The 54415-nt window shown below is 70.7% G+C and carries 60 protein-coding genes and 3 tRNA genes (1 of these 63 cut by a window edge); 31 read left to right on the top strand and 32 right to left on the bottom strand.

Annotated elements, in window-relative coordinates; all coding sequences use genetic code 11:
• The 6 genes from ELI80_RS03985 to ELI80_RS03960 all read left to right on the top strand — a co-directional run.
• Positions 1 to 852 carry the 3' end of a hypothetical protein gene (locus ELI80_RS03985; protein WP_136649731.1) on the top strand. 1974 nt of this gene lie to the left of the window's left edge, so only the last 852 of its 2826 coding nucleotides appear in the window; its start codon lies beyond the left edge, outside the window; its stop codon occupies positions 850 to 852.
• 256 nt (positions 853 to 1108) lie between these two features.
• Positions 1109 to 1492: a hypothetical protein gene (locus ELI80_RS03980; protein ID WP_136649730.1), complete on the top strand. Its 384-nt coding sequence runs from the start codon at positions 1109 to 1111 to the stop codon at positions 1490 to 1492.
• A gap of 52 nt (positions 1493 to 1544) precedes the next feature.
• Positions 1545 to 2627 carry a hypothetical protein gene (locus tag ELI80_RS03975; RefSeq protein ID WP_136649729.1) on the top strand — a complete coding sequence of 361 codons (1083 nt, stop codon included), beginning with the start codon at positions 1545 to 1547 and terminating at the stop codon, positions 2625 to 2627.
• Between the two features lie 56 nt (positions 2628 to 2683).
• A complete protein-coding gene (locus ELI80_RS03970; protein WP_136649728.1) occupies positions 2684 to 3028 on the top strand; it encodes a hypothetical protein in 345 nt (114 codons plus the stop codon).
• Positions 3021 to 3326, top strand: a complete 306-nt coding sequence (locus ELI80_RS03965; protein WP_136649727.1) for a hypothetical protein — start codon at positions 3021 to 3023, stop codon at positions 3324 to 3326. Before ELI80_RS03970 ends, ELI80_RS03965 begins: the two co-directional genes overlap by 8 nt.
• A gap of 93 nt (positions 3327 to 3419) precedes the next feature.
• The gene (locus tag ELI80_RS03960; protein ID WP_136649726.1) at positions 3420 to 3812 is read left to right on the top strand and encodes a hypothetical protein; all 393 of its coding nucleotides are present in this window, start codon (positions 3420 to 3422) and stop codon (positions 3810 to 3812) included.
• A 716-nt stretch (positions 3813 to 4528) separates the two neighbouring features.
• Here the strand turns inward: ELI80_RS03960 and ELI80_RS03955 are convergent.
• Together ELI80_RS03955 and ELI80_RS03950 are read right to left on the bottom strand one after the other, a co-directional pair.
• A tRNA-Asn gene (locus ELI80_RS03955) sits at positions 4529 to 4603 on the bottom strand.
• 79 nt (positions 4604 to 4682) lie between these two features.
• Positions 4683 to 5546 carry an MBL fold metallo-hydrolase gene (locus tag ELI80_RS03950; RefSeq protein ID WP_136649725.1) on the bottom strand — a complete coding sequence of 288 codons (864 nt, stop codon included), beginning with the start codon at positions 5544 to 5546 and terminating at the stop codon, positions 4683 to 4685.
• A gap of 34 nt (positions 5547 to 5580) precedes the next feature.
• On the opposite strand from ELI80_RS03950, the gene ELI80_RS03945 reads away from it, so the two are divergent.
• On the top strand, positions 5581 to 6930 hold the full coding sequence (locus ELI80_RS03945; protein ID WP_136649724.1) for a sensor histidine kinase: 1350 nt from the start codon (positions 5581 to 5583) through the stop codon (positions 6928 to 6930).
• A gap of 36 nt (positions 6931 to 6966) precedes the next feature.
• Here the strand turns inward: ELI80_RS03945 and rnd are convergent, their stop codons facing one another.
• From rnd to ELI80_RS03930, 3 genes are all read right to left on the bottom strand, one after another.
• The gene (gene rnd / locus ELI80_RS03940) at positions 6967 to 8148 is read right to left on the bottom strand and encodes a ribonuclease D (protein ID WP_136649790.1); all 1182 of its coding nucleotides are present in this window, start codon (positions 8146 to 8148) and stop codon (positions 6967 to 6969) included.
• 137 nt (positions 8149 to 8285) lie between these two features.
• A complete protein-coding gene (gene tgt / locus ELI80_RS03935) occupies positions 8286 to 9413 on the bottom strand; it encodes a tRNA guanosine(34) transglycosylase Tgt (RefSeq protein WP_136649723.1) in 1128 nt (375 codons plus the stop codon).
• Between the two features lie 72 nt (positions 9414 to 9485).
• The gene (locus ELI80_RS03930) at positions 9486 to 10256 is read right to left on the bottom strand and encodes a GNAT family N-acetyltransferase (RefSeq protein ID WP_136649722.1); all 771 of its coding nucleotides are present in this window, start codon (positions 10254 to 10256) and stop codon (positions 9486 to 9488) included.
• Between the two features lie 121 nt (positions 10257 to 10377).
• Here ELI80_RS03930 and msrB point away from each other — a divergent pair, with 121 nt between their 5' ends.
• Positions 10378 to 10806 (top strand): peptide-methionine (R)-S-oxide reductase MsrB, encoded by a 429-nt coding sequence (msrB, locus tag ELI80_RS03925; RefSeq protein WP_136649721.1) that lies wholly within the window; start codon positions 10378 to 10380, stop codon positions 10804 to 10806.
• A gap of 64 nt (positions 10807 to 10870) precedes the next feature.
• On the opposite strand, the gene ELI80_RS03920 is transcribed toward msrB, so the two are convergent.
• Positions 10871 to 11338, bottom strand: a complete 468-nt coding sequence (locus ELI80_RS03920) for an outer membrane protein assembly factor BamE (protein WP_136649720.1) — start codon at positions 11336 to 11338, stop codon at positions 10871 to 10873.
• 181 nt (positions 11339 to 11519) lie between these two features.
• Here ELI80_RS03920 and ELI80_RS03915 point away from each other — a divergent pair, with 181 nt between their 5' ends.
• From ELI80_RS03915 to ELI80_RS03900, 4 genes are all read left to right on the top strand, one after another.
• Positions 11520 to 12077, top strand: a complete 558-nt coding sequence (locus tag ELI80_RS03915; protein ID WP_136649719.1) for a YceD family protein — start codon at positions 11520 to 11522, stop codon at positions 12075 to 12077.
• 163 nt (positions 12078 to 12240) lie between these two features.
• Positions 12241 to 12444, top strand: a complete 204-nt coding sequence (rpmF, locus tag ELI80_RS03910; RefSeq protein WP_136649718.1) for a 50S ribosomal protein L32 — start codon at positions 12241 to 12243, stop codon at positions 12442 to 12444.
• Between the two features lie 55 nt (positions 12445 to 12499).
• Positions 12500 to 13624, top strand: a complete 1125-nt coding sequence (gene plsX, locus ELI80_RS03905; protein ID WP_438943053.1) for a phosphate acyltransferase PlsX — start codon at positions 12500 to 12502, stop codon at positions 13622 to 13624.
• A gap of 17 nt (positions 13625 to 13641) precedes the next feature.
• Entirely contained in the window at positions 13642 to 14613 is a 972-nt protein-coding gene (locus ELI80_RS03900) for a beta-ketoacyl-ACP synthase III (RefSeq protein ID WP_136649789.1), read from the top strand.
• Positions 14614 to 14619: 6 nt separating this feature from the next.
• Here ELI80_RS03900 and ELI80_RS03895 read toward each other — a convergent pair whose 3' ends face one another.
• Entirely contained in the window at positions 14620 to 14886 is a 267-nt protein-coding gene (locus ELI80_RS03895; RefSeq protein ID WP_136649716.1) for a DksA/TraR family C4-type zinc finger protein, read from the bottom strand.
• Positions 14887 to 15054: 168 nt separating this feature from the next.
• Here ELI80_RS03895 and ihfA point away from each other — a divergent pair, with 168 nt between their 5' ends.
• From ihfA to ELI80_RS03860, 7 genes are all read left to right on the top strand, one after another.
• Positions 15055 to 15363, top strand: coding sequence for an integration host factor subunit alpha (ihfA, locus tag ELI80_RS03890; protein ID WP_136649715.1), 309 nt, complete (start codon positions 15055 to 15057; stop codon positions 15361 to 15363).
• Positions 15360 to 15995 (top strand): MerR family transcriptional regulator, encoded by a 636-nt coding sequence (locus tag ELI80_RS03885; protein ID WP_136649714.1) that lies wholly within the window; start codon positions 15360 to 15362, stop codon positions 15993 to 15995. Before ihfA ends, ELI80_RS03885 begins: the two co-directional genes overlap by 4 nt.
• Positions 15996 to 16083: 88 nt before the next feature.
• Positions 16084 to 16161, top strand: a tRNA-Pro gene (locus ELI80_RS03880).
• A gap of 74 nt (positions 16162 to 16235) precedes the next feature.
• Positions 16236 to 17306, top strand: coding sequence for a 2'-deoxycytidine 5'-triphosphate deaminase (locus tag ELI80_RS03875; protein WP_136649713.1), 1071 nt, complete (start codon positions 16236 to 16238; stop codon positions 17304 to 17306).
• 60 nt (positions 17307 to 17366) lie between these two features.
• Entirely contained in the window at positions 17367 to 18050 is a 684-nt protein-coding gene (locus ELI80_RS03870; RefSeq protein WP_136649712.1) for an ABC transporter ATP-binding protein, read from the top strand.
• Between the two features lie 41 nt (positions 18051 to 18091).
• Entirely contained in the window at positions 18092 to 20482 is a 2391-nt protein-coding gene (locus tag ELI80_RS03865; RefSeq protein ID WP_136649788.1) for an FtsX-like permease family protein, read from the top strand.
• On the top strand, positions 20472 to 21518 hold the full coding sequence (locus ELI80_RS03860) for a lipocalin-like domain-containing protein (protein ID WP_136649711.1): 1047 nt from the start codon (positions 20472 to 20474) through the stop codon (positions 21516 to 21518). The genes ELI80_RS03865 and ELI80_RS03860 overlap by 11 nt, the downstream gene beginning before the upstream one ends.
• 7 nt (positions 21519 to 21525) lie before the next feature.
• Here ELI80_RS03860 and ELI80_RS03855 read toward each other — a convergent pair whose 3' ends face one another.
• From ELI80_RS03855 to ELI80_RS03835, 5 genes are all read right to left on the bottom strand, one after another.
• The gene (locus tag ELI80_RS03855) at positions 21526 to 21747 is read right to left on the bottom strand and encodes a hypothetical protein (protein ID WP_136649710.1); all 222 of its coding nucleotides are present in this window, start codon (positions 21745 to 21747) and stop codon (positions 21526 to 21528) included.
• A gap of 40 nt (positions 21748 to 21787) precedes the next feature.
• A complete protein-coding gene (gene scpB, locus ELI80_RS03850) occupies positions 21788 to 22444 on the bottom strand; it encodes an SMC-Scp complex subunit ScpB (protein WP_136649709.1) in 657 nt (218 codons plus the stop codon).
• Between the two features lie 11 nt (positions 22445 to 22455).
• Positions 22456 to 23274, bottom strand: coding sequence for a segregation and condensation protein A (locus tag ELI80_RS03845; protein ID WP_136649708.1), 819 nt, complete (start codon positions 23272 to 23274; stop codon positions 22456 to 22458).
• 108 nt (positions 23275 to 23382) lie between these two features.
• On the bottom strand, positions 23383 to 24003 hold the full coding sequence (rpsD, locus tag ELI80_RS03840; protein ID WP_136649707.1) for a 30S ribosomal protein S4: 621 nt from the start codon (positions 24001 to 24003) through the stop codon (positions 23383 to 23385).
• A 162-nt stretch (positions 24004 to 24165) separates the two neighbouring features.
• Positions 24166 to 25377 carry a multidrug effflux MFS transporter gene (locus ELI80_RS03835; RefSeq protein ID WP_136649706.1) on the bottom strand — a complete coding sequence of 404 codons (1212 nt, stop codon included), beginning with the start codon at positions 25375 to 25377 and terminating at the stop codon, positions 24166 to 24168.
• A gap of 112 nt (positions 25378 to 25489) precedes the next feature.
• On the opposite strand from ELI80_RS03835, the gene ELI80_RS03830 reads away from it, so the two are divergent.
• The 5 genes from ELI80_RS03830 (at position 25490) to ELI80_RS03810 (ending at position 28406) form a co-directional block, all read left to right on the top strand.
• Positions 25490 to 25912, top strand: coding sequence for a DUF1489 family protein (locus ELI80_RS03830; protein ID WP_136649705.1), 423 nt, complete (start codon positions 25490 to 25492; stop codon positions 25910 to 25912).
• A 42-nt stretch (positions 25913 to 25954) separates the two neighbouring features.
• Positions 25955 to 26028: transfer RNA gene (locus ELI80_RS03825), tRNA-Gly, on the top strand.
• 135 nt (positions 26029 to 26163) lie between these two features.
• Positions 26164 to 27105, top strand: coding sequence for a ring-cleaving dioxygenase (locus tag ELI80_RS03820; protein ID WP_136649704.1), 942 nt, complete (start codon positions 26164 to 26166; stop codon positions 27103 to 27105).
• Positions 27106 to 27261: 156 nt separating this feature from the next.
• On the top strand, positions 27262 to 28029 hold the full coding sequence (locus ELI80_RS03815; protein ID WP_201740547.1) for a sulfite exporter TauE/SafE family protein: 768 nt from the start codon (positions 27262 to 27264) through the stop codon (positions 28027 to 28029).
• Between the two features lie 2 nt (positions 28030 to 28031).
• Positions 28032 to 28406 (top strand): RidA family protein, encoded by a 375-nt coding sequence (locus ELI80_RS03810; protein WP_136649703.1) that lies wholly within the window; start codon positions 28032 to 28034, stop codon positions 28404 to 28406.
• On the opposite strand, the gene lpxB is transcribed toward ELI80_RS03810, so the two are convergent.
• The 14 genes from lpxB to pyrH form a co-directional block, all read right to left on the bottom strand.
• Positions 28384 to 29577, bottom strand: a complete 1194-nt coding sequence (gene lpxB / locus ELI80_RS03805) for a lipid-A-disaccharide synthase (RefSeq protein WP_236641314.1) — start codon at positions 29575 to 29577, stop codon at positions 28384 to 28386. The genes ELI80_RS03810 and lpxB overlap by 23 nt on opposite strands.
• Positions 29574 to 30380, bottom strand: a complete 807-nt coding sequence (locus ELI80_RS03800; RefSeq protein ID WP_136649702.1) for an LpxI family protein — start codon at positions 30378 to 30380, stop codon at positions 29574 to 29576. The genes lpxB and ELI80_RS03800 overlap by 4 nt, the downstream gene beginning before the upstream one ends.
• 5 nt (positions 30381 to 30385) lie before the next feature.
• Positions 30386 to 31171 carry an acyl-ACP--UDP-N-acetylglucosamine O-acyltransferase gene (gene lpxA, locus ELI80_RS03795; protein WP_136649701.1) on the bottom strand — a complete coding sequence of 262 codons (786 nt, stop codon included), beginning with the start codon at positions 31169 to 31171 and terminating at the stop codon, positions 30386 to 30388.
• Positions 31164 to 31643 (bottom strand): 3-hydroxyacyl-ACP dehydratase FabZ, encoded by a 480-nt coding sequence (gene fabZ / locus ELI80_RS03790; RefSeq protein ID WP_136649700.1) that lies wholly within the window; start codon positions 31641 to 31643, stop codon positions 31164 to 31166. Before fabZ ends, lpxA begins: the two co-directional genes overlap by 8 nt.
• Before the next feature lie 23 nt (positions 31644 to 31666).
• Positions 31667 to 32359 carry a nicotinate-nucleotide adenylyltransferase gene (locus ELI80_RS03785; RefSeq protein WP_236641313.1) on the bottom strand — a complete coding sequence of 231 codons (693 nt, stop codon included), beginning with the start codon at positions 32357 to 32359 and terminating at the stop codon, positions 31667 to 31669.
• A 26-nt stretch (positions 32360 to 32385) separates the two neighbouring features.
• Entirely contained in the window at positions 32386 to 33231 is an 846-nt protein-coding gene (locus ELI80_RS03780; protein WP_136649699.1) for an OmpH/Skp family outer membrane protein, read from the bottom strand.
• Positions 33231 to 35567: an outer membrane protein assembly factor BamA gene (gene bamA / locus ELI80_RS03775; protein ID WP_136649698.1), complete on the bottom strand. Its 2337-nt coding sequence runs from the start codon at positions 35565 to 35567 to the stop codon at positions 33231 to 33233. The genes ELI80_RS03780 and bamA overlap by 1 nt, the downstream gene beginning before the upstream one ends.
• Positions 35568 to 35666: 99 nt before the next feature.
• Positions 35667 to 36995: an RIP metalloprotease RseP gene (gene rseP, locus ELI80_RS03770; protein WP_136649697.1), complete on the bottom strand. Its 1329-nt coding sequence runs from the start codon at positions 36993 to 36995 to the stop codon at positions 35667 to 35669.
• A gap of 26 nt (positions 36996 to 37021) precedes the next feature.
• Complete coding sequence (dxr, locus tag ELI80_RS03765; RefSeq protein ID WP_136649696.1) at positions 37022 to 38200, bottom strand: 1-deoxy-D-xylulose-5-phosphate reductoisomerase; 1179 nt, start codon at positions 38198 to 38200, stop codon at positions 37022 to 37024.
• Positions 38201 to 38202: 2 nt separating this feature from the next.
• Positions 38203 to 39000 carry a phosphatidate cytidylyltransferase gene (locus ELI80_RS03760; protein ID WP_236641312.1) on the bottom strand — a complete coding sequence of 266 codons (798 nt, stop codon included), beginning with the start codon at positions 38998 to 39000 and terminating at the stop codon, positions 38203 to 38205.
• Positions 39001 to 39035: 35 nt separating this feature from the next.
• Positions 39036 to 39773 carry a polyprenyl diphosphate synthase gene (uppS, locus tag ELI80_RS03755; protein WP_136649694.1) on the bottom strand — a complete coding sequence of 246 codons (738 nt, stop codon included), beginning with the start codon at positions 39771 to 39773 and terminating at the stop codon, positions 39036 to 39038.
• A gap of 4 nt (positions 39774 to 39777) precedes the next feature.
• Positions 39778 to 40341 (bottom strand): ribosome recycling factor, encoded by a 564-nt coding sequence (gene frr / locus ELI80_RS03750; RefSeq protein ID WP_136649693.1) that lies wholly within the window; start codon positions 40339 to 40341, stop codon positions 39778 to 39780.
• Between the two features lie 130 nt (positions 40342 to 40471).
• Positions 40472 to 41371, bottom strand: coding sequence for an MBL fold metallo-hydrolase (locus ELI80_RS03745; RefSeq protein ID WP_136649692.1), 900 nt, complete (start codon positions 41369 to 41371; stop codon positions 40472 to 40474).
• A gap of 57 nt (positions 41372 to 41428) precedes the next feature.
• A complete protein-coding gene (gene pyrH / locus ELI80_RS03740; RefSeq protein ID WP_136649691.1) occupies positions 41429 to 42190 on the bottom strand; it encodes a UMP kinase in 762 nt (253 codons plus the stop codon).
• Between the two features lie 76 nt (positions 42191 to 42266).
• Here pyrH and miaA point away from each other — a divergent pair, with 76 nt between their 5' ends.
• Positions 42267 to 43202, top strand: a complete 936-nt coding sequence (gene miaA, locus ELI80_RS03735; RefSeq protein ID WP_438943052.1) for a tRNA (adenosine(37)-N6)-dimethylallyltransferase MiaA — start codon at positions 42267 to 42269, stop codon at positions 43200 to 43202.
• 142 nt (positions 43203 to 43344) lie between these two features.
• Positions 43345 to 44262, top strand: a complete 918-nt coding sequence (locus ELI80_RS03730; protein ID WP_161596420.1) for a helix-turn-helix domain-containing protein — start codon at positions 43345 to 43347, stop codon at positions 44260 to 44262.
• Here the strand turns inward: ELI80_RS03730 and ELI80_RS03725 are convergent.
• From ELI80_RS03725 to ELI80_RS16315, 3 genes are all read right to left on the bottom strand, one after another.
• On the bottom strand, positions 44259 to 45020 hold the full coding sequence (locus tag ELI80_RS03725) for an RlmE family RNA methyltransferase (protein ID WP_136649688.1): 762 nt from the start codon (positions 45018 to 45020) through the stop codon (positions 44259 to 44261). The two genes, ELI80_RS03730 and ELI80_RS03725, sit on opposite strands and share 4 nt — an antisense overlap.
• Positions 45021 to 45037: 17 nt before the next feature.
• Positions 45038 to 46162 carry a Ppx/GppA phosphatase family protein gene (locus tag ELI80_RS03720; protein ID WP_136649687.1) on the bottom strand — a complete coding sequence of 375 codons (1125 nt, stop codon included), beginning with the start codon at positions 46160 to 46162 and terminating at the stop codon, positions 45038 to 45040.
• A 132-nt stretch (positions 46163 to 46294) separates the two neighbouring features.
• The gene (locus ELI80_RS16315) at positions 46295 to 47473 is read right to left on the bottom strand and encodes a Hint domain-containing protein (protein ID WP_236641311.1); all 1179 of its coding nucleotides are present in this window, start codon (positions 47471 to 47473) and stop codon (positions 46295 to 46297) included.
• 250 nt (positions 47474 to 47723) lie between these two features.
• Here ELI80_RS16315 and ELI80_RS16170 point away from each other — a divergent pair, with 250 nt between their 5' ends.
• The 5 genes from ELI80_RS16170 to ELI80_RS03695 all read left to right on the top strand — a co-directional run bounded on the left by ELI80_RS16170 (position 47724) and on the right by ELI80_RS03695 (position 52541).
• Positions 47724 to 47894, top strand: a complete 171-nt coding sequence (locus tag ELI80_RS16170; protein WP_201740546.1) for a hypothetical protein — start codon at positions 47724 to 47726, stop codon at positions 47892 to 47894.
• Positions 47894 to 49075: a vWA domain-containing protein gene (locus ELI80_RS03710; RefSeq protein WP_136649686.1), complete on the top strand. Its 1182-nt coding sequence runs from the start codon at positions 47894 to 47896 to the stop codon at positions 49073 to 49075. Before ELI80_RS16170 ends, ELI80_RS03710 begins: the two co-directional genes overlap by 1 nt.
• A 118-nt stretch (positions 49076 to 49193) precedes the next feature.
• Positions 49194 to 49898 carry a M48 family metallopeptidase gene (locus ELI80_RS03705; protein ID WP_136649685.1) on the top strand — a complete coding sequence of 235 codons (705 nt, stop codon included), beginning with the start codon at positions 49194 to 49196 and terminating at the stop codon, positions 49896 to 49898.
• 76 nt (positions 49899 to 49974) lie between these two features.
• Positions 49975 to 51171, top strand: coding sequence for a hypothetical protein (locus ELI80_RS03700; protein ID WP_136649684.1), 1197 nt, complete (start codon positions 49975 to 49977; stop codon positions 51169 to 51171).
• Positions 51168 to 52541 (top strand): cytochrome P450, encoded by a 1374-nt coding sequence (locus ELI80_RS03695; RefSeq protein ID WP_236641310.1) that lies wholly within the window; start codon positions 51168 to 51170, stop codon positions 52539 to 52541. Before ELI80_RS03700 ends, ELI80_RS03695 begins: the two co-directional genes overlap by 4 nt.
• Before the next feature lies 1 nt (position 52542).
• Here ELI80_RS03695 and ELI80_RS03690 read toward each other — a convergent pair whose 3' ends face one another.
• The 3 genes from ELI80_RS03690 to ELI80_RS03680 form a co-directional block, all read right to left on the bottom strand.
• Complete coding sequence (locus ELI80_RS03690) at positions 52543 to 52941, bottom strand: group III truncated hemoglobin (RefSeq protein ID WP_136649682.1); 399 nt, start codon at positions 52939 to 52941, stop codon at positions 52543 to 52545.
• A gap of 31 nt (positions 52942 to 52972) precedes the next feature.
• Positions 52973 to 53944 carry a beta-N-acetylhexosaminidase gene (nagZ, locus tag ELI80_RS03685; protein ID WP_236641318.1) on the bottom strand — a complete coding sequence of 324 codons (972 nt, stop codon included), beginning with the start codon at positions 53942 to 53944 and terminating at the stop codon, positions 52973 to 52975.
• Positions 53945 to 54066: 122 nt separating this feature from the next.
• The coding region (locus ELI80_RS03680) for an SPOR domain-containing protein (RefSeq protein WP_136649681.1) at positions 54067 to 54415 on the bottom strand (349 nt) is incomplete at its 5' end.

The following is a 54415-nucleotide window of genomic DNA, read 5'->3' as shown; positions in this document are numbered from 1 at the left end:
GCGTTCATCACCGCACCCGCGATGATCGACCGGGTGCTCGGCAAGTCCGAAGCGATCCGCGTTCCGAACCGCGCGCTGCTGATCCTGACTGGCAACAATCTCGCGCTGGCAGGAGACATGCCGCGCCGTGTGCTGATTTGCCGGATCGACCCGCAGACGTCGGAGCCGTTTGCCCGGCAGTTCGACCTGGACCCGCTGGCGCACTGTCTTGACCGGCGCGAGGACATGGTCGCGGCCGCCTGCACCCTGATCCGTGCGCGGTTCACGCACATGACCCAACCCGCGCCCGGGCGGCTGGCGAGCTTCGAGGCATGGGATGACCTGGTCCGGCAGACGGTTGTTTGGTGCGACGTCATGCTTGACCCGTTCCAGTTCGGCGACCCGATGGACCTGATCCGAGAGGCGCAGGCGGCCGACCCCGAGGGCGACGCGCTGTTCGCCCTGCTGGACGCCCTGCGTGATCGGTTCGACCGGTACGAGTTTAGCAGCAAGGAAGTGCTGGCAGCGATGCAGGCAACGATCGATCGATCCCCGATCGAGAGTGCGCTTCTGGACATTGCAGGGGAAAAGGCGGTTCGGACGGCTGTCGGCCTAGGTCGGGTGCTCAAGTTCCGCGAGGGCCGGATCGTGCACGGGTTGCGGCTGTTCGGACGCGCGGACAGCGGCCGAGGCGTTCGCATGTTCAGGATCGACGCCGATAATACGGGGATAACGGGGATACCGGGGATAATCCCCTATCCGCACGGAAACTGTCAGAGTGACAAATCTAAAGAGGGGGCGAAAATCACCCCGCTATCCCCGTTATCCCCGGCACACGATCCGGACGTCTGCAACCCGGATACGTGGAGATGATCTGGTCCCGATCCCGGCACGTGCGGTTCGCCGAGGACCAGCGGCCAACATATCCGCGATCTTCTAAGGGGGGGCATGTCCGAGACTGTCGGGCAACGAACCCGGCGGACCGGCCCCTTTCCCACGCAGGGATTAAATTCTCCTGTTTGATTTTGCAGCCTGCGCACCCACTGCTTGAAGGGCTGTTTGCAAGGTGCAGCCGGCGGTGCGCACCCCTGCGAATGCGCGCCCGCCGCGCACAAGCGGGGGCGACCCCGTGACAACCAGCAACGAACGCGATCGTGTCGTTGCCGAACTGTCCGTGATGATCGCGGGACTGGAAAACCTGCGGCGGCGCGCGAGCGGACTGATCCTTTCGCTGGGCGCCGACCTGGACAGAGACAGCTCTGTCACGACGATTGCCGCTCAGCTGCACGCGACTTGCATCGAGCGCAAGCATCCGGTGACGGGTGACGGCTGGACGAACGAAAAGGCTGCCGCCGACTTGATCGGCATCGCACCGTCTACGCTACGCGGGTGGCGCGATTACGACAGCCCGCTGACATTCCGAAAGCTGCATTCCGGCAGCGTGCAGTATTCACTGATCGGCCTTGCCAATTACCTCTCGGGACTGCCCAAGAACGGCGCTGAAACACGCTGAAACGCGCTGGCCGTTGCCGTGATCTGCATCCTTTGCGGGCGTATATTTACCCATGAAGATCATCCTTGGAGTTCCAATCATGGACAAAGTGAATATGCGCACGGCATCGCGCGACGTGGAGCGCGCGGCATTCGCGGCGTTCAAGGCCGGTGCCGACTCTCGGTATAGCCACGCCCTCCCCGACCCCGTCGCAAAGGCGCGCGAGTTGTGGCCCGGCGATCAAGGCCCGCTGGTGGTTCTTGGCAAGAGCGCGGTCATGCCGCTGACCACTGCCGACGTTCCTGCACCGTCCATTGTTGCCAACCCAATGGCTGGTTTTTTCGGCTCGCTCGACCAATCGGCAGGCGCCCGTCTGATCCGCGCCGGCACGGTCTTGGACCTGTCAGGTTTCGCGACTGCGACGATACCCTATTCGACCGAACCTGCCACGGCCGCGCCCTGGGTGGCCGAGGGAAAGCCGATCCCCGTTCGCGACTATTCCTTCGCGGCGGCGACTGTCGGTCCGGTGAAGAAGGCAGCACTGTTAACCGTCCACACCCGTGAAGCGGGTCGGGCGGCCTATGCCGAAGCGGCGTTTACAGCCCTTCTGAAACGAGACGCGGCGCGGTCCTTGGACGCTGCAATCTTCGCCAACACCGCCGCTACCACAAGTGCTTCCGCTGGGTTGCTGCATGGCGTGACCCCGCTGCCCGCAACGGTTGCCGACACGCTCGAGGACATGATGATACAGGATTTGGCTAACCTTGCCTCCGTTGTCACGACAGCCGGTGGCCACGACGTGGTGTTTGTCGCCGCGCCGCAACAAGCTGCCGCGGCAGCGATCCGCAAGCCCGAGTTGGCTGCGCGCATCTGGCCGTCCCCCGCACTCGCGGCCGGCACCGTAGTCGCGCTCGACCCCGCCGCGTTCGTGTCGGGCTTCGATCCCTTGCCGGTGATCGACTCCAGTGCCGACACGGTCGTGCACATGGAAGATGACACGCCCGCTCAAATCGGGAGTGCCGGTGACCCGCCAGTTGCCGCCGCCCCGGCACGTTCCATGTTCCAGACCGACACCGTAGCGGTTCGCCTGATCTTCGAGATGGCCTTTGCGCTAGGTGCCCCGACCATTGCCACCGTGGAGCGCGTAAGATGGTGACCCCGACAGCCGCCCGCCAAAGGGCCGAGTCGGTCCTGGCGAGGGTGGAGCACACGTTGAACACGCCGCGCGCCCAAGGCGAGCTGCATCGGCCCGCAGGTGAACCCAACGAGTCCTTCGAGCAATGGCAGGAGCGCAAGCGCGCAGAAGCGGAAGTGAGCGCCGGACCCACTCGGGCGACTGTGCCAGTCTACCGCAATTCGCTACTGGCGATGACCGACGCGCAGGTTGTGGCAATGCTCGGCGGGATTGCCCGCGAACTAAGGCGCGAGATGCTGGACGAGATCACGACACTTGCCAACCTGTTCGCTGATCTGGAAGCACGCACCGCTAGACTGGCGACGCTGGTGGCCGAGACGGAGCTTCGCATCAGAAAAATGGAAGGCGGGTCCGATGGATGAAATGTCAGCCCAGACTCGCGCGCTTGCGGTTTGCTTCGAAGTTGTCGCCGCGGACTTCGGCCGGCGATGCCACGAAGCAGGAGCTGCGGGCAAACCCCTTGCCGAAGTCTACGAGCGCGCCAAGACCTTCCCTAACCAGGTGATGAGCGAAGTTGCTATCAACCTGGACACATACGCTGGGGCTGTCAGGGCGGCTGAGTCGGCCGCTTCCCGAGATGAAGCAGTCACGCTGGCCGCGCGCGTGAGCGCTTGGGCGAACGACCTGCTGTGCAACACCGACGCGCAGCTGCTGCCGTGACGGGGGGGCGATTGCGACCAGGGCGCCATCGACGGCAGGACCGGCGGCCTCAACTTCTGCACGCATCCACAATTCAGGAATTGGGACTGACCCATGCCACGCGCCCGCACACCGCTTGCGAAAGCCATCCTGACCGGCGCCGACCGCAAGAATCCTCAACGGTATCGCGGACGATCCGGCCCGGTCCTAAGCGGTCGCTCGATCGGGCGGGCGCCGACCTACCTGTCGGGCGCTGCGCGGACAGCGTGGCGTGAGTTCGCGGCCGAGTTGCCGTGGTTGGTGCATGAGGATCGCCCGATCGTGGAGCTTGCGTGCGAGCTACGGGGGCGCCTGGCGGACAGCGGGGGCGAGGTCACGGCGGCAATGCTGGGCGCGTATCGAAGCGCGCTGATCAGCTTGGGCGCAACGCCGATTGATAGGGCGCGCGTCGCCATTGGGGCGGACGATAACGGTGACGATCCGTTCGCCACATTCGACCGAGCATGAGCAAGCAACTTACCAAGCAGAGGCGCTGTATGCACGCCGATGATCGTCGATATCTTGTCTCAACCCTAGCGATCGCCTTCGCTTTCTTCAGCTTGGGGTTTTCTGTTGCAGCCAAGTGGACCTACGAGTTGCCCCCGTCGGCCCACTGCCAATCTACCTTTAGCCGGTTCGGATCGAATGGTCCGTGAGCATAGAGCCGAAGGTACATGGTAGGCCGGGGGAGATGTGGCGCTTCGGATCTGATCGCTTGCTCGCCCGCGGCCCCGATGGTTCTGCTTTCGCTTATGCACCGACGCGCCTCGGCAACGGGCAGTTGGTGCTTAAGCTGCGGATCGTAATCAGGTCCGTCAAATGCCGCGTCATGAGGTAGGAGGAGAGCGGATCTACCTGTGTACCGATAGCGCACGACCCGCACTGCTATCGGCTCGAAGTTTCGCGCCGTCACAACGATGCTAACCCAACCGGGATGAGAGGACATAGCGTCCGCTTGGACCTCAAAGACGGGCGGTTTCCGCTTCATCCCCTCTCGGGTAAGCCGAGCCACGACGTGCCCGCTGTAGCCCTGCCACGCGGCGAACAAGGCGCTCACCAGCGAGATCAGAATTGCAACATCACCCTTATCCATCACCGTGTGACAAATCCGGTGACAAGCATCAGCGCGTCATGAATAGAACCTCGCGAGCGGCCGCTCAGCTGCTTGATATAGCGAGGTATTTTGGCTCCGGCGGTAGGGATCGAACCTACGACCAATTGATTAACAGTCAACTGCTCTACCGCTGAGCTACGCCGGAACACGGGGGGCGATGTAGCACCGGGTTTCGGGGGCGTCCAGTGCCATGCGACAAAAATCTGTCGGGTGATTGCCCGGGGTCAGCCCGGGTGCCAGGTCGCCTCGGGCAGGCGCGCGTCGTCGGGGCGGACGGCGCCCAGTTCGTGCAGCGCCACCAGGTGGGCGAGCACGTTGCGGGCGGCCGCCGGCAGCAACTCGGCCGGGACGTCATAGATGCGCGCGGCGAGCGCGGCGGCGTCGCCCGGCGCCTGTTGCAGCGCCGCCATGATCTGGCCGGTGCGGGCGCGGCGGTGCGCGGCGAGCTCGGCCAGGCGGGCGGGCACGTCGGTCACGGCGGGGCCGTGCGCGGGCACAAGGCGCCGGGCTTCCCGCGCGGCCAGCCGGTCCAGGCTGCGGAAGAAGTCGGCCAAGTCGCCTTCGGGCGGGGAAATCAGCGTCGTCGACCAGGCCATCACGACGTCGCCGCAGAAGATCGTGTCGCCGCAGGCGAAGCTCAGGTGGTTGCCCATGTGGCCGGGCGTGTGGATGGCCTTCAGGGTCCATTCGTCCGTCTCGACCACCGCCCCGTCGGCCAGGACGATGTCGGGCGCGAAGTCGCGGTCGACGCCCTCGCCGCCCTGAAGTCCCTGCCCCGCCAGCCGCGCCATCAGCGCGGACCGGCCCGCCGCCGCGTCTCCGAAGGCGAGCACCGGCGCCCCCGTCATCCGGGCGAGCCGCCGAACGCCGCCGCTGTGGTCCAGATGCGCGTGGGTGACGAGGATGTGGCTGATGCGGTCCGCGCCCCCGGCGGCCGCTACGATCGCGTCGAGATGGGACGGGATGTCGGGGCCGGGGTCGATCACCGCGACCTGGCGGGTCCCCAGAAGGAAGCTGTTGGTTCCCGGCCCGGTCAGGGCCGAGGGGTTGGGCGCGAGGACCACCCGCTCTTTCACCGCATCGATCATCCGACTAGGCTAGCGGCCTGCGGAAGGGGTTTCCATGGATTTCAGCTGGCTCAAGCAGATGATGCCGAACCGGCTTTACGGGCGGGCGGCGCTGATCCTGTTCCTGCCCGTGGTCGTCGTGTCGCTGGTCGTGACGATCATGTTCCTGCAGCGGCACTTCGAGGACGTGACCCGGCAGATGACCGACGGCATGGTGCTGGAACTGGCGCTCGTCTCGGACCTTGCCGGCAGCCGCTCGCCCGCCGAGCTGGCCTCCGCGGACGAGGTGGCGGGCCCGCTGGGGATCGACCTGTCGGTCCCCGCCGCGCCCCTGCCCGACCGGCGGACCTTCATCGACTTTTCCGGCCGCGTGGTCATCTCCCGGCTGCACGAACAGCTGCCGGGCGTCACCGGGGTGGATCTGTCCGACCTGCGCCGGGTGCGGGTGTCGCTTGGGGGGGCGCCCGATGCCGCGCCGCCGGTGCCCCCGCTCATGATGGAGTTTCCGCGCAAGCGCGTCAGCGCCTCGAACCCGCACCAGCTGCTGGTCCTGCTGCTGGGCACGTCGCTGCTGATGACGGGGATCGCGGCGGTCTTCCTGCGCAACCAGCTGCGTCCGATCCAGCGGCTCGCCCGCGCGGCGGAAGCGTTCGGGCGCGGCCGGATCGAGCCCTACCGCCCGGCAGGCGCGCTCGAGGTGCGCAGCGCGGGGGCGGCGTTCCTCGACATGCGCAACCGGATCGAGCGGCAGAACGAGCAGCGGGCGCTGATGCTGTCGGGCGTGGGCCACGACCTGCGGACCCCGCTGACGCGCCTGAAGCTTGGGCTGTCGATGCTGTCGCCGGACATGCCGCCGGAGCCGGGCGAGATCGCGGACATGGAACGCGACGTGACCGAACTGAAGAACCTTGTGGACGCGTTTCTCGGCCACGCCCGCGATGCCGCGCGGGATGCGCCGGCGCAGTCCCAGCCGGCGCTGCCGTTCGTCACGGCGGTAGTGGCCGATGCCCACCGCGCGGGCCAGAACGTCACCCTACGCGCGCTGCAGGGCGACGCGCGCGCCGAGGTCACCTTCCGCGCCGACATGCTGCGCCGCGCGGTCGAGAACCTGATCGGCAACGCCGTCCGCTACGGATCGCGGGCCGAGGTGGAGGCCGCGATCGGCCCCCGCAGCTTCCGCATTTCGGTCGAGGATGACGGCCCCGGCATCCCCGCCGCTCGGCGGGACGAGGCGATCCGCCCGTTCACGCGGCTCGACCCGGCCCGGAACCAGGACCGGGGCGGGGGGATGGGTCTGGGCCTGTCGATCGCCGCCGACGTGGCCCGCGCCCATGGCGGGCAGCTGCGGCTGGTCGATGCGGTGCGTTCCAAGGGCCTGCGGGCAGAGATCGTGATCCCTCGCTGAGCGCCGCCGCGCGCGGGAACGGCGCGGGCTTGCGGGTCAGCCGCGCCCGTCGTCCAGCGGCACGACGCGGATCGACCCACCTGAGGCCGACAGCGCGATCCTGCCCTGGGTCAGGCGAATCGCGTCGTTCCCAAATACCTCGGCCCGCCAGCCGCTGAGCGCGGGAAGGTCGCGCGCGCCGGATGCGATCGCATCGAGATCGGCCGACGAGGCGATCAGGCGCGGCGCGACGTCGGCCGCGTCGGCCTTGGCCTTCAGAAGCACCCGCAGCAGCTCTGACAGTGCCGCGTTGCCGGGCTTGCCCTCGACCTCGACGGGGGGCTTCGGCAGGTCCGTCGCCTCCATCCCCGCCTTCACGGCGGCAAGGATGCCCTGCGAGACGTCGCCGCGCCGCGCCTCGCGCAGCAGCAGGCGCGAGCGGCCGAGGTCCTCGTCGGTCACGGGCTTCGTCGAGGCGAGCTCGATCAGCGCGTCGTCCTTGAAGACGCGGCTGCGCGGCACGTCACGGGCCTGCGCGTAGTTTTCCCGGAATTTCGCGAGTTCGCGCACCACGGCGAGGAACCGGGGCGAGCCCGACCGCGTGCGGACACGTTCCCACGCCTCCTCGGGGCGGGTGATGTAGGTCTCGGGATCGACCAGCACGCCGGCCTCCTCCGCGACCCAGCCGGCACGGCCGGTTTTGGCCAGCTTGTCCGACAGGAACTCGTAGATCGCGCGCAGGTGGGTCACGTCGGCCAGCGCATAGGCCGCCTGCGCGTCCGACAACGGGCGGCGCGACCAGTCGGTGAAGCGCGACGACTTGTCGAGCGGCGCCTTGGCGATCCGCTTGACCAGCGTCTCGTACCCCGCCTGCTCGCCAAAGCCGCAGACCATCGCCGCGACCTGGGTGTCGAACAGCGGGTCCGGGAAGACGCCGGCGTCGTGGAAGAAGATCTCGAGATCCTGGCGGGCGGCGTGGAAGACCTTGACCGTCGCGGTGTGCCGGAACAGCTCGTAGAGCGGCTCGAGCGAAAGCCCTTCGACCAGCGGGTCGATCAGGACGGCGGGGCCGCCCTCGGACTTCGGGCCCGACGCGGGCGGCAGCGCCATCTGGATCAGGCACAGCTTTGAATAATAGGTCCGCTCGCGCAGGAACTCGGTATCGAGCGTCACGTAGGGCTGCTGCTTCGCGAGCGCGCAGAAGTCGGCGAGTTCCTCGGTGGTGGTGATCGTACGGATGTCCTGGGACGCCATGGAAGCCTTTCACGTCGGCGGTTTGTCCGCCTGCCCGGAGGTCAGTAGGCCAACTCCCGCCGCTGCGCCAGCGCGCACGGCATTTTGATCACGCCGCGTGGCAGTCGCGCGACAGCCGGTCGTCAGAGCGGCGGCAGGTCACCCGCGGCGCGTCCGGCGTGGAAGCCGTCGACCCACGCGGCCAGCGTCCCCGCCGCGATCGCGTCGCGCATGCCCTGCATGATCTCCTGGAAGTAATGCAGGTTGTGCCACGTCATCAGCATCGAGGCGATGATCTCGCCCGAGCGGTAGACGTGGTGCAGGTAGCCGCGCGAGTAGGCGCTGCAGGCGGGGCAGGTGCAGTCGGGATCGAGCGGGCGCGGGTCGTCGGCATGGCGCGCGTTCTTGATGTTGACGACGCCGTGGCGGGTGAAGGCCTGCCCGGTGCGCCCCGACCGCGACGGCAGCACGCAGTCCATCATGTCGACGCCGCGCAGCACCGCGCCCACGATGTCGTCTGGCTTGCCCACGCCCATCAGGTAGCGCGGCCTGTCTTCGGGCAGCAGGTCGGGGGCGTAGTCGAGGACACCGAACATCGCCTCCTGCCCCTCGCCCACGGCCAGGCCGCCGATAGCGTAGCCGTCGAAGCCGATGCCGCGAAGCGCGACGGCGGATTCCTCGCGCAGGTCGCGTTCGACGCCGCCCTGCATGATCCCGAACAGCGCGTGGCCCGGCCGGTCGCCGAACGCGTCGCGCGACCGCTGCGCCCACCGCATCGACAGCCGCATCGCCTCGGCCTGTCGCGCGTGCGTGGCGGGCAGCGCCGGGCATTCGTCGAAGGCCATCACGATGTCCGAGCCGAGCAGGCGCTGGATCTCCATGCTGGTTTCCGGCGACAGCACGTGGCGCGATCCGTCGATATGGCTGGCGAAGGTGACGCCTTCCTCGGTCAGCTTGCGCAGGTCGGCGAGGCTCATCACCTGGAACCCGCCCGAGTCGGTGAGGATCGGCCGGTCCCAGTTCATGAAGCGGTGGAGCCCGCCAAGCCGCGCGACCCGCTCCGCGCCCGGGCGCAGCATCAGGTGGTAGGTGTTGCCCAGAAGGATGTCGGCCCCGGTCGCGCGGACCGACTCGGGCAGCATCGCCTTCACGGTCGCGGCGGTGCCTACGGGCATGAAGGCAGGGGTGCGGATGTCACCGCGCGGGGTCGAGATGACGCCGGTGCGCGCCTTGCCGTCGGTCGCGTTCAGGGTGAAGGAAAAGCCCGCCATGCCAGCCTCGCAGGTGAAAGGCGGGGTTCTAGGGCCGCGCGCCGGCGGGCGCAACCGGGCGCAACTGCGGCGTCAGCCTGCCACGGCGCGCAGCAGCCGGGCGCGCGCGGGCGGGATCGCCCGGATCTCCAGCCCGGTGAAGACGTGGAGCGTATCGAGCTGGTGGTCCACGACGGCGTGGTTGCTGACCCAGCCGCCCATCAGGAGATAGGTCCGCAGCAAGGGCGGCATCGCGGCCATCGCCCGGCGCGCGTCGGGCTTGCGACGCCGCAGCAGACGGGCGAACGGGAACACGTCGGGCGCCTTCACCCGCGGCAGCCACCGGCGCGGGGCGATGTGGCGTTCCCGCAGCATGGCGAAGCTGTCCTCGTATCCGTGGGTGTCGGTGCCCATGAAGGACGAGCAGCCGAACAGAAGCTCCACCCCGGTTTCGTCGACGTGGCGCGTCAGCGCGGCCCAGGCCGCGCGCAGGATGTCGGGATCGTGGTGTTCGGGGTGGATGCAGAAGCGCCCGATCTCGGCCATGGGGCCCGGAAATGCGCGCAGGCGCGACAGGTCGTAGTGCTGCGCGGAATAGCTTTCCCCGATCTCGGTCCCGTTCGCCAGCTGCAGGATGCGGAAGCACGCGACCAGCGCGCCGGTGCGGCTGTCCTCGACCAGGACGTGGCGGCAGCGGTCGTCGTGGTCGTCCGTGTCCAGCGCCGACGCCGCCTCGCCGTCCTCGGCCACGGGCAGCACGCGGTTGCCGATGAAGGCAAGCCAGCGCAGCCGCTGCGCCGCGCGCAGGTCGTCGTCGCCCGCGGCCAGGCGGACGCGGTAACGCCCCTTCTGAAATGCCAGCATCGCACCCTGCCCTTTCGCCCCGGCCATGCCGGCCTTCGCCCGCGCGGCCATCGTGACGGCCCGACTTGTGCCAGGTCGCGCCCATCCTATCTTGCATGGGCAAGCAACGGAAAGATGTCAGATGTCCGAGAAGATCACGCGAACCGATGCCGAGTGGCGCGACATGCTCGACGCCGAAACCTACCGCGTCACCCGCCAGTCCGGGACCGAGCGGCCGTTTTCCCACCCGGGCTTCCCCGACCAGCCCGGCCACTACATATGCGCCTGCTGCGGCGAGACGCTGTTCGACGGCAGCCAGAAGTTCGAAAGCCACTGCGGCTGGCCCAGCTTTTCGCGGGCGGGCGGCAGGATCGACGAGGTCCGCGACGTCAGCCACGGGATGGTCCGCACCGAGGTCCGCTGCCACCGGTGCGATGCGCATCTCGGCCACGTCTTCCCGGACGGCCCACCGCCGACCGGGCTGCGCTACTGCATCAACGGGGTGGCGATCCGGTTCGTTGCGGGCGACGCGGCGCAGGGCGCTGGGGCCGAAGAACAGCCGGTCGCGTGACGACCTGCCCGGCGCGGCAAGGCCCACGCGGGGCGCCGCGCCCGGCCGTCATCCCGCCGGGCCGTCATCCGTCGTCGCCGATGATCCCCGCCGGGTTGAAGTTGCCGAGATTGCCCAGCAACTGCCCGGCAAGGCTCACGCCCGTCACGCCGCTGTCGGTCACGCGGCGCGACAGGGTGACGACGCGGCCGCGTTCCAGCCCGAAGCGCTCGATGTTGGCCACGACCCCGTTCGCGTCGAAGCTGACGGCCACGACCTGCCGGTCGATCTCCTGCGGCTCGAACGCGCCATAGGTCCGCCAGCGCGACCCGACATAGTACCATGCCGCCCCCGTCAGCAGCCCTTGCGAGCTGGGGCGGCCGATCAGCGCCTCCAGCTCTCCCTGGGTGGTCGTGCCGACCGCGACCTGCGCCAGCTCGTCGTCGGGCGGGACGTAGCCGTGGTTGCGGTAAAGCGGCGTGCAGCCGGCAAGCGCCGCCGCTGCGGGCACGGCCAGGGCCAGAGCGATGAACCGTCGCCGTGTTGTCGTCATCCGTGCCCGTCCCCGTTCGCGCAGCCTGGTTGCCGCATTTTTCTGCGCGATGTTGACTGCGCGGGACACGCTTAGCAAACTCGGCCAGCCCGCTCAAGAATGTCGCGGGACGCGCCCGCATCCCGGCCGGCCGCCATGGGGCAGGCCCGCGCCGGGCCGGAACGAACCCGAAAGGCACCCGATGCCCGCAAACGCCGACAACTTCGCCCGCCGCCTGCGGGTGTCGCAACTCAACCCCCGCAGCTCGACCGAGTTGGACCTTACTCCTGACGAAGGCCAGCGCGCCGCCATCGCGCGGGAACTGGGCCTGATCGCGTTGCCCCGGCTTTCGATGACGGGCACGATCTCGCCCGCCCCGCACGGGGCATGGGAAATGTCCGCGCGGATGACCGCGCGGGTGGTGCAGCCCTGCGTAGTGACGCTGGACCCGGTCGAGACGGCGCTGTCCGAGGATGTGCGCCGCGTCTATTCCCCGCACGCAACTTCGCCCGAGGGCGACGAGGTCGAGATGCCCGACCCGGACGTCGAGCCGCTGGGGCAGACGATCGACCCGGGCGCGGTCATGGTCGAGGCGCTGGCGCTCGCCCTGCCCGAATACCCGCGCTGCAAGGACGCGGACCCCGCAGCCGTCACCGGGATCCTTGACCCCGAGGCCGATCCCGCCAAGGATGAGGACGACGACACCCGCCGCCCCTTCGCCGGACTGGCCGATCTGCTGGCCGGCAAGCCCAGGGGCTGAGAATCCCGGCCCCGCGCCGCAGCGGCGGGCGCGATGCCCCTGACGCGCCCGGTCGCAAGCCTTTGTCCTTGCGGCGCGGGTCAATCTGACGTATCTGCGCGCTTCGATTGCAAACTCTGCCGGGGCCGGATGCGCGCGCCCCTCAACTCTCGAAGGTTTCGACATGGCCGTCCCACAGAACCGAGTCACCCGGTCCCGCCGCAACCAGCGCCGCTCGCACGATGCGCTGACCGCCGGCAACCCCAACGAATGCCCCAGCTGCGGCGAACTGAAGCGCCCGCACCACGTCTGCCCCTCGTGCGGCCACTACCACGACCGCGAAGTCATCGCCGAGGCGGCCACCGGGCTTGACGACGACGCGGCCTGAGCTGCGCGTCCCCTGACGATCCGGTACGATTCCTTCAGCTTGGCAGCGGGATAATATGGCCACATCGCGCATGGCGGAACCGACCGGAGGGGCCCGACGCCCCGGCAACGTGGTCATATCCGTCGACGCGATGGGCGGCGACCGGGGCCCCGCGACCGTGATCGCCGGCATCGCCGCCAGCGCCGAGAAGAACCCCGAGATCCGGTTCATCGTCCACGGCCCCGAGCCCGAGCTGCGCCGCCTGATCGGCCGCCGCAAGGGACTGGCCGAACGCTGCGACATCCGCCATGCAGGCGGGGTCGTGACGATGCACGACAAGCCGAGCCAGGTCATCCGCAGCGCGCAGGACACCTCGATGTGGTCCACGATTGAATCGGTGCGTGCGGGCGAGGCGACGGTGGCGGTCAGCTGCGGCAACACCGGCGCGCTGATGGCGCTGTCCATGCTGCGGCTGCGCAAGCTGCCGGGCGTGAACCGGCCGGCGATCGCCTGCCTGTGGCCCTCGCGCAATCCGCAGGGCTTCAACGTCGTGCTGGACTGCGGCGCCGACATCCGCGCCGACGCCCCCGACCTTCTGCAATACGCGATGATGGGTGCGAGCTACGCCCGCAACGGACTGGGCGTCGACCGCCCGCGCGTAGGCCTTCTCAATGTCGGGACCGAAGAGCACAAGGGCCGGGGCGAGCTGAAGCTGGCCCACGACCTGATCGAGAACGCGGCCGAGGGCGGCGGCTTCGACTATGTCGGCTTCGTCGAGGGCGGCGACATCATGGGCGCGCGCGTTGATGTGATCGTCACGGACGGCTTCACCGGCAACATTGCATTGAAGACGGGGGAAGGGACGGCCAAGCTCGTGGGCGACTTCCTGAAAGAGGCGTTCGAGAACTCCGTCATGTCCAAGTTCGCAGCCCTGCTCGCCATGACCTCGCTCAAGCGCCTGCAAAAGCGCATCGACCCGCGCCGGGTGAACGGCGGCCTGTTCCTGGGGCTCAACGGCACCGTCGTGAAGTCGCACGGCTCGGCCGACGAGACCGGCGTGTCCGCCGCGATCAAGCTTGCGTTCCAGCTGGCGCGCGCGGGGTTCCAGGACCGGCTGGCCGCCCGCGTGGCGCAGGCGGTGGCCGCGCCCGCGTCGCAGGCGTCGCTTGCCACCGACACCCCGACCGGGATCGCGTCGTGAACGCCGGCGCCGCCGCCATCCGGCGGTCCGTCGTGCGCGGCACCGGCCACTACCTGCCCGAACGTGTGGTCGAGAACGACTTCTTCGCCCAGACGCTCGACACCTCCGACGAATGGATCCGGTCGCGCACCGGGATCGAGCGGCGGCATTTCGCGGCCGAGGACCAGCGCACGAGCGACCTCGCCATCGCCGCCGCCCGCGCGGCGCTCGACGACGCCGGGATGGAAGCCGACCAGATCGACGCGATCGTCCTCGCGACATCGACCCCCGACTTCACCTTCCCCTCGGTCGCGACGATGGTGCAGGCGGGCCTGGGCATGACGCGCGGCTTCGCGTTCGACGTGCAGGCCGTGTGCGCCGGGTTCGTGTTCGCGCTCGCCAACGCCGACGGGCTGATCCGGTCCGGTCAGGCCGACCGCGTGCTGGTGATCGGGGCCGAGACGTTCAGCCGCATCATGGACTGGACCGACCGCGGCACCTGCGTCCTCTTCGGCGACGGCGCGGGCGCAATGATCCTGGAAGCCGCCGAGGACAGCGGGACCAGCGACGACCGCGGGGTCCTGGCGACCGACCTCAACAGCGACGGCCGCTACAAGGACCTGCTGCACGTCGACGGCGGCGTCAGCTCGACCGGGACATCGGGCGTGCTGCGGATGCAGGGCAACCTCGTCTTCCGCCACGCGGTCGAAAAGCTCGCCGACACGGCGCACCGCGCGCTCGACAAGGCCGGCCTCAGCGCGGGCGACGTGGACTGGCTGGTGCCGCACCAGGCCAACCTGCGCATCATCTCGGCAACCGCGCAGAAGATGCAGCTGCCGATGGAGAAGGTCGTGCTGACCGTCGCCGACCACGGCAACACATCGGCCGCATCGATCCCGCTGGCGCTGTCGGTCGCGGACCGGCAGGGCAAGTTCCAGGAACGCGACGTGGTCGTGACCGAGGGCATCGGCGGCGGCCTCAGCTGGGGCAGCGTCGTCCTGCGCTGGTAGACGCCGCTACTTCAGCTGGCTGTCCTTCGATCCGCGGCGGTTGATCCCGCCCGCGGGCGCCCGCGCCCGGTCCTGTTCGCGCGCGCAGTCCACGCACAGCCTGACGCCCGGCAGCGCCGCCCGGCGCGGCTCGGGGATCGGTTCGCCGCATTCGGCGCAGTCCCGCAGGCTTTCGCCCGAAGGCTGCCTGCGCCGCGCGCGTGCGAGCGCTTCCTGCGTGCTCGCCTCGATCTGGTCGTTGACGGCGCCGTCCTGCGCCCAACCTCCGGCCATGATCCACCCCCTTCATGCTTCCACCCGTAAGTGGTGACGGCGCGTCAGCTTTCCAAGCGGCACGGGATTCCCCAGCATTTTCAGCTCCCGCCGGAACAATGCGACCGGAGCCGCCGTTGACTAGCAATTGGCCGACCCCCATGCTGCCTCAATTGGAAAGGCTCATTTATGAGTGAGAAGACCGTTACCCGCATGGACCTGGCCGAATCCGTCTTCCGCGAGGTGGGGCTGTCGCGCCACGAATCCGCGCAGATGGTGGAAAGCGTGCTGGACCACATCTCCGACGCGCTGGTCCGGGGGGAACAGGTCAAGATCTCGTCCTTCGGAACGTTCTCCGTCCGCGACAAGAACGAGCGGATCGGCCGCAACCCCAAGACCGGGGAAGAGGTTCCGATCACGCCACGCCGCGTCCTGTCCTTCCGCCCCTCGCACCTGATGAAGGAGCGCGTGGCGGCCGGAAACAAAAGCCGGGGATGATCAAGGCGCCCGACGCCTACCGCTCGATCGGTGAGGTCGCCCAGCTTGTCGGCGTCGCGCCGCATGTCTTGCGCTACTGGGAAGCGCAGTTCCCGCAGCTGTCCCCGGTAAAACGCGCCGACGGACGCCGCTATTACCGGCTGGAAGACGTGCAGCTAGCCGCCGGGCTGTGCGAGGTCCTGCGCGAGGAAGGGCTGACCATCCGCGGCGCGCGGCGGCTGATCTCGCTCGATCGCGGGGCGGACCTGCGGGCGCGGGGCGAACGCAGGCTGCAGTCGCTGATCGGCAGCGGCCTGAAGGATGCCGCGCCCGGCGCGGGGGCCAAGACGCGGCCGCGCAAGGCTTCCGCCACGGTCAAGCCCCGCCGCGCCAAGGGCCCCGCCGATGCGCCCGCGCCGGCGCGCACGACCAAGGCCGCGCCTGTCCTGCCCGCCGTTCCGGCACCCGGCCTGCCGCCGTCCACCGCCACCGACACGGCCCCTTCCGACAAGCCCGCGCAGTCCTGGCTCGCCCGCCTGACCGCCACCGCAAGCCACCTGCGGACCCGCACCCACGCCCTTCCGCCCGAGGCGCGCGCGCTGGTCGCACGGCTGCACGACGCCCGTTCCGTCTCCGCAATCCACAGGTCCTGACAGCGCCGGCGCGGCGCCCGCCAAACAAGGCGATTTTTCCCGCCCTCCCCTTGTGCAGCGCGAAAGCTTCGATCTATATGGCCGGCGTCGGGCCGTGGCGCAGTCTGGTTAGCGCGTCCGTCTGGGGGGCGGAAGGCCGCGAGTTCGAATCTCGCCGGCCCGACCATCATGAAACCGCCTGCCCTTCGTGGCGGGCGGTTTCGTTCATCCGGCATCCGCCGGAGGTCGTGCGGAGGGATCATGGCCGGCGTTCTTCCTGACCACGACCTTCAACGCCTGATCGACGAAGGCGCGATCTCCGCGACCGTCCCCGTCACCCCCGACCAAGTCCAGCCCGCGAGCCTCGACCTGCGGCTGGGCACCACCGCGTGGCGGGTGCGGGCGTCGTTCCTGTCGGGCAAGGGCCGCAGCGTGGCCGATCGCCTGTCGGGGTTCGAGATGCACCGGATGGACCTGACGGGCGGCGCGGTGCTGGAAAAGGGCTGCGTCTACCTTGTGCCGCTGGCGGAACGGATCGCCCTGCCGCAAGGCATCGAAGGGGTCGCCAACGCGAAATCCTCGACCGGGCGGCTGGACCTGCTCACCCGCCTCGTGACCGACGACGGGACCGAGTTCGACCGCCTGCCCGAGGGGTATGACGGCCCGCTCTATGCCGAGATCTGCCCACGCAGCTTCTCCGTTCTCGTCCGCCCAGGCATGCGCCTGAACCAGCTGCGCCTGCGAAGGGGCCACGCGGTGCTGGACGACGCCGAGCTGGCCGCGCTTCACGCCCGCACGCCGCTTGTGGGCGGGGCCGAGCCGCTGATCGACGGCGGCCTCGGTTTCTCGGTTGACCTGCAACCCGCCACCGGCGACCTCGCCGGCTACCGCGCGCGGCCGCATACGGGTGTCGTGGACCTCGACCGGATCGCGGCCTACGACGCGCGCGACTTCTGGGACCCCCTGCACACGGCTGACGGGCGGCTGATCCTCGATCCGGGGGCGTTCTACATCCTCGTCAGCCGCGAGGCGGTGACGATCCCGCCCGACCATGCCGCCGAGATGTCGCCCTATCTCGCGATGGTGGGCGAGTTCCGGGTCCACTACGCAGGCTTCTTCGACCCCGGCTTCGGCCACGGCGCGGCGGGCGACGGCGCGCGCGGGGTGCTGGAGGTCCGCTGCCACGAAGCGCCCTTCGCGCTGGAGCACGGGCAGGTCGTCGGCCGGCTCGTCTACGAGCGGATGCAGGCTCCGCCCGCGCGGCTCTACGGCGCGGGGATCGCGTCGAACTACCAGGGACAGGGCCTCAAGCTCGCCAAGCAGTTCCGCTGATCGCTTTCCATCGGCGCCGATTCGGGGAAGGATGCGGGTCTGTCAGTCAAGGGCCTGCCCATGAACGCCGTTCCCGATCTTCGCGACGTGGTGGCCAGCGCGCGCGGGCTGGAAAAGACCTACCGCACGCCCGGCGGCGACGTGCCGGTGCTGCGCGGCGTGGACCTGACGATCCGGCGCGGCGAAAGCGTGGCGATCACGGGCGAATCCGGCAGCGGGAAAAGCACGCTGCTGCACCTCGTCGGCGGCCTCGACGCCGCCGACGCGGGCGCGCTGAACGTGCTGGGCGTGGACCTCGGGACCGCCACCGATCGCGAAAGGGCAGCGCTGCGGCGGGGCGGCATCGGCATGATCTTCCAGCAGTTCAACCTGATCCCGTCGCTCGATGTGCGCGCGAACCTCGCCTTCCAGGCCCGGCTGGCGGACCGCCACGACCCGGGCCACGCCGCCGCGCTTGCCGAGGGGCTCGGCCTCGGGGCGCTTCTCGACCGCTACCCCGAGCAGCTTTCGGGCGGCCAGCAGCAGCGCGTGGCGATCGGCCGGGCCCTGGCGGGGAACCCGCCGCTGGTGCTGGCCGACGAGCCGACCGGCAACCTTGACGAGGCGACCGGCGACGCGGTGGCCGACCTGATGCTGGCGCTGGTGCGGCGGCAGGGCAGCGCGCTGGTGCTGGTCACCCATTCCCCGCGGCTGGCCGCCCTGTGCGACCGGCAGGTCCACCTGCGCGCGGGTCGGCTCGCGTGAACGCCCGCCTGCAGCGCTGGCGGCTGGTCCTGGGCGCGCTGATGTCGCACTGGCGGCGACGGCCCCTGCAGCTCGCGATGCTGCTGGCGGGGCTGATGCTGGCGACCACGCTCTGGTCCGGGGTGCAGGCGGTCAACGCCGAGGCGCGGGCGAGCTACGCGATCGCGGCCGACCGGCTGGGCACCGGCGCCCTGCCCCGCATCGAACCCGCCGGGGGCGCCAGGCTGACCACGGCCGACTTCGTGGCGCTGCGGCGCGCGGGCTGGATGGTGTCGCCGCTGGTCGAGGGGCGGCTGCGGGCCGGGGCGGCGCGGGTGTCCGTCCTCGGGATCGATCCGGTGACGCGGATCGGGCTTGCGCCCGGCGGCCCTGCCGGGCCGGGCACCGAGGGTGACCTTGGCGCGTTCATCACCCCGCCGGGCCTCGGCTATGCCGCCCCCGACACCGCCGCCACGCTGGCAGGGGCCGACCTGGGCGGCCTGCGGATCGTGATCGACGAGGACGCGCCCGCGAACACGCTGATCGTCGATGTGGGGATCGCGCAGGCGCTGCTGGGCATGGGCGACCGCCTGACGGCGCTTGCCGCGTCGGCGGGCCAGCCGGACGGCGTTCCGCCGCTGGAACGCGTCGTGCCGGGCCTGATCCGCACGGATCCCCAAGGCGGCGCCGCCGATCCCGCCGCGCTGACCGACAGCTTCCACCTGAACCTGACCGCGTTCGCGCTTCTCAGCTTCATCGTCGGGCTGTTCATCACCCAGTCGGCGGTCGGCCTTGCGTTCGAACAGCGCCGCGGCGTCCTGCGGACGCTGCGCGCGCTCGGCGCGACGCGGGGCGAGGCGCTGGGACTGATGGCGGCAGAGCTTGCGGTCGCGGCGCTCGTCGCGGGCGCAGCCGGGATCGTGCTCGGCTGGGCGATGGCGGCAGCGTTGATGCCGGGGGTCGCGGCCACGCTGTCGGGGCTTTACGGCGCCGATGTCGCGGGGTCGCTGCAGTTCAGGCCCGGCTGGGTCCTGTCCGGCATCGGCATGGCGCTGGCGGGAACCGCGCTGGCGGGTGCGCGCGGCCTTGCCCAGACCGCGCGCATGCCGCTGCTCGCGGCCGGAATGGCCGCGCCCTGGGCTCAGGCGACCCGTCGCGGCCTGCGCCTGCAGGCGGCGGGGGCGGTGGCGCTGGTCCTTGCCCTGCCGCTCTGTCTTGCCTGGGGCGGCCTCGTCGGCGGCTTCGCGGCGCTGGCCTGCGGGCTTCTGGCCGCGGCGCTGCTGCTGCCGGTGGTGCTCGACGCGGTGCTGCGGCTCGCCTCGCGCGGCGCGCGCGGCGTTCTCACCGGCTGGTTCGTCGCCGACACGCGCCAGCAGCTTGGCGGGCTGTCGCTTGCGCTGATGGCGCTGATGCTGGCGCTGGCGGCCAACATCGGGGTCGGCACGATGGTCGGCAGCTTTCGCGGCACCTTCACCGGCTGGCTCGACCAGCGGCTCTCGGCCGAACTCTACGTCACCGCCCGGTCCGAGGACGAAGGCCGGAGGATCCGCGAATGGCTGGGGCCCCGCAGCGACGCGATCCTGCCGATCTGGAACGCCGAGGCGACGCTCGAGGGCCAGCCCGGGCGCATCTACGGCGTGGCGGACGATCCGACCTACCGCGAGAACTGGCCGCTGCTGGCCGGGGCGCCGGGGCTGTGGGACAGCCTCGCCGCGGGCCGGGCGGTGCTGGTGAACGAGCAGCTGTCGCGGCGCGCCTCGCTGCGGATCGGCGACCGGATCGACCTGCCGGGCGGGGCAATGCCGATCGCGGGGGTCTATTCCGACTACGGCAATCCCAGCCCGCAGGTGATGATGGGGCTGGACGAGTTCTCGCGCCGCTTCCCCGACGCGCCGCGGCTGTACCAGGCGGTCCGGGTCGCGCCCGATCGCGCCGGTTCGCTGGCGGCTGAGCTGGCGGACGCGTTTGACCTGCCCGCCGGCGCGATCGTGGACCAGGCGCAGGCCAGGCGCGTGTCGCTGCAGATCTTCGACCGGACCTTCGCCGTCACGGCGGCGCTGAACGTGCTGACGCTGGCGGTGGCCGGGGTCGCGCTGCTGACGGGGTTGCTGACGCTCGCCTCGATCCGGCTGCCGCAGCTTGCGCCAGTGTGGGCGGCCGGCATCCCGCGCGCGCGGCTGGCACGGCTTGACCTGCTCCGGACGCTTCTGCTGGCGGCGGCGACGGGGGCCTATGCGGTGCCGGTGGGGCTTGGCCTTGCGTGGATGCTGCTGGCGGTCGTCAACGTCGAGGCGTTCGGCTGGCGGCTGCCGATGCAGGTGTCGGTCCCGCTGCTCGCGCGGCTGGCGCTGGCCGCGCTGCTGACCGCGCTGGCAGCGGGGGCGCTGCCGGCGCTGCGGCTTGCGCGGATCACGCCGGGGCGGCTTCTGAGGGTGTTCGCCGATGAACGCTAGGGTGATCGCACTGCTCGCGGCACTGGTCGCGCTGCCCCTGTCGGCGCAGGAGCGCGGCTTCGCGGGCCTGGGCAGCGACGTGGCGGGCTTCGCCCTGCCCGACAGGCCGCGCGGGCTGACCTTCCCGGCGGACCACGGCCCGCACGACGATTTCCGGATCGAGTGGTGGTACCTGACCGCCAACCTGCGCGGCGCGGACGGGCGCGACTACGGCGTCCAGTGGACGCTGTTCCGCTCGGCGCTCGCGCCCGACGGGTTGTTTCAGGGCTGGGCCGCGCCGCAGGTGTGGATGGCGCACGCCGCCGCAACCTCGGAGAACGGCCACCATTTCGCCGAGCGCTTCGGGCGCGGCGGCATCGGCCAGGCGGGGGTCACGGCGCAGCCCTTCGCGGCGTGGATCGACGACTGGCAGATGGTGGCGACCGGCCCTGATGGAAGCCCGGACCGGCTCCGGATCACGGCCCGGGGCGCGGATTTCGGCTACGACCTTGCCGCGACCGCAGGCGGGCCGCTGGTCGCGAACGGCGAAAACGGCTTTTCGATCAAGGGCCCGCAGGGTCAGGCGAGCCACTATTACAGCCAGCCGTTCTACGACATCGCCGGCGTCCTCACCCTGTCCGGGGCGCAGGTGCAGGTCAGCGGGCAGGCGTGGCTCGACCGGGAATGGTCGTCGCAGCCGCTCGACCGCAGCCAGCAGGGCTGGGACTGGATGGCGCTGCACCTGGACGACGGGCGCAAGCTGATGGCGGCGCAGGTGCGGGGTGCGCAGCCGTTCCGCTTCGGCAGCCTGATCGCCGCGGACGGCTCGGTCCAGCCGCTGACGCACGACGATGTGGAGCTGACGCCCGCCCGCGGCAGCCCGCCGACATCGTGGCGCGTGCGCGTGCCAAGCGGGAGCATCGACGTGACAATCGGCGCGGTGAACCCGGACAGCGCGATGGCGACCAGCGTGCCCTATTGGGAAGGTCCGGTGCGGATCGAGGGGTCGAGCGGCGGGCGCGGCTACCTGGAGATGACCGGCTACCCGGCGCGCTAGCGGCCGCTCAGCGCCCCATGCGGCGGGTGATCCGCGCCGCCTGCCGGGCGCGCTTGGTCGCCTCGCGCATGTTCCTGGCCTGCTTGTTTGCGGCAGAGGTCGGCTGGCCCTTGGCGGTGGTGCCGCCCATGCGCTTGCTGACGTGGCCGATGCCCTTGTTCATGCCCCAGTTCACCGCCCGGCGCGTGACCATGCGGGCGAACATGTTGAAGATCTGGTTCAGGTTCATCTTGATCCTTGGGGAAGTTCGCCGCGCGGGCGGTCCGTCGTCACAGGTCGTCGTCGAAGAGATCGTCGGCGGGCGCCGCGTCCTCGGCATCCATATCGGAACCTCCGTCACCCTGCGCAAGGGGCAGACCCGCGGCGCCGGGCCGGGTGTCCAGCAGCCCCGCCGCGCGCAGTTCCGCGAGCCCCGGCAGGTCGCGGGTGCTTTCCAGCGCGAAGTGGTCGAGAAAGCTTTCCGTCACGACGAACGTCACCGGGCGGCCGGGGCTCTGCCGGCGGCGGCCGACGCGGACCCAGCCGATCTCGATCAGCTGGTCCAGCGTGCCGCGGCTGACGGCGACGCGGCGGATCTCCTCGATCTCGGCGCGGGTGACGGGCTGGTGATAGGCGACGATGGCCAGCGTCTCGGTTGCGGCGCGCGACAGGCGGCGCTGCTCGACCGTGTGGTGCTGCATCAGGAAGCCGAGATCGCCCGCGGTGCGGAACGCGAAGGCATCGCCCACGCGGGCAAGCTCGACACCCCGCCCGGCATAGCGGCGGCGCAGGCGCGCGACCGCCTCGGCGGGATCGCTGCCGGCCGGCATGCGCGCCGCGAGGTCGGCGATCCGCAACGGCTCGGTCGCGGCGAACAGAAGCGCCTCGGCCATCCGCTCCTGCTCGTCGGGCGACGGGGGACGGAAGCCGGGGGCCGCGTCGGTCATCGTGGCAGCGGTCATCGCGTGCGGCGGCGGATGGCGATGGGGGCGAACGTGCCTTCCTGCCGGATCTGCAGCTGGCCCTGCTTGGCCATTTCCAGCGACGCCGCGAAGGTCGCGGCCGTGGCCGAACGGCGGCGGGCAGCCGACGCGTCCCACCCGTCGGGGAGAAAGTCGGCGAGGTCGGTCCAGCCCCCCGCGAAGCCGATCAGCCCCCGCATCCGGTCGAGCGCCTGTTCCATCGTGTAGATGTCCCGGCGGTCGAGGGCGAAGGGGCGGAACTCGTCGCGGGTCTTCAGCCGCGCGTAGGCACGCATCAGGTCGATCAGCCCGGCCTGCCATTCCACCCGCCTGACCCGCAGCGTCGGGTCGGGGTCGCCACGGCAGAACCGGTCGGCGCCCAGCCGGTCCCGCGCCAGCAACTGCGCCGCCGCCTGCCGCATCGCCTGCAAGCGCTCAAGCTGGAAGGCGAGATGGGCGGCCATGTCCTCGGCCGACGGCCCCTCGGCCTCGGGATCGGGCGGCAGCAGCAGGCGCGACTTCAGGAACGCGAGCCACGCCGCCATGACGAGGTAGTCCGCCGCCAGCTCGATCCTAAGCGTCCGGGCCTGTTCGACGAAGGCCAGGTACTGCTCGGCCAGCGCCAGCACGCTGATCTGCATCAGGTCCACCTTCTGCGTCCGCGCGAGCGTCAGCAGCAGGTCCAGCGGTCCGTCGTAACCCGGCACGTCGACGATCAGCGCGTCGTCCGCCACGTCATCGGCAGTGGGGGCCGGGACTGATGCCGGGGCGGGCGCCGGGTCGGCAACCGGGGCGAGGTGCGAGGGGCGTTTCATCCGCGAAGCGTCCGCCAAGGCCACAAGGCTGTCAACGCCGGCACGACCGTCGCAACGAAAAGGGCCGCCCCGAAGGGACGGCCCGATGCCAGGACGATCCGCCGGGGATCAGTTCTGCGCGTAGTATTCGACGACCAGGTTCGGCTCCATCTGGACGGCGTAGGGGACGTCGCCCAGCGCCGGGGTCCGCACGAAGGTCGCGGTCATCTTGTTGTGGTCGACTTCCAGGTAGTCGGGCACGTCACGCTCGGGCAGGCCGACGGCCTCCAGCACGATGGCGAGCTGGCGCGACTTGTCGCGGACCGACACCACGTCGCCTTCCTTGACGCGGTAGGACGCGATGTTCACGCGCTGGCCGTTCACCTGCACGTGGCCGTGGTTCACGAACTGGCGCGCGGCAAAGATCGTCGGGACGAACTTTGCGCGGTAGACCACGGCGTCGAGACGACGCTCCAGCAGGCCGACCAGCATCTCGCCGGTGTCGCCGCGCAGGCGCTCGGCCTCGGCGTAAATGCGGCGGAACTGCTTTTCGGTCAGGTCGCCGTAATAGCCCTTGAGCTTCTGCTTCGCGCGCAGCTGGGTGCCGAAGTCCGACAGCTTGTTCTTGCGGCGCTGGCCGTGCTGGCCGGGGCCGTATTCACGCTTGTTGACCGGGGACTTGGCGCGGCCCCAGATGTTCTCGCCCATGCGGCGGTCGATCTTGTACTTGGCAGCGGTGCGTTTGGTCATCGCTGATCTCCTTCAGTTGACAGTGTGAAGGGCGTTGTCCTTTGCGTTGCCCGTCAGGGGGCGCGGCCGACAGGTTTCCCCTTGCGGGGTCCACCAACACCAATGGAAGCGGCGCTTATAGCGGCGGGCGCGCGGGTGTCAATGCCCGCGCGCGTCCGGATTTCAGTGCATCATCCGGCCCATCAGCAGCCACGCGAGGGTCGAACACACCAGCGTCGCGACCGTCACCGGCAGCGCGGTGCCGTCGAAGGCGAGCCCCACCGGCGCCGCGATCATCACCGCCAGCAGGGTGGACACCGCCGACACCACCGACGCGGTCATTCCCGCGATGTGCCCCTTGCGCTGCATGGCGAGCGCGTTGAGGTTCCCGAAGGTCAGCCCCGCCATCATGAACAGGCTGACGGCCCACAGGAAGAACGCGGGGAACCGCAGCGCCTGTGGCAGGATGCCGGTCGCGAGCGTCAGCAGGAACAGCCCCGAGATCAGGATCTGGATCCCGTAGGCGCCCCGCGCGATCCGCCGCATCCCCAGCCGCATCACCAGCCGCGCATTGATGAACGTGCCCGTCGCCGCCAGCAGCGCCAGGACCGCGAACCACAGCGGGAACTGCTCGCCCGTGCCGTAGGTGTCCGCGAACAGCTGCTGCGCCGACGACAGCAGCGCGAACATCTGCCCGAACCCCAGCGCGATCACGACCGTGCACAGCAGGATCTCGCGGTCCGACAGCACCTCGCGCGCACCGGCCCACAGCGTGCCGAGCTGCAGCGGCCGGCGGGCGGCGCGGGGCAGCGTCTCCACCTGGCGCAGCGTGAACCAGGCGATCCCCGTCGCGCCGAACAGCAGGAAGCCGCCGAAGACGCCCTTCCAGCCCATGAAGTGGATGAACGCGAGCCCGATCGACGGCGCCATGGCCGGCACGATCATGAACACCATCATGATGAAGCTGGTGATGCGCGCCATCTCGCGCCCCTCGTACATGTCCCGCACCAGCGCGGTGCCGACGATGCGCGGCCCGGCCGCGCCGAGGCCCTGGACGAAGCGCGCCACCAGCAGCATCTCCAGCGATCGCGTGAACAACGCCGCGGCCGAGGCGGCAAGATAGATGCCGAAGCCGATCGCCATTGCGGACTTGCGCCCGATCGCGTCCGAGATGGGGCCGGCGAACAGCGTGCCGAGCCCCATGCCCGCGACGAAGCTGGTCAGGATCAGCTGGGCCCGGTTCACGTCGTCGGGGGAAAGCTCTGCCGCGATCTCGGGCAGCGCGGGCAGCATGGCGTCGATCGAAAAGGCCACCGTGGCGAACATGAACGCCAGCAGCGCGATCAGTTCGCCCTGCGGCAGCCGGCGGGCGGCCGTCTGGGTGAAAGTTGTCATCGGAATTTCCTTTCGGACGTGACCTACGTCCTGTTCGGGGTCGCCGCAAGCGGCGCGGGCCCGCCGCCCCGCCACCCTGTTAACCGTCCCGCGGCCGTCCTATATCGGCGCCATGACAGCCCCCCTGCACATGATGAAGCTCTGCGTCGGCGCCCCCGGCCCCGACGCGCTGGCCCAGTGGCAGCGCGAACGCTTCGGCGACGGCCCCGCGCAGCACGTGACGCGGATGTGGCCCCGGCGGGCCGAGGAACTGCTGGCAGGCGGTTCGATCTACTGGGTGTTCAAGGGCACGATGCTGGCGCGCCAGCGCCTTCTGGCGTTCGAGGAGCGCAAGGGCGACGACGGCATCACCCGCTGCGCGCTGCTGCTGGACCCGAAGCTGGTGCCGGTCGCGGCGGTGCCGCGCCGGGCGTTCCAGGGCTGGCGCTACCTCAAGCCGGGCGACGCCCCGCCCGACGTCCCCGAGCATCGCGCAGCCGACACGCCGCTTCCGCCCGGCCTTGCGCGCGAACTGGCGGCCATGGGGCTGCTGTGACCGCTTGACCGGCCCGCCCGCGCGCGGTAACTGGGGCGCGACGCGGGTGTAGCTCAATGGTAGAGCAGAAGCTTCCCAAGCTTACGACGAGGGTTCGATTCCCTTCACCCGCTCCAACCCCCGACCAACCTCACGCATGGCACCGGCGCGCTGGCCGGATGTTCGACTTGCCTGAACATCCTGTTTCAAGCCGTCCCATTTTTTCGCACGCCTGATTGCGCCATATCGGCCTCGAGAAAAGGGAGCCGATCATGCAACTCACCGGAATCCACCACCTGACCGCCGTTACCGCGGACGCGCCGGGCAACAACCGCTTCTATACCCAGGTGATGGGCATGCGGCGGGTCAAGAAGACCGTCAACCAGGACGACGTGTCCGCCTATCACCTGTTCTTCGCCGACGGCGCGGGCAGCGCGGGCACGGACCTCACCTTCTTCGACTGGCCGATGGGGCCGGAACGGCGCGGAACGAGGTCGGTCATCCGCACCGGCCTGCGCGTGGACGAGGCGAGCCTGGACTACTGGGCCGCGCGGCTGCGCGACGAGGGCGTGAGCGCCCGGCCGATTGCGCAGGTTGACGGGCGCGCCACGCTGGACTTCGAGGATCCCGAGGGGCAACGCCTGCGCCTGACCGCCGACGCGCGCGGCGGGTCGCAGCCTTGGGACCGCAGCCCGGTCCCGGCAGAGCACCAGCTTCTGGGCCTCGGGCCGATCACGATGGCGGTGCGCGACCTCGGGCCGACGAAGGCGGTGCTGACCGAGCTGATGAACATGCGCGAGGCGCGCGACTACGCCTCACCCGACGCCCAGGGGCGGGTCCACGTCTTCGAGATGGGCGCCGGCGGAGCGGCGGCGGAACTGCACCTCGCGGTCCAGCCCGACGTCCCCACCGCGGGCCAGGGTGCGGGCGGCGTCCACCACGTCGCCTTCCGCGTCCCCGACGAGGCCGCGCTGCACGCGTGGTCGGAACGCGCGGCCGACTTCGGCATGCGCAGCACCGGCGAGGTTGAACGCTTCTACTTCCGCAGCGTCTATTTCCGCGAGCCGGGCGGCGTCCTGTTCGAACTCGCGACCGACGGGCCCGGCTTCGCCCAGGACGAGCCGTTCGAGAGCATGGGCGAAAGCCTGTCCCTGCCGCCGTTCCTCGAACCGCGCCGGGCCGAGATCGAGGCGGGGCTGAAGCCGCTCGACTGATCGCCCCCCGACGGCACGACAAGCCCCCGCACCTGCGGGGGCTTTTTCATGACCGCAACGCTGCCGAATGCTGTGGCGGCGGAGCGCCGCTTGCCTATGGTGCGGAACGCGGACGCGCGAATGGCGCGTGCCGACGGGATCAGGGGCAGTACAGGCATGGATTACGACGCGATCGCGATGATCATCATGGTCGGGGCGGGCTTCATCGGGGGCATGCTCAACGCGGTCGCGGGCGGCGGCACGTTCATCACCTTCCCGGCGCTCGTGTTCGTGGGCCTGCCGCCGGTCACGGCGAACGCCAGCACCACCGTCGCGGCGCTGCCGGGATACCTCGCCTCGGCCATCGGCTTCCGCCGCGACGTGGCGCGGGTGGACCGGCGCCAGGTCGTGCGGCTGACGGCCCTGACCGGGCTTGGCGGGGCGCTGGGTTCCCTGCTTCTTCTCGTCTCGTCCAACGAGGCGTTTTCCGCCGTCGTTCCGTTCCTGCTGCTGGCCGCCACGCTGGTCTTCGTGTTCAGCGCGCAGGTGCGCCGGTTCGCGGGCCGCTTCCGCGGGGGCGTCACCGCGTTCGGCGCCGGCAGCATGCTGCCCGTGGCGATCTACGGCGGCTATTTCAACGGCGGGCTGGGGATCATCCTGCTGGCGCTCTTCTCGCTGTGGGGGATGACGGACCTGCACGCGATGAACGGGCTGAAGACATGGCTCAGCTTCGCGCTTTCGGTGATCTCGACCATCATCTTCGCGGCCGGGGGCGAGGTCGCCTGGCCCGAGGTGCTGCTGATGAGCGCGGGCACCATCACCGGCGGCTATCTCGGCGCCCCGGTGGCGCGGCTCATCCCCATGCCCGCACTTCGGTTCTTGATCGCCGTGGTCGGCTTCGGCATGACGGCGGTGTTCTTCTGGCGTCTCACACACGGAGCATAGACATGGCGGACACGACTGCGGCCACGCAACGGGCCGAAATCACGCGGATCGAATGCGGCGATCGGATGAGCATGGCGGTCGTTGCGAACGGCACCGTCTATCTGGCAGGTCAGGTCGGTGCGCCCGGCGCGCCGGTCGCGGATCAGACCCGCGCGGTGCTGGCCGAGGTCGACCGCCTGCTGGCCGCCGCCGGAACCGACAAGACCCGAATTCTCTACGCCCAGATCTGGCTCGCCGACATGGCCGACTTCGCCGAAATGAACGGCGTCTGGGACGCGTGGGTGGCAAAGGGCCACGCCCCTGCCCGCGCCACCGGCGAGGCGAAGCTCGCCACGCCCGACTACAAGGTCGAGATCATCGTGACCGCGGCGCTCTGACGGCCACCATCACCGAACGGGCCGCCCGCAATCCGGGCGGCTCGCCCCCCCGGCCCAGCCGGTCCATCGTCAGGTCCATCGCAGCGACCTGTTCGGCCCGCGCCCCGGGGTTCTCCAGCAATTCGAAAAGCGCCAGCGCCATCGGCCCCGGCTGGCAGTTCCGGCCGAGATACTCCGGCACCGCCCGCGTCTCGCTGACGAGGTTCACCAGCGTCACGCTGTCGGTCCTGAGCAGCCAGCCGATCAGCGCGCGGCTGACCGGGGCCATGTCGTAGCCGATCACCATCGGCACCCGGTTCGCCGCAAGCTCGAGGCTGACCGTGCCCGACGCGGCAAGCGCCAGGTCGGCCGCAGCAAAGGCCGCCCGCTTGTCGCCTGCTTCCTCGACCAGCACGGGGGCCGTGGGCCAGCGCCGCGCCATCTGGGCCACCAGCGCCGACACGCCGGGCACCGTCGGCAGCACCACGCGCAGTTCCGGTATGCGGTCGCGAAGCCGGATCAGCGCCTCGTCGAAGCGCGGGCCGAGCCGCGTGACCTCGCCCCGTCGCGATCCGGGCAGGAAGAGGACCAGCGGCGCATCGGCGGAAATGCCGTGCCGGGCGCGGAAGGCGGCGGCCTCGGCTTCGGTTGCACGGGGTTCGGCGACGACCGGGTGGCCGACGAAATCGCAGGTCATGCCGGCGGCGCGCATCAAGGGCGGCTCGAACGGCAGGATCGCGAGCACGTGGTCGATCACCTGCGCCATCTTCGCGGCGCGCCCCGGCCGCCACGCCCAGACCGAGGGCGCGACGTAGTGGATCGTGCGGATGGCCGGGTTCGCCGCCCGCACGATCCGCGCGACGCGCAGGCCGAAGTCCGGGCTGTCGATCGTGACCAAAGCGTCGGGCCTGCAATCCAGCACCGCCTGCGCCGTCTGCGCGATCCGGCGCTTGAGGGCGCGGTACTGCGGCAGCACCTCCCAGATGCCCATGAGGCTGAGTTCTTCCATCGGGAACAGGCTGCAAAGGCCGCGGCCCGTCATCTCCGTCCCGCCGATGCCGCGGAACTCGGTCGCGGGATCGAGCCGGAGCAACCCCTCCATCAGCGCACCGCCCAGCCGGTCGCCCGAGGGCTCGCCCGCGACGACGAAGATGCGGGGCGGGCGCTGGTCCGACGGCAGGCCGGACGTCACGCCCGCGCCCACAGGAACAGCCCGGCCGCGTCCGCGGCCGCCACCATCGCGTCGCGGTCGAGAAGGATCACCCCGTCCGCTTCCCACGCGATGCCGGCAAGGCCCGCCGCCGCCGCCTGCGCCACGCTGTCGGGACCGAGCGCCGGCAGGTCGATCCGCCGGTCCTGCCCGGGCTTCGGGGCCTTGTAGAACACGCCGCGTGCGCCGCCCGGATCGGGTCTCAGCGCCTTGTGGCGGGCCGCGAAGTCCAGCATCGCCGCCGTGCCCGGCAGCGTCTCGACCGCAAGGCACAGCCCCTGCGCGACCACCGCGCCCTGCCCCACGTCAAGCGGCCCCAGCGCGGCAAGGATCGCCGCCGCGCGCTCGGCGTCCCGGCGGTCGGCCGCCGAAGGCGCGCCCGCGAGCACGCCCTCGCCCGGGACCAGGCCCGGCAGCACATCCTGGACGCCAACCACCTGCAGGCCCCAGTCCTCGAAGATCGCGATGATCTCGCGCAGCGCGCCGTCGTCGCCCGACTGCATCGCCGACAGGATGCGCGGCAACAGCTGCGCGGTGCGGGGGTCGAACAGATCGGGGTCGAGGCGCGGACGGCGGACAGCGCCCGCGAAGACGACCCGGGTGACGCCATCGTCCACCAGCCGGTCCAAGAGCAGCGACAGCCGTTCCAGCCGGAACGGCTCGGCGTCAACGCCTTCGGGCGCGAAGCCCTGCAGCGCGAAGACGCAGGCGTCGTCCAGCGCGCCGACTACCAGCGGCGCCAGCGCGCCCTGCCCGGCGATGACGGCGACCCGGTCCCGCTTCATGCCGGTCATGCCTGCGGGGCGAGGAAGCTGCGCTCGGTCGGCGCGAGGATGAAGTCGAGCACCTCGCGTTCCATCGGCGACACCTCGCCCGCCGCGCGGGCGCGCGCGGTCTCGCGCAGCGATCCGCCCGACAGCGCGGACATCAGCTGCCGCAGCGCGGCAAGCTCTGCGCGCCCGGCGCCCCTGCGCTTCAGCCCCACCAGGTTGAGGCCGTCCACCTGCCCGCGCGGTCCTTGCACCAGCGCATAGGGAAGCACGTCCGCCGTGACCATCGTGACCGCGCCGATCATCGCGCCGCGCCCGATCCGCACGAACTGGTGGACACCGGACAGCCCGCCCACGATCACCTCGTCGTCGATCACGCAGTGACCGGCGATGGCCACGTTGTTCACCAGGATCACGTTGTTGCCGATGCGGCAGTCATGGGCGATGTGGCTGCCGGCCATGAACAGGCCGTCATCGCCGACGATGGTCCTGCCGCCGCCGCCCTCGGTCCCCGGGTTGATCGTCACGTATTCGCGGATGCGGTTGCGCGCGCCGATCCGCAGGACCGTGGGCTCGCCCCGGTACTTGAGATCCTGCGGCGCCTCGCCGATGCAGGCGAAGGGGAAGACCGTCGTTTCCGCCCCGATCCGGGTGTCGCCCGTGACGACGACATGGCTTTTCAGCACGACGCCATCGTCCAGCCTGACCTGCGCGCCCACGTGGCAGAACGGCCCGATCTCGACCCCGTCGCCCAGCACCGCGCCGGGTTCCACGACCGCCGAGGGGTGGACCGCCACCTCAGCCATCCGCCGGAAGGTCCATCATGGCGGTAAAGTCCGCCTCGGCGCAGAGCCTGTCGCCGACCATGGCGCGGCCCTTGAAGCGCCAGATCCTGCCGCCCGCCCGGGTGATCTGGACGTGCAGTTCGACGGTGTCGCCGGGCACGACCATGCTGCGGAACTTGCAGTTGTCGATCGCCATGAAATAGGTCAGCAGGTTGCGGTCGGCCACGTCCAGCGTGACGCCGACCAGCACCGCGGCGGTCTGGGCCATCGCCTCGATGATGAGGACGCCGGGCATGATCGGGGCGTCCGGGAAGTGGCCGGGGAAATGCGGCTCGTTCGCGGTCACGTTCTTGATCCCGACGGCGCTCGTGCCCGCCTCGATGTCGCGCACCTTGTCCACCAGCAGGAACGGGTAGCGATGGGGGATGATCCGCTTGATCAGGGCCAAGTCGGCCTCGGTGCAGGGGGCAGGCGTGCGCTCGGTCGCGGCCATCGTTTTCTCCGGTTTTCGACCAGCTATCGCACGGACGGCGGCGTTGGCAAGCGCACGCCACCCTGGGGCGAGCGCGCCGCCTGCGCCGCGCGGATTGCCGCGGATGACGCGGGCGACATCGGCACGTCGATCAGGACCCAGGCAGGCGGCGGGGTCGTTGCCAGCGCGGCCGCCCGCGACTGCGGCAGGCGGAAGCATTCGAGCGCCTGCGCGGCGCGGGAAAACCGGGCGGACAGGCGCGAGCCGGGGCGGGCCACGACCCCGATCGGCACGCGGGCCGCGATCTCGCGCCAGCGCTGCCAGCGGTCGAACTGGACGAGGTTGTCCGACCCCATCAGCCACACGAACCGCACGCCCGGCCAGCGGTGCTGCATGGCGGCGAGCGTGTCGGCGGTGACGCGCGTGCCGAGCCGCGTCTCGATGTCGGTGACGACGATGCGGGGATCGTCCAGCATCCGCCGCGCCGCCGCGATCCGCTCGGAGATCGGCGCGGGGCCGTGGGCCTTCAGGGGGTTGCCGGGCGTGACGAGCCACCAGACCCGGTCGAGCCGGAATCTGGCGAGCGCCATCGCGCTGATCTGGACATGGGCGTGGTGGGGCGGATCGAACGACCCGCCCAGAAGCCCGATCCGCATGCCTGGCAGGCCGACGGGCAACCCGGCGCGACGCGCGGGCACGTGCAGCGACGCGCCGCGGGGTGCCGGGGGGCGGAACATGCCGCCTGGTTTCAGGACGCCCCCGCTCAGTTCACGGTCCCGCCAACCGCTGTCCCGCCCGGTGCGGGCCGGCCTGCTGTCGCGCCCGCCGCGGCTGGCGCGGTTTGGCCCGCTGACGCCCCGGCCGGAGCCGGCGCGGTCGGGGCCGGCAGTTCCGTGTGTCCGGTCGCCGGGGGCGACGCCGGCGGCACGCCCGGCGCGGGGGTGGACAGCGGGACCGGGGGCACCTGCACGAGCCCCGCGCCGTCACCCACCTGCTGGTTCAGCCGGGCGATCGCCGCGTCGGTCATGTCGATCGCCTCGGCCGACATCAGGACGGTGCGCGGGTCAAGCACCAGAACGGCGCCCCGTTCCCGCATCAGCGATCCGATGACCGGGACAGCGGCGGCGAAGAAGCGGTTGCGCTCGGCCTCGGCCAGCGCCGCCACTTCGAGCGAGGCGGCCTCGCGTTCGCGGCGCAAGGTCGTCACGCGCTCGTCGAAGGCGGTCGCGCGGGCGCGGAAATCCTCTGCCGGAAGGGTGGCGCGCTGCCGCGTCAGGTCCGCCTCCTCGGCCGACAGGTCCGCGAACAGGCGGTCATTCTCGGCCTGGACCGCGCGCAGGCGCTCGGCGACGAGCGCCTCGGCACGTTGCCCCCAGGCCGAACGGTTGTACATCTTTTCCTGGTCCACGGTCACGATCCCACGCGACACCGCGGGGCCTGCCGCGCGATCCTGCGGGGACGTGGGAACCGGAGCGGCAGGGGCCGTGGCCTGCGGCGCGGGCGTTCCGTCGCCCTCCGCCGCGGCAGCGCCGGGCGCCTGCTGCGCAAGGGCCGCGAGCGGCGCGAGGCTGACCAGAAGCGCCGCCCGGATCAGCCCGCCCGCGTGCATCAGAACTGCGTCGACAGGGTCAGGTCGAAGGACTGTTCCTCGTCGTACTCCTCGCTCTGGAGCGCCTTCGCCAGGTTGAAGCGCAGCGGGCCGACCGGCGTGGTCCAGAACAGCGACACGCCGACGGCCGCGCGGACCTGCATGGAATCGTCCACCTCGACCCCGTCATGCCCGGTCGTCTCGTCCAGGCCCCAGACCGATCCCGCGTCCGCGAACAGGCCGCCGTTGATGCCGTATTCCTCGGGCAGGCCCAGCGGGAACCGCGCCTCGGCGCGGGCGGCCCAGTAGAAGTTGCCCCCCAGCGCGTCCTCGTTCGGGGCCGCGAGATCGCGGGGACCATAGCCGTTGGGCTTGAAGCCGCGGACCTTGCCGTTCCCCGAGAAGCGGTCCGTGATCCGGCTGGAATCGTCGTCCAGCATGTTGACCGCCCCGCCTTCCACTTCGGCCAGCATGGTCACGTTCCGGCGCCACGCGGTGCTTTCCACGCCGGCCAGCAGCGTCGTCGTGACCGATTTCACGTCGCCGCCGAGTCCCGCGAAATCCTGGCTCAGGCTCAGCTTGTAGCTGGTCAGCGGATCGAGCCCCGTGCGGCGGGTGTCGTGGCTGTAGGTGTAGCCGAGCGCCGACGACAGGCGCTCGCCCTGTTCGAAGTAGAGGATGGGGGACGACCCGTCCAGCTCGCCCGTCTCGGGGTCGACCTCGACCGGATCGACGTCGGTCAGCTCTTCCTGCTCCAGCCGGTAGCGCAGCTCGATGCGGCCGTTCTGGCTGACGGGAAACTCGAGCCCCGTGAGGAACCCCGCCGATTCCGTGTTGTAGTTCGAGTTCAGGCGGTCGGTCGTCTGGTACCACGCCGAGAAGCGGGCCCGCAGGTCGCGGTCGAGGAACGCCGGCTCGACGAAGTTGAAGTTGAAGGACTGCGATCCCTTCGTGGTGGACAGGCTCAGCCCGAGCTCCTGTCCGCGGCCGAGGAAGTTGCGTTCCTGCAGCGCGACGTTGAAGCCGACGCCGGTGGCGCCGGCGTAGCTCGCCCCGAAGGACAGGCTGCCGGTCGGCTGCTCCTCGACGTTGACGTCGACGATCACCTCCTGCGGGGTGGTGCCGGGGCGGCTTTCGACCTGCGCGTCGGCGAAATATCCCAGCGCGCGGACGCGTTCCGCGGCGTTGCGGATCTCGCGCGGGTTGAAGGGGTCGCCTTCGACGGTGCGGAACTGGCGCCGGATCACCTGGTCAAGCGTGGTGGTGTTGCCCTCGATGTCGATCCGCTCGACGAAGATGCGCGGGCCGCGGACCAGCGCGAAGGTGAGGCCCAGCGTCTGGTTGCGCTCGTTCTTGACGACGCGCGGCTCGACCGCGACGAAGTCGAGCCCCTGCTGGATCGCCACCGTCTCCATCCGCTGGATCGTGTTCTCGACCGTCTGCGGGCTGTAGACCTCGCCGGGGCGCACGCGGTTCTGCGCGGCGAAGGGCGCGGCATCGACGCCGGGGATCTCGCTTACCGTGTTCACCTGGCCGAAGGTGTAGCGCGGCCCTTCGTAGATGTTGTAGATCACGAAGAATGCGTCGCGCTCGCGGGTGATTTCCGGCGCCACGGCCTCGACCCGGAAATCGGCGAACCCGCGCGAGCGGTAGTAGTCGGTCAGCAGCTGCTGGTCCAGCTGGATGCGGTCGGGCGAATAGGTGTCGCGCTGGATGAACTGCCGCAGGATCCCGGCCTGCTTGGTCTGCAGGACGTTGCGAAGCTGGCGGTCGGAAAACGCGCGGTTGCCGGTGAAGCCGATCCGCTCGATCTCGGTCAGGTCGCCTTCGCGGATCTCGAAGACGAGGTCCACCTGGTTCTGGCCGCGCCGGATCACGCGCGGGTCGACCCGCGCGGCCAGACGCCCGTCGGCGGCGTAGGCCGCGGCGATCAGCTGGGCGTCCTGTTCGGCCTGCGCGGGCGACAGCACCCGGTTCGCGCGCGAACTGACGATCTCGCCCAGGCGCTCGTCGTTCAGGCGGCGGTTGCCCTCGAAGCTGATGACGCGGATGGTCGGGAACTCGGACACGCGGATCACCAGCGTGCTGCCCTGGGGGATCACCTCGACCGTCTCGAACAGGCCCGACTGCTGCAGGCGCTGCTGCGCGTCGTTCAGGTCACCCGCGCTCAGATCCTCGCCGCGCTGGACGCCGGCGGTGGACAGGATCGTCGCGGGCTCGATCCGCTCGGACCCCTCGATCTGCACGCTGCTGAAGGTGAAGGCCATCGCCGGCCCCGTCGCCGCGACCAGCGCGGGTGCAAGCGCCAGCGCCGAAACCAGCGCCGCGGCGCCCCTGCCGAAAGTCCGTCTGCTCATGGCCGCCCCTCATGCTTCCGCCGTGCGCGGGGTTCCCCCGTCGCATTTGGGGGCGATGGTTAATCGCCGCCGCAGGCCCTGTCAAAACAAAGCCCCGGTTCAGCGGCACAGAATATCGTTGGAGAGACCAAAAATCATCAGTGCAAGCACCGCCGCCAGCCCGATCGAGGTCAGGATCCTGAGCGCGCGGGGCGATGGCGGGCGCCCGGTAAGCGCCTCCCACGTGAAGAAGGCGAGGTGGCCGCCGTCGAGAACCGGCACCGGCAGGATGTTGAGAAAACCGATTGCCGCCGACAGGACGCCGATCCACCAGATGAAGCCCGCGGCGCCCGTGGTCGCCGCCTGCCCCGTGCTTTCGGCGATCGAGATCGCGCCGCCCAGGTTGCAGCTGCCAATCTGGCCCGAGATCATGGCCCACAGGCCCGAAACCGACCCCGCGATGATGGCCCAGGTCTGCGCCAGGCCCGCGCCGATCGCCTCGACCGGGCCGGCGTGGCGGGTGGCGGGGACGAAGTAGCCTTCGCCCCCCGTCACGCCGATCAGCCAGCGCTGCTCGTACCCGTCCGCCGTCGGCAGGTCCTGCCGTTTGGGCACCAGCGAATAGTCGGCCTCGCCCGCGCCGGGCCGCCACACGCGCAGCAGAACGGCGCGACCGTCAGCCGCCTCGACCCGGTCGCGAAGCTCGTCGAAGCGGACGACCGGCGCGCCGTCGATGGACAGGATCACGTCGCCAGGCCGCAGCCCCGCGCCGGACGCCGCGCTGCGAGGCGCCACGCCGCTGATCCGGGGCGGCGCGGGATGAGGGCCGGGCACCGTCACCTCGGCCCCGTCGCGGCGCACGGTCCAGTCCACCGGCGCGTGCGGGGCAAGGTCGCGGCCGGCCTGGAACAGCTGGCCCCAGGTCGCGAGCGGGCGGCCTTCGACGGCAAGGATCTCGTCGCCCGCGCGAAGCTCGTTGACGACGCCGGGCGGGGTGGCCGCCATGTCGGCGATCAACAGCCGCTCGACCGCGACGCCCTGGAACGCGATCACGCCCGCGAAGATCAGGGTCGACAGGATGAAGTTGGCGAACGGCCCGGCCGCCACGGTGGCGAAGCGCGCCCAGAGCGGCGCCCCTTCCAGCGTCTGCCGCCGCAGGGCCGGATCCACCGCCAGCCCCGGCCCCGCGCTCGCCGGATCGGCGTCGCCGAAGAAGCGGACATAGCCGCCGAGCGGGATGGCCGCCACCTGCCACAGCGTCCCGCGCCGGTCGCGCCGCGACCACAGCCGCGGCCCGAACCCCAGCGAGAACACCTCGGCCCGGATGCCCGACCAGCGCCCGACGATGTAGTGGCCGTATTCGTGGACACCCACGATGATCGACAGCGCGACGACAAAGGCGACGATGGTCCAGGCGAGCCCGCCGAGCTGGCTGATGATGTCGATCATGTCGCGCCTTTCCTTCCGTCCCGGCCTCAGCGGCGGTTGCGCGCGGCCCAGTCCGCCGCATCGCGCCGCGCCGCGCGGTCCCAGTCCAGGACCGCATCCAGCGTGTTCGGGCTGTCGCCGAAGTGGGGACGGCCGGCGCCGATGTCCAGCGCATGTTCCACCGCGGCCGCCATGTCGGTGAAGCGGATGCGGCCGGCCATGAAGTCGTCGAGCGCCTGCTCCTTGGCCGCGTTGAGGACCGCCCCGGCGGCGCCGCCCTGATCCACGACCTCGCGCGCAAGGCGCAGGGCGGGCCAGCGTTCCTCGTCCGGCGCGCGGAAGGTCAGGCTCCCCAGCGCCGCGAGATCCAGCGCCGCGATGGGCAGCCGCGCGCGGCCGGGCCAGTGCAGCGCGTGGCCGATGGCGTGGCGCATGTCGGGCGGGCCCATATGCGCCAGGGTCGCGCCGTCGGCATAGGTCACCATCGCGTGGACGATGGACTCGGGATGGACCAGAACCCGGATGCGGTCGTTCGGCAGCGCGAAGAACTCATGCGCCTCGATGACTTCCAACGCCTTGTTGAACATGCTTGCGCTGTCGATGGTGATGCGCTGGCCCATCGACCAGTTTGGATGGCTCGACGCCTCGGCCACCGTGGCGTGAACCAGCCGCTCCACCGGCCAGTCGCGGAAGGCGCCGCCCGACGCGGTGAGTGTCACCATCTCGACATGGTCGAGCTTTCCGTCTTCAAGGCATTGAAAGATAGCTGAATGTTCGGAATCGACCGGCAGGATGGTGGCGCCGCTCGCCCGCGCCCTGCCCATCAGCATCGGACCCGCTGCGACCAGGCTTTCCTTGTTCGCGAGCGCCAGCGTGCCGCCGCGTTCGACGACGCGCAGCCCCGGCATCAGCCCCGCCGTGCCCACGATGGCCGACAGCGACCAGTCCGACGGCATGCGCGCCGCCTCGTCGATCGCGGCCTCGCCGGCCGCCGCGCGGGTGGATGTGCCCGCCAGCGCCGACCGCAGGTCGTCCAGCAGCGTCTCGTCCGCGATCACCGCGACTTCGGCCTGAAGCGCCCGCGTCATTTCGGCCAGCCGCGCCACGTTGCGGCCGCCGGTCAGCGCGACCGTCCGGTAGGCATCCGGCCCGCCCGCGCGGGTCAGCAGGTCGAATGCGCTTTCGCCGACCGATCCGGTCGCGCCGAAGATCGACAGGCTCCGCATCGTCAGCCGCCCAGCTGCGGGATCAGCGGCCCGAACACCAGCGCCACCAGGAACGCGGCCGTCAGCGCGTCGAAACGGTCCATGACCCCGCCATGCCCGGGAATGAGGTCGGAACTGTCCTTGATCCCCGTCTGCCGCTTGAGCGCGCTTTCGGCGATGTCGCCCATCTGCCCGGCAAAGGCCAGCAGCGGCCCGGCGATCAGAACCCACCAGCTCCCGTGCCCCGTGAGGACCAGCGCCAGCGCCAGCACCAGCGCGCCGACCCAGCCGGCGAGCGTCCCGCTCCACGTCTTGTTGGGGCTGATGGCGGGCCAGAAGCGGGGGCCGCCGAGCGCCTTGCCGACGAAATAGCCCAGCATGTCCGACTGCACCGCCGTCACCGCGATCCAGAACGCGGTCAGCAGCCCCGCGTCCTCACGCACGCGCAAAAGCGACAGAGACGCGAGGAAGAACGCGACGGCGAAGGCCACGAAGCGGCCGCGATACCGGGGGTTGGTCCCGCGCCAGCCGGCGGCGACCGGGATCGCGATCAGCGCGATCGACCACGCAAACGGCACCACCGACATGACAAGGAAGGTCACGCCGGACAGCAGCGCGAGGATCTTCGATCGGCGCGAGGCAGGGCTGGAATGACGCTGCGAGGCTGTGATCCGGGTCAGTTCCCAGATCAGCCCGGCGATCAGGAAAGCCGCCGCGATCGTCAGCGGCACGCCGCCCACCGCGAGCGCCACAACGCCCGCAAGCGCGACCATGAGCCCCGACCCGAGCCGCTGCATCAGGTCCGCCCAACGACCCGCCACGGCGCCCTGCTGCGGGGGTGGACCGGGTCTTCCCCTCATGCGGCGCCGAAGCGCCGGTCGCGCATGCCGAAGCGGTCGAGGATTGCGCCAAGGTGGTCGGGCGTGAAGTCCGGCCAAAGCGTCGGCGTGAATTCATATTCGGCATAGGCAGACTGGAACGGCAGGAAATTCGAGATCCGCGTCTCGCCCGAGGTGCGGATCACGAGGTCCGGGTCGGGGTGGCCGGCGGTGTCGAGGCAGGCGGCAAGGTCGGCCTCGGTCGGGGTCTGGATCTCGCCCGCGGCGATCCGCGCGGCAAGGCGGCCGGTGGCGCGCGCAAGCTCGGCCCGGCCGCCGTAGTTGATGGCGACGGTCAGGTTCAGCCGCGTGTTGCCGGCGGTCTGCACCTCGATCGTGTCCATGAGGTTGCGCAGCTTCCTGTCCAGCGGCCCGCGGTCGCCGATAAAGCGCATCCGCACCCCCTCGGCCGCCATCACGTCGGCTTCGCGCTTGATGTAGCGCGCGAAGATGCCCATCAGCCCCAGCACCTCGGCGGTCGACCGCTTCCAGTTCTCGGTCGAGAAGGCGTAGATCGTCAGCCAGTTCACGCCCATGTGCGGGCAGGCATGGACGATCTGCTTGACGCGTTCGGCGCCCTTGCGGTGGCCGACCAGGCGCGGCCAGCCCCGTTCGGTGGCCCAGCGGCCGTTCCCGTCCATGATGATGGCCACGTGGCGGGCGCGCGGCGCGCCGGCTGCGGTCTCGGCGGTCAGTTCTGATGCGGGAACGGCCATCGTCCTAGACCTGCATGATTTCGGCTTGCTTGGCTTCAAGCGCCTTGTCGACTTCCGCGATCATCTTGTCGGTCAGGTCCTGCACCGCGGATTCCCAGAACTTCTGGTCGTCCTCGGCCATGCCGGATGACCTGGCCTTCTTGATCTGGTCCATGCCGTCGCGGCGGACGTTGCGGATCGCGACGCGGGCGCTTTCGGAATACTGGGCCGCGACCTTGGTCAGTTCGCGCCGGCGTTCCTCGTTCAGTTCCGGGATCGGCAGCATGATGATGGTGCCGTTGAGCTGCGGGTTGATGCCCAGCCCGCTTTCACGGATCGCCTTTTCGACCTTGTTCACCAGCGCCTTGTCCCAGACGTTGATCGTGACCATCCGCGGCTCGGGCACGTTGACGGTGCCGACCTGGTTGATCGGCGTGGGCGACCCGTAGGCGTCGACCATCACCGGATCGATCATCGAGGCCGAGGCGCGGCCGGTCCGCAGCGACTGGAATTCGTGCCGCAGGCTTTCCATGGCGCCCTTCATGCGACGCTCGAGGTCGTCGGTGTCGATTTCGATGTCGTCGGCCATTCTGCTGCCCCTGCCCGTTTTTATGCGCGCGCCTGTGTCAGGGCGGTTGTAATCCTGCCTGTGACGCAAGCAAAGCCTTTGCGGCGGATTTTATGCAGTTGCAGGCGGAAACCGGTGCAGCAGACCCGCGTCAAGGCTTCTCGTAGGCGCTTCCGTCCTCGGCCCGGCGGGGATCGTCAAGGTAACGGCCTTCGCGCGGCACGGCGATGTCGCGAAAGCCGGTCGCGAGCCGGTGCAGCGCGGCCCGCATCCCGGCTCCCTGCATCGGCCGGCCGTGGAAGCTAAGCGCGATCTCGGGCTCGAGCGCGGCGAGCGTCGCGACGGATGCTTCGGCGGCGTCCCAGTCGACGGTGAAGTACATGGGCGGGCCGTGCATCTCGGCCTCCTGCACGGCCACGTCGTAGGCGGATTCCTGCGCGGTCGTACAGAAGGCGTCGCCGGAAATCAGCACGCGGTCGGCATCGCGCCACAGCGCCACGTGGCCCACGCTGTGGCCGGGGGTGTGCAGCCATGTCCAGTCGTGCAGGAAGGGCACGCTGCCGTCTTCCGGCAGCGGCTGAAGACGGTCACCGACATCGACAGGCTTCGTCGGGTAAAAGCGCGCGAGCCGCGCCATCATCCCGCCGCCGACGGTCGGATCGCCGGGCGGATAGGCCGCGGTCCCGTTCAGGTAGGGATGTTCCAGCGGATGGGCGAAGACAGGCGCGTCCCATTCCTCGGCCAGCGTTTCGAGCGCGCCGACATGGTCGAAATGGCCGTGCGTCATCACGATTGCCGCGGGCCGGGCATCCTCGCCGAAGCGCGCCTTCGCGGCCGCCCGGATCAGCGGCGCGGTGCCGGTCAGCCCCGCGTCGAGCAGCACCCATCCCCGGTCCCCGGCGCCGGACGGCCCGAGGAAGACCACGTTGACGATGCCGAGCCGCCTGTAGGCGACGTCGGGCGCCACCTCGTGCGTGTGATCGTCGCGCGCCGCGTCGAGTTCGGGATCGAGCGCGCTCGCCTCGTCGGGCAGGGGAACCTGCTGTGCCATCTCGCCTCCGCCGTCTGCCTGTCGGAATCCAACGGCGCGGCGCGGCGACGGTTCCCGTCAGCCGTGGACGCGGGTCGACGTGCCGGTACCGTTCAGGATCGACCGGAAGCCGCCCGGCTCGTCCAGCGAGAACACGATGATCGGCAGGTCGTTGTCGCGGGCGAGCGCGATGGCCGAGGCGTCCATCACGCCGAGGTGCTTCTGCAGCACCTCGTCGTAGGTCACGCTCTCGTAGCGCCTGGCGTCAGCATGCTTGACCGGGTCGCGGTCGTAGACGCCATCGACCTTGGTGCCCTTGAAGATCGCCTCGCAGTTCATCTCGGACGCGCGCAGGGTCGCGGCGGTGTCGGTGGTGAAATACGGGTTGCCGGTCCCGGCCGCGAAGATGCAGATGCGCTTCTTTTCGAGGTGACGCACGGCGCGGCGGCGGATGTAGGGCTCGGCCACCTCGTCCATGCGGATCGCGCTGATGACGCGGGTGTGGATGTTCTTGGCCTCGAGCGCCGCCTGCATGGCGAGCGCGTTCATCACCGTGGCGAGCATCCCCATGTAGTCGGCGGTCGTCCGCTCCATCCCCTGCGCGCTGCCCTGGAGGCCGCGGAAGATGTTGCCGCCGCCGATCACCATGCAGATCTCGACGCCAAGCTTGTGGACCGATTCCACCTCGTCGGCGATGCGCGCCACCGTCGGCGGATGCAGGCCGAAGCCTTGGTCGCCCATCAGCGCCTCGCCCGAGATCTTCAGCAGCACCCGGTTATAGCTTCTCGGAACGCCGTGGCCGGCGCCGCCGGCGGGGGTGGTCTGTGTCGCTTCGGTCATCGGGTCCCCGCTGTCTGCCGACTGTTTCGCTGCGGCGGAAAATGTCGCAAATGGCGTGGATGCACAACCGGTCCCCTTGATGCCCGCCCCCTACCCCCGTCCCGACCCACGTCCCGCCGCGATCGACTTTCCCGCGGACCTGCCTGCGGTCGATCCGGCCCGGCACGTCCTGATCGCGGGCCCGACCGCGTCGGGCAAGTCGGCGCTGGCGCTCGCAATCGCGCGGGCCCAGGGCGGGGTGGTCGTGAACGCCGACGCGCTGCAGGTCTGGTCGTGCTGGCGCGTCCTGACCGCCCGGCCATCGCCCCGGGACGAGGCCGCGGCGCCGCACGTGCTGTACGGCCATGTGGACCCCGGCCACGGCTACTCGGTCGGCGACTGGCTGGCAGAGGTTGCGGCGCTGATGGCGACCGGCCAGCGCCTGATCATCGCCGGCGGAACCGGGCTGTATCTTTCAAGCCTGACGCGAGGGCTTGCGGTGATCCCGCCCGTTCCGGCCGCCATCCGCGCCCGCGCCGATGCCTGGCTGGCCGCGGGCGGCCTGCCCGGAATGGTGCGCGCGCTCGACGAACGCACCCGCGCGGGCATCGACCTGCGCAACCCGGCCCGCGTCCAGCGCGCGTGGGAGGTGCTGGAGGCCACGGGCCGCGGCCTTGCCGACTGGCAGGCCGACACCCCTGCCCCGCTCATGGATGCGAAGGCCGCGACGCGGCTGGTGCTGAACACCGACCGCGATGCGCTGGCGGCGCGGATCGCGCGCCGGTTCGACGCGATGCTGGCCGAAGGCGCGCTGGACGAGGTCGCCGCGATGCTGCCGCGCTGGCAGCCTGCGGCCCAGTGGACCCGTGCGATCGGCGCGGCGGAACTCGCGGCGCACCTGCGGGGTGAGCTGACGCTGGCCGAAGCGCGCGAGCTGGCGGTGATCGCCACCCGGCAATACGCGAAATCGCAGCGAATCTGGTTCCGGAACCGGATGCGCGACTGGGATCAGCTTGCGGTTGACGTCGGCTGACAGGGAAACAACCGGAACATTCATCGGCCGCTAACGTTTGTTGACCAGAGTGTCACTTGCGCCACGGCAGGAACCGATGCTGAACCCCGACCCGCATCTGCTCGATTCGGCTTCGCTGCAAACGCCCGTAGGGGACGTTCCGGTGAAGCGCGCCCCAGCGCGGCCCGTTGAAGCGTTGCAGGCGGACACCCCGCCCCTGCCCGCGCGTGTCCGGATCCAGCCTGGCCTGACCGCGCATGTCCTCGACGGCCTGCGGGTCGTGCCGCTTGCGAGCTTCTGGTGGGGCGGTGCGGGCGCGGCGCGGCGCCCGCGCGTGCGCAGTGACCACGTTCTTATGCTGGTGGACGCGGGCGGGGTGCGGATCGACCTGCCGCGCACCGGGCAGGTCTGCGGCGCGGGGCAGGTCGTCTTCGTGCCCGCGGGCAGCGCCTTTGCGGCGCAGCCTTCGGCCGATGCCACGGGCGCGGTGCTCCGGATCCCGTCGGCGCTGACCCGTGACCTGGCGCCCGCCCTGCCCGCGCAGCTGATCGCCGGCACCGCGACGTCCGAACTGCACGGGGAACTGGCCGCCCATCTTGCCGCGATCCAGCGCGACACCGGCCTGCCGGTCGCGACAGCCCGTCAGGCGGCGGACGCGCGGCTGCGGCTGCTGTCCATCCTGCTGCAGCGCCGCGACCTGTTCGACAACGCCCCGCCGCCACCCGCCGCGATCACGCAGCTGCAGCACGCGTCGAAGCGGATCGTGCGCGACTTCATGGCGCTCGCCGCACGCGAACTCGGCCGCGGCCGCACCCTGTCGGAACTCGCGCAGGCGATCGGCGTCACTCGCGTGGACCTGGAGGCAGCCTGCCTGGCGCAGCGCGGCCAGACCGCGCTGGAGCTGCTGTACGAACTGCGGCTCGAAGGGGCGATGGCGCTGCTGCGGACCGGGAAAGACGGCCTCGGCAGCATCGCCGCGCAGGCCGGCTATACCGGGGTCGCGCATCTGAACCGCGCCTTCGTCGCGGCGACGGGGCGACCGGCCGAAGACTTCCGCAGGGCGCAGCCCGGCCGCGCCTAGACGTCGTCCTCGACCGGGTCGCGTGGCGCCGGTTTTCCTCGAAACCCCTGCGCCACGACGAACTTCTCGGACGAATCCGCACGGCTCGCCGGGGGCTTCACGTTCGCGACCTTGTCGAAGTTCTGCTTGAGCAGCGTTTGCAGCCCCGCCTCGGCCCCGCCTGCCAGCACCTTGGCCACGAAGGTGCCGCCGGGCGTCAGTACGTCGAACGCGAAGGCCGCCGCCGCCTCGACCAGCGCGACGATGCGGAGGTGGTCGGTGCCCTTGTGGCCCGACGACGCCGCCGCCATGTCCGACATCACGACGTCGGCCGGGCCGCCCAGCCACGCCTTGACCTTCGCATCGGCATCGTCGGACAGGAAGTCGAGCTGGTGCAGCTCGGCCCCCGCGATCGGGTCGATCTCCTGCAGGTCCACGCCCAGCACCCGGCCCTGCTTGCCGCCGCGCTCGCCCAGCGCGTTCACCCGCGCCACCGCGACCTGCGACCAGCCGCCGGGGGCCGCGCCCAGGTCCACGACCCGCGCGCCGGGCACGAGGAAGCCGTACTTGTCGTCGAGTTCCAGGATCTTGTAGGCCGCGCGGCCGCGATACCCCTCGCGCCGGGCGCGGGCCACGTAGGGATCGTTCAGCTGCCGTTCCAGCCACAGCGTGCTGGAAAGCTTGCGCCCCTTGGCCGACTTCACGCGGACCCGCAGGTCCCGCTGCCCGCGGCCCGAGCTTTTCCGCGCCCGGTCTCCCGGCTTCTTTCCTTCGGTCATCTCATCCCCGGTCGATCTCAGGCCACCCCGTTCACGCCTTCGGGCGTCAACACCCCGTCGCGCACCATCTGGGCGTAAAGCAACCCCTCGCGCAGCCCGCGATCCGCGACCGACAGCCGGTTCGTGGGCCAGACCCGCATGAGCGTCTGCAGGATGGCCACGCCGGACATGATCAGCGCGTGCCGTTCGCGCCCGATCCGCGGATCCGCGCGCCGCCCCTCGGGGCCGAGCGCGAGGTAGTCGCGGATCACCCTGTCGATCTGGGGCGAGGTCATCGTCAGCCCGTCCACCTTGGTCCGGTCGTAGCGCTTGAGGCCGAGAAAGCTTGCCGCGACGGTCGTGACGGTGCCCGAGGTGCCGATGATCTGGAAGTTCTCGCCCGCCCGCCCCTCGGTCGCATAGGGGACGAAATCGGCCAGCATCTCCTCGAAATGCCAGCTCATCAGGGCGAAGCGGCCCTGGTCGTCCTCGACGTCCACGAACTGGTCGCGCAGCGTGGCGACACCCAGCGGCACGCTGATCCAGTCGACGACGCGGGCAGCGCCGGGCTGCGGATTCCCGAATCCGTCGCCCAGCGCCATGATCGCGCGCGGGCGTTCCGCGGGCTCCACGCCGCTCACGTCGATCCACACCAGCTCCGTCGAGCCGCCCCCGATATCCACGATCAGCAACTGTTCCGTCCTGAGGCTCACCAGCGGCGCGCAGGAGATCACGGCGAGCCGCGCTTCTTCCTCGGGCTGGATGATCTCGATCGGAAGGCCCGTCTCGCGACGGATCGTCCGCATGAAGTCGCGGCTGTTCCGGGCGCGCCGGCACGCCTCGGTCGCGACAAGCCGCATACGCGCGACGCTGTGCTTTTCCAGCTTCCGCCGGCAGACCTGCAGGGCATGAACCGTGCGCGCCATCGACTGGCGCGACAACCTGCCCGACGCTTCCAGCCCCAGCCCCAGCTGCACGGGCTTGGAGAAGCTGTCGATGACCTGGAACTGATTGCCCGCGGGACGGGCAATCAGCATCCGGCAACTGTTCGTACCCAGATCAAGAGCCGCGTACAGCGTGCTCTCGTCGGGCTGGCGGGCGGCGGAAGGCTCGACCGATGGTTCCGGGAACGCGTCCGCACCCGCGGGACGCCTGGGCGTCATGGCAACGCCCTCCGATTTCAAGTTGCCTCAAGGGTAATGTCCGCCCCCGTCGCGATCAAGACCCCGTGCCGCTCCGCCGTGCCGAACCCTGCGCCGGGGATGCGGGGCGCAGGCCCGCATCCCTGCGCGCGCCTATTGCATCGCCAGCCCGGCGTGACGCTGCGCCAGCCCGCGGCCCTGCCTGCCCGACAGGAAAGGCCGTGCGCCGCTGTCGGGCAGCCCGTCGCGGAGTTCCGGGAACAGGGTCAGGATCTCGCGCCGCCCCTCGTCCGTGAGCGAGGCGAGCGCCTGTTCGCCCAGGAACAGCGACTCGGTCTGGGCGCCTTCCGACCAGATCACCTCGTGCCGGTCGAACAGGATGTGGTGATAGGACACCGAGGACACGTCCCGGGCGATCTCGACCCCGTCCAGAGCCAGCAAGTGCTTGGCCGCGACCAGAACCTCGTCCTGCCCGAACAGCTCGCGCGCGACGGCCGAGCGCACCATGACCCGGTGCTGCGGCGACACGATCAGGTCGCGGCGCGGCAGCTGGTCGCCGAGCGCACCCTTCGCGATGCGGATCGGCAGCAAGGCGGGGTTCGCGCCCAGGTCGACCGCATCCAGCGTGCGGACGCCGACCCAGCGGACCTGCTGCATCCCGTGATCGACCGTCTGGACGAAATCGCCGACGCCGATCTTCTCGACCGGGCGCTGACCCTTGGCGGTCTTGATCCGCGTGCCTGCGGCGAAGCAGGGCACGAAGCAGACGTCGGGGCGGCACGTGGACAGGTTGTTGTTGAAGGGGTTCAGCTCGGCCAGCTTCGTGATCTTCAGCGACTTGATCGGCCCGGCCGTCAGCGCGTCGTTGTTGCCGTCGAGGTTCGGCACCAGGAAGGTGCGGCCCAGGTCGTCCTGCATGACGGTGACGAGCGCGTTCTCGGACTGGCTGCCGTCGAGATAGGTGATGGTCGCGCGGTATTGCGTCACCCCGTCGAAGTTGAACGTGTCGTCCGTCCCGCCGCCGCCGACATCGACGGCGCGGTCGGTCGTGAACGTCTCGAAGCCCTTGCGGTCGCCGATCCCGTTCTCGCCGAACAGCTTTCCGTCGCCGTTGGCGTCGTTCGTGGTGACGGTGACGATGCCGTTCGCCAGGGGGGCGTCGGCGCTGCCGAAGGTGGTGCCGAGCAGCGTGAAGCTGGTCTCGGTCCCGGGCAGACCTTCGAACCTGTCGATGTACCGGCAGGAGTCCACGTCGCCGAGGTAGATAGCCTTGAAGTGTTTGGCCGCATCGGCATCGTCCGACGGGTGCGTCGGCGTCGTCGTCTGGAACATGTGACCCTCGTCAACAAACAGTCATGATCAGGTCCGGCGAGCATAGCGCAGACCTGCGCCCAAAGAACCCCGACCGATAAAATTCTGCCCGAAAAAATGAAGGCCAGCGCCGCTTTTCAACCCTGCGATTTATGGAAGCCAGCCGCGATCAACCCCTGCGGTAGCGCTGCCGCCACGCTTCCAGCTTGCGGCCCCGCCCTGCGCGGCCTAGATCGGACCCGACCGCCGGAACGGCGCCCGGAGCACCGACATGATCATCGCAGCCGCCCTCGTCCTCGGCGCCATTCTGGGCGACCTGCGCGCGCGAACCCGGGGCGGGAACGGCAGCGACCGGCTGCAATACGCCGCCGCCCACGCGATCGCCTTTGCGCTCGTCGGCCTGTTCGTCACCATCGCGCTGGACCGCGCGATGAGCGGCTGATGTTCCGCCCGTTCATCGATTCGCTGCGTCGGCACGGGGTGCCGGTCAGCCTTCGCGAATGGCTGGACCTGATGGGGGCGATGCAGGCCGGAATCGCCGGATGGTCGGTGGATGAGTTCCACACCATCGCCCGCGCGGTCCTCGTCAAGGACGAACGCCACATCGACCGCTTCGACCGCGCCTTCGCCGAGACCTTCGCGGGCCTCGACACCGTGCCGGTCGAGGCGCTGGTCGAACAGGCGGCGCTGCCGCGCGAGTGGCTGGAAAAGCTGGCCGAGAAGCTGCTCACCGACGAGGAGAAGGCCGCAATCGAAGGCTCGGGCAGCTTCCAGGCGCTGATGGAGAAGCTGCGCGAGCGCCTGGCCGAACAGCAGGGCCGCCACCAGGGCGGGAACAAGTGGATCGGCACCGCCGGCACCTCGCCCTTCGGCGCCTACGGCTACAACCCCGAAGGCGTCCGCATCGGCCAGGCCGAAAGCCGGCACCGGCGCGCGGTCAAGGTCTGGGACAAGCGCGAGTTCCGCGACTTCGACGACCAGGTCGAGCTTGGCACCCGCAACATCAAGGTCGCGCTGAAGCGCCTGCGGCACTGGGCCCGCCACGGCGCCGCGGACGAGCTCGACCTGCCCGCCACGATCCGCGCGACCGCCGATCACGGCTATATCGACGTCCGGACCCGGCCCGAACGGCGCAACGCGGTCAAGGTGCTGCTGTTTCTCGACGTGGGCGGCAGCATGGACGACCACATCCGGGTGGTGGACGAGCTGTTCTCGGCGGCGCGGGCCGAGTTCCGGCAGATGAAGCACTTCTACTTCCACAACTGCCTGTACGAGGGCGTGTGGCAGGACAACCGCCGCCGCTGGGACGCGCAGACGCCGACCTGGGAGGTGCTTCACACCTACGGGCGCGACTACAAGTGCATCTTCGTGGGCGATGCCTCGATGTCGCCCTACGAGATCGCGGCCCCCGGCGGCGCCAGCGAACACTGGAATCCCGAGCCGGGCGAACTGTGGCTGCGCCGTGCCTGCGAGACGTGGCCCGACCACGTCTGGCTGAACCCGGTCCCCGAACAGCACTGGGGCTACACGCCGTCGATCGGCATGATCGGCCGTGTCTTCGAGAACCGGATGATGCCGCTTACGCTGGAAGGGCTGACCCGCGCGATGCGGGTGCTCGGCTGACGGGGATCATCTTCTGTCCCCAAGTATCCCGGGGTGAGGGCCCGCGGGGCCCGAGGGGCAGCGCCCCTTCCCGTCCGGCAAGATTGACGCCCCGTCCGCCCCGCCCCAGATTGCCCCCATGCTGAAGCTCCTGCCGATCCTGCTCCTGATCGCCTACTGCGCCGCGGTATGGTTCCTGTCCGCGTGGCGGCTGAAGCAGGAGCTGACGCGCAAGTCGACGCCGCTTTCGCACCCGCGCCTCACCCCCCTGCTCGCGCGGCTGGGCGAGGCGCTGGACCTGCCGCCGATCCGCGCGCATGTCTACCACGTGGACGAGGTGAACGGCCTCGCCGCCCCCGATGGCCGCATCTTCCTGACGCGGGGTTTCATCACCAAGCTCGACGCAGGCGAGGTCACGCCCGAGGAACTTGCCTCGGTCGTCGCGCACGAACTCGGCCACGTGGCGCACGGGCACGCACGGCGGCGGATGCTGGATTTCGCGGGGCAGAACGTCATCCGCACGGTGCTGGGGGGCACGCTGGGGCGGTTCATCCCCGGCATCGGCCCCTGGATCGCGGGGATGGTCGCGAGCGCCGTCGCGGCGGGGCTGTCGCGCAAGGACGAATACCAGGCCGACGCCTATGCCGCCGCGCTGATGACCAAGGCGGGGTTCGGCACCGGTCCGCAGGTTGACCTGCTGGCGCGGCTGGAACAGCTCGCCGGGCGGCCGTCGCGGCATGGCGGCCGGCCTGCGGGCCCGGTCGCGTGGCTCGCGTCGCACCCGCCGTCGCACAGGCGGATTGCCGCGATCCGCGCGCTCGACGCCCGCTGGCGCCAGCCGTGACCCTGCCGCCCGCGCCCGCCCGTCCCCCCGTCCGCCCCCCCGCCCGCAGCGGCGTTCACTGCCGCGAGACGTCGTGATGGCGCGTCCGTTCCGCCGCAAGGTGCTCTACATCCCCGGCTACGACCCCGTTCCACCCCGGCGCTACCGAGAGCTCTACCGGCGCGAGGGGGCCGAGCAGGCGCGGATTTCTGGCTACCGCATCGAACTTGGGCCGCGCAGCGATGGCGCCGGGTTCGGCTGGGGCGTCACCGGCGATTTCGGTGGAAAGCGGACCGAGACCGCCTTCGAGGTGCTGGTCTGGGCCGATGTCGTGCAGGGCTCGATGGGCCGCTCGATCGCTGCGACCTACGCCCAGCTGATCCGCACCGCCTGGGTCTATGTCGCGTCCGGCGCGCTGTGGCGGCTGATGCGGCTGCGGCGCGGGCCGGTGCTGGCCGCGCTCTATCCCGTGGCGATGCTGCTGGCGCAGGCGCTGACGGCGCTTGCGGTCGGCGCCGCGACGGCGTGGATCGCGGCGTGGTGGTTGCCGTATTGGCTCGCGCTCGCCGTCGCGGCGCTGGCCGCGTGGGGCGTCCTGGCGGCGTTCCGGCGGGCGGATGGCCGGCTGTTCGCCTATTACCTGATGCACGACTACGCCTTCACGGCACAGGGCGGCGGCGCCTATCCGGCGGTGCTTGCAGCGCGCATCGCGGTCTTCGCCGACCGGATCGCCGCGGCGCTGGACGAGGACGTCGACGAGGTGCTGGTGGTCGGCCACTCCTCGGGTGCCTACCTCGCCGTGTCGGTGCTGGCGGATCTGGTCCGGTCCGGTCGCGCGACCCCGGACGGGCGGCTGGCGCTGCTGACCCTTGGCCACGTGGTGCCGATGGCGGCCTCGCTGCCGCGGGCGGACCGGCTGCGGGGCGATCTCGGCTATCTGTCCACCCGGGCCGAGGTCAACTGGGTCGACGTGACCGCCCCCGGCGACGCCTGCTGCTTTGCGGTCTGCGACCCGGTGTCGGTCGCGGGACAGGACCGGCCGGGGCGGCGCGGGCCGCTGGTGCTGTCGGCCGCGTTCAACCACACCCTGTCGGCGGAACGCCGCCGCGCGCTTCGCAGACGCTGGTTCCGGCTGCACTTCCAGTATCTGTGCGCCTTCGACCGGCCCGGAATGTACGACTACTTCGCGATCACCGCCGGTCCGCTGCGGCTGGGCGACCGCTTCGCCGGCCGAGGCCACTCACCCGCCCGCATCACCCGGCCGGCCGTGCCGCGCGAATGGACAGCCCCGTGATCCCGCCGAAGCCCGCCCCCTCGACCCGGCCCGGCACCGTCGCGCGGCTCGCGCGCGGGTTCCGGCGCGACCTCCTGTCGGCGCTGCCCGCGAAGCTCTACCGCGCCTGGATGGCCGAGTTCCGCAGCCCGCTGATCCGCACCGCGCTGTGCAACGATCCCGCGCTGGTGCGGCTGGTGCTGCAGGAACGTCCCGGCGACTTCCCCAAGTCCGCGCGCCTGAACGAGGGGCTGGCGCCCCTGCTAGGGCGGTCCGTCTTCGTCACCAACGGCGGGGAATGGGCCTTCCAGCGCCGGATCATCGACCCGGCATTCGAGCGCGGACGCCTGCGCGAGACGTTCCCGGCGATCCGCGATGCCGCGGATGCCGCGGCCGAACGGCTGGGGGCGGTCGCCGCGGGCGGCGCGGTCGAGATCGACATCGAGCCCGAGACCAGCCACGCGGCCGCGGACGCGATCTTCCGGACGTTGTTTTCCCTGCCGATCGAGCATCGCATCGCCGCACAGGTCTTCGCCGCCTTCCGCGCCCACCAGGACGCGCAGCCGATCGTGAACGCCGCCGCGATCCTGCCGTGGCCGCGCTGGCTGCCGCGTCCCCATTCGCGCCGCACCCGCGCCACCGCCGCCACGATCCGGCGGCTGATCGCAGACCTCGTCACCGCGCGCGCAGCCGCGATCGCGGCCGGCACCGCGCCCGACGACCTGGCGACCAAGATCATGACCACCGCCGATCCGCTGACGGGACGCGGCTTCACCCCGGCCGAGATGGTGGACCAGGTCGCGATCTTCTTCCTCGCCGGGCACGAGACGTCGGCCAGCGCGCTTGCGTGGTCGCTGTGGCTGCTGGCCGCGTTCCCCGACTGGCAGGATCGCGTCGCGGCCGAGGCGCGCGAGGTGCTGCCCGCCGGAGCCACGCCCGACCTTGCGGCCATATCCCGCCTGACAGTCGCGCGGGCGGTGTTCCGCGAAGCGATGCGGCTGTACCCGCCTGTGCCGATGATGGTGCGCGAAACCACCCGGCCCGAGCAGCTGCGCGGCCGCGACCTTCCGACCGGGACGCAGATCATCCTGTCGCCCTGGCACCTGCACCGGCACGAAAGGCTGTGGGCCGACCCCGACGGCTTCGATCCGGGCCGCTGGGACCGCTCCGAGGGGCGGACCAGCGCGCGCGACGCCTACATCCCCTTCAGCGCGGGCCAGCGGGTCTGCCCCGGCGCGGGGTTCGCGATGATCGAAGGGCCGCTGATGCTGTCCCTGATCGTGCGCGGCCTGCGGCTGGAGCGCGGGTCGGCCGATCCGGTCCCCGTGGCGCGGCTGACGGTGCGCGGGCGCGACGGGATCCGCCTGAGGCTGTCGCGCCGCCTGCCCTGAGCTAGCGCAGGATCGGCGGGCCGCCCGCCGCACCGGTCCGGACCGCGATCCGCAGCCCCGCGCCGATCCGGTGCGCCAGCGCCGACCAGCCCTGCGCCGCCTCGCGCGGCAGGGTGCGGGCCAAGGTCGCGTCGAAGAGCATCAGCCACGGCTCGAAATGCTCGGGCGCGACGTCGCCCGCGCTGCGGTGAACCTGCGTCGGATTGCCGTCGTAGCCGCGCTCGTACAGGATCGCATTGCGCCAGAAGGCGGCGATCCTTTCCTCGTGCGCAAGCCAGTCGGTGACATGGCGGGCAAAGATCGGCCCCAGCACCTCGTGCCGGCGGACGGCAGCGTAGAAGACGCGCACGACCTCGTCGATCTGCTGGGGCGTGACGGGAAGGCGGGGCGGGACGGTCATGGGCCGAAGCTGGCCCCGCAGCGTCGCCGGTTCAAGCCCCGGCGGGCGCGAGCAGCGCGCGCAATTCGTCGCGGAGGTCGGCCGGGTCCGCGGCATCAGGCGGCCCGCGCCGGTCCAGCGCCGCCTGCGCGCGCCTGGCCGCCGCGTCGGTCATGGTGCCGGCAGCAGCGACGGCCTGCGCGAACTCGGCCCGCGTCGCGTTGCAATGCAGCACCAGATCGCAACCCGCCGCGATGGCCGCCGCCGCGCGCTGGCCCACGTCGCCGCTCAGCGCGTTCATCCCGATGTCGTCGCTCATCAGCAGCCCGCCGAAGCCGATCCGGTCCCGGATCAGCGCGATCGCGGCGGGTGACGCCGTGGCCGGCCGGTCGTCCACCTGCGCCAGCCGGATATGCGCGGTCATCCCCATCGGCAGGTCCGCGAGCGCCCGGAACGGGGCGAAGTCGGTCCGGTCCAGTTCGTCGGGCGCGGCGTCGAGAACCGGCAGGTCGTGGTGGCTGTCCACGCGGGTGCGGCCGTGGCCGGGCATGTGCTTGACGACCGGCAGCACGCCCGCCGCCAGCAGCCCGTCCGCAGCGGCGCGGCCCATGCGCGCGACGGTTTCCGGATCGGACCCGAAGCAGCGGTTGCGCAGGAACGGGTGCGTTTCGTCCCGCGCGATGTCGAGACAGGGCGATGCGTCGCAGTCGATCCCGACCGCGCGCAATTCCTGCCCCATCAGGCGGTGGCGCAGATGGACGGCGCGCTCTCCGTCGGCGGCGCTGTCGAGGGCGGCGGGCCACTCGGTCCAGTGGGGGCCGCGCAGGCGCTGGACGCGGCCGCCTTCCTGGTCGGTCATCACGATCGCGTCGCGCCCCACGGCGTCGCGCAGGTCGGACGTCAGACGCCGCAGCTGGTCGGGGTCGCCGACATTCCGGGCGAACAGGATGAAGCCCCAGGGGTCGGCGTCGCGCAGGAAGGCGCGCTCGTCGCGGCCAAGCTCCAGGCCCTCGACACCGAGGATCGTGGCCCCGTGGCGAGAGCCGTTATGACTCCCATCGGAGTTGGGGTCCGGCGAAGCGGCGGACGCCCCGCCGCGGGGCGACAGGGCGTTCGGGGCGGCGGGATGGGTCCGTCCGGACCCGGTCACTTCGCGACCGCGGGGATGCAGTCGCCGCCAGCCTCGATCAGCGCGGCGCAGAACTTGCGGGCGGCGTCCCGGTCCTCGAAACCCGCGACCCGAAGCCGCCAGAAGGTGCGCCCGCCCGCCTCGTGCTTCTGCACGACCGGCGCCTTGCCCGCGAAAAGCGAACTGTAGCGGCCCGAGATGCGGTCCCATTCGGAGCTTGCGATCGCATCGCTGTCGAAGGCGCCGATCTGCACCAGCGCGGCGCCCGATTCCACATTGGCGGACGCCGCGGCCGGGGTGGGGGCGGGTGCCGCCGGTTCGGCCGGCGCGGCCGCGGGCGCCTCGGCCGGCGCTGCGGCGGCTGCC

Origin of the sequence: Paracoccus aeridis, assembly GCF_004923205.2 — a bacterium.
Classification (GTDB): domain Bacteria; phylum Pseudomonadota; class Alphaproteobacteria; order Rhodobacterales; family Rhodobacteraceae; genus Paracoccus; species Paracoccus aeridis.
The sequence above is the reverse complement of the archived record's forward strand: the minus strand, read 5'-3'. Positions and strand labels throughout refer to the sequence as shown.

Bases quoted from the DNA above. Each gene is read 5' to 3' on its own strand.
- ELI80_RS03975 (WP_136649729.1), top strand. From the start codon at position 1,545: ATGAAGATCATCCTTGGAGTTCCAATCATGGACAAAGTGAATATGCGC.
- ELI80_RS03965 (WP_136649727.1), top strand. From the start codon at position 3,021: ATGGATGAAATGTCAGCCCAGACTCGCGCGCTTGCGGTTTGCTTCGAA.
- ELI80_RS03960 (WP_136649726.1), top strand. From the start codon at position 3,420: ATGCCACGCGCCCGCACACCGCTTGCGAAAGCCATCCTGACCGGCGCC.
- ELI80_RS03950 (WP_136649725.1), bottom strand. From the start codon at position 5,546: ATGATCGATGCGGTGAAAGAGCGGGTGGTCCTCGCGCCCAACCCCTCG.
- ELI80_RS03945 (WP_136649724.1), top strand. From the start codon at position 5,581: ATGGATTTCAGCTGGCTCAAGCAGATGATGCCGAACCGGCTTTACGGG.
- tgt (WP_136649723.1), bottom strand. From the start codon at position 9,413: ATGGCGGGCTTTTCCTTCACCCTGAACGCGACCGACGGCAAGGCGCGC.
- ELI80_RS03930 (WP_136649722.1), bottom strand. From the start codon at position 10,256: ATGCTGGCATTTCAGAAGGGGCGTTACCGCGTCCGCCTGGCCGCGGGC.
- msrB (WP_136649721.1), top strand. From the start codon at position 10,378: ATGTCCGAGAAGATCACGCGAACCGATGCCGAGTGGCGCGACATGCTC.
- ELI80_RS03920 (WP_136649720.1), bottom strand. From the start codon at position 11,338: ATGACGACAACACGGCGACGGTTCATCGCTCTGGCCCTGGCCGTGCCC.
- ELI80_RS03915 (WP_136649719.1), top strand. From the start codon at position 11,520: ATGCCCGCAAACGCCGACAACTTCGCCCGCCGCCTGCGGGTGTCGCAA.
- rpmF (WP_136649718.1), top strand. From the start codon at position 12,241: ATGGCCGTCCCACAGAACCGAGTCACCCGGTCCCGCCGCAACCAGCGC.
- plsX (WP_438943053.1), top strand. From the start codon at position 12,500: ATGGCCACATCGCGCATGGCGGAACCGACCGGAGGGGCCCGACGCCCC.
- ELI80_RS03895 (WP_136649716.1), bottom strand. From the start codon at position 14,886: ATGGCCGGAGGTTGGGCGCAGGACGGCGCCGTCAACGACCAGATCGAG.
- ihfA (WP_136649715.1), top strand. From the start codon at position 15,055: ATGAGTGAGAAGACCGTTACCCGCATGGACCTGGCCGAATCCGTCTTC.
- ELI80_RS03885 (WP_136649714.1), top strand. From the start codon at position 15,360: ATGATCAAGGCGCCCGACGCCTACCGCTCGATCGGTGAGGTCGCCCAG.
- ELI80_RS03875 (WP_136649713.1), top strand. From the start codon at position 16,236: ATGGCCGGCGTTCTTCCTGACCACGACCTTCAACGCCTGATCGACGAA.
- ELI80_RS03870 (WP_136649712.1), top strand. From the start codon at position 17,367: ATGAACGCCGTTCCCGATCTTCGCGACGTGGTGGCCAGCGCGCGCGGG.
- ELI80_RS03865 (WP_136649788.1), top strand. From the start codon at position 18,092: ATGTCGCACTGGCGGCGACGGCCCCTGCAGCTCGCGATGCTGCTGGCG.
- ELI80_RS03860 (WP_136649711.1), top strand. From the start codon at position 20,472: ATGAACGCTAGGGTGATCGCACTGCTCGCGGCACTGGTCGCGCTGCCC.
- ELI80_RS03855 (WP_136649710.1), bottom strand. From the start codon at position 21,747: ATGAACCTGAACCAGATCTTCAACATGTTCGCCCGCATGGTCACGCGC.
- scpB (WP_136649709.1), bottom strand. From the start codon at position 22,444: ATGACCGACGCGGCCCCCGGCTTCCGTCCCCCGTCGCCCGACGAGCAG.
- ELI80_RS03845 (WP_136649708.1), bottom strand. From the start codon at position 23,274: ATGAAACGCCCCTCGCACCTCGCCCCGGTTGCCGACCCGGCGCCCGCC.
- rpsD (WP_136649707.1), bottom strand. From the start codon at position 24,003: ATGACCAAACGCACCGCTGCCAAGTACAAGATCGACCGCCGCATGGGC.
- ELI80_RS03835 (WP_136649706.1), bottom strand. From the start codon at position 25,377: ATGACAACTTTCACCCAGACGGCCGCCCGCCGGCTGCCGCAGGGCGAA.
- ELI80_RS03830 (WP_136649705.1), top strand. From the start codon at position 25,490: ATGACAGCCCCCCTGCACATGATGAAGCTCTGCGTCGGCGCCCCCGGC.
- ELI80_RS03820 (WP_136649704.1), top strand. From the start codon at position 26,164: ATGCAACTCACCGGAATCCACCACCTGACCGCCGTTACCGCGGACGCG.
- ELI80_RS03815 (WP_201740547.1), top strand. From the start codon at position 27,262: ATGGATTACGACGCGATCGCGATGATCATCATGGTCGGGGCGGGCTTC.
- ELI80_RS03810 (WP_136649703.1), top strand. From the start codon at position 28,032: ATGGCGGACACGACTGCGGCCACGCAACGGGCCGAAATCACGCGGATC.
- ELI80_RS03800 (WP_136649702.1), bottom strand. From the start codon at position 30,380: ATGAAGCGGGACCGGGTCGCCGTCATCGCCGGGCAGGGCGCGCTGGCG.
- lpxA (WP_136649701.1), bottom strand. From the start codon at position 31,171: ATGGCTGAGGTGGCGGTCCACCCCTCGGCGGTCGTGGAACCCGGCGCG.
- fabZ (WP_136649700.1), bottom strand. From the start codon at position 31,643: ATGGCCGCGACCGAGCGCACGCCTGCCCCCTGCACCGAGGCCGACTTG.
- ELI80_RS03785 (WP_236641313.1), bottom strand. From the start codon at position 32,359: ATGTTCCGCCCCCCGGCACCCCGCGGCGCGTCGCTGCACGTGCCCGCG.
- ELI80_RS03780 (WP_136649699.1), bottom strand. From the start codon at position 33,231: ATGCACGCGGGCGGGCTGATCCGGGCGGCGCTTCTGGTCAGCCTCGCG.
- bamA (WP_136649698.1), bottom strand. From the start codon at position 35,567: ATGAGCAGACGGACTTTCGGCAGGGGCGCCGCGGCGCTGGTTTCGGCG.
- rseP (WP_136649697.1), bottom strand. From the start codon at position 36,995: ATGATCGACATCATCAGCCAGCTCGGCGGGCTCGCCTGGACCATCGTC.
- dxr (WP_136649696.1), bottom strand. From the start codon at position 38,200: ATGCGGAGCCTGTCGATCTTCGGCGCGACCGGATCGGTCGGCGAAAGC.
- uppS (WP_136649694.1), bottom strand. From the start codon at position 39,773: ATGGCCGTTCCCGCATCAGAACTGACCGCCGAGACCGCAGCCGGCGCG.
- frr (WP_136649693.1), bottom strand. From the start codon at position 40,341: ATGGCCGACGACATCGAAATCGACACCGACGACCTCGAGCGTCGCATG.
- ELI80_RS03745 (WP_136649692.1), bottom strand. From the start codon at position 41,371: ATGGCACAGCAGGTTCCCCTGCCCGACGAGGCGAGCGCGCTCGATCCC.
- pyrH (WP_136649691.1), bottom strand. From the start codon at position 42,190: ATGACCGAAGCGACACAGACCACCCCCGCCGGCGGCGCCGGCCACGGC.
- ELI80_RS03725 (WP_136649688.1), bottom strand. From the start codon at position 45,020: ATGACCGAAGGAAAGAAGCCGGGAGACCGGGCGCGGAAAAGCTCGGGC.
- ELI80_RS03720 (WP_136649687.1), bottom strand. From the start codon at position 46,162: ATGACGCCCAGGCGTCCCGCGGGTGCGGACGCGTTCCCGGAACCATCG.
- ELI80_RS16315 (WP_236641311.1), bottom strand. From the start codon at position 47,473: ATGTTCCAGACGACGACGCCGACGCACCCGTCGGACGATGCCGATGCG.
- ELI80_RS16170 (WP_201740546.1), top strand. From the start codon at position 47,724: ATGATCATCGCAGCCGCCCTCGTCCTCGGCGCCATTCTGGGCGACCTG.
- ELI80_RS03710 (WP_136649686.1), top strand. From the start codon at position 47,894: ATGTTCCGCCCGTTCATCGATTCGCTGCGTCGGCACGGGGTGCCGGTC.
- ELI80_RS03705 (WP_136649685.1), top strand. From the start codon at position 49,194: ATGCTGAAGCTCCTGCCGATCCTGCTCCTGATCGCCTACTGCGCCGCG.
- ELI80_RS03700 (WP_136649684.1), top strand. From the start codon at position 49,975: ATGGCGCGTCCGTTCCGCCGCAAGGTGCTCTACATCCCCGGCTACGAC.
- ELI80_RS03690 (WP_136649682.1), bottom strand. From the start codon at position 52,941: ATGACCGTCCCGCCCCGCCTTCCCGTCACGCCCCAGCAGATCGACGAG.